The organism is Ruminococcus sp. 8Y-12 (assembly GCF_058119865.1).
Map to the genome: position 1 here is coordinate 749,726 of NZ_CM176623.1, position 57,671 is coordinate 807,396.

A 57,671-nucleotide genomic window follows, 5' to 3' on the forward strand; every position below is an offset into this window, starting at 1 on the left:
TTCTGCCCTTGGACTCAATCTCCAGATCCTCCAAAAGAAATTTGCTTTTCATGATTGCCTCTGCCATTGGCCCACGGCAGGTATCACTGTTACTGGCAAAGATCAGTTTATCATACCGTTTCATACGCTATCTCCTTATACCCTCAGTATTTGATGGCCTGCTGCTTTGACCAGGCGGTTCATGATCGCCTGTCCCATTTGGGGTGTGTCAAATGCTTCCGAATAAATCTTTGTAACCTTTAACTCATCAAACTCCCTGAGGATTCCATACAGATGCTGTGCTATGGTAATCTCCTCCTGAATACTTCCAATGGACTTTACCGTTCCACCGCAGTAACGGCCCATAGTTTCCTCAGATGCGATAATTCCTACCCGCTGTCCCATTGCCTCGTCCCGTGCAGTCAGCTCATTAATCTTTTCCGCCACAGCCTCCGGGTTTCCCTGTATGATCAACAGATCCGCTTTGGGTGCATAGTGCTTGTACTTCATTCCAGGCGCTTTGGGCCTGATGCTGCTGTCCTCCCGGATCAGTCCTGCATCCATCATCACAGGACCGATCACCTGCTCAAGCATCTCCTGGTTAATGTAGCCCGGACGCAGAATCACGGGTATGTCCCCGCTCATATCCACAATGGTGGACTCCAATCCAATTCCTACCTTTCCTCCGTCAATAATCATATCTATTTTTCCGTCCAGATCCTGGGCCACATGAGCTGCCTCTGTGGGGCTGGGCCTTCCGGAGGTATTGGCGCTGGGCGCCGCGATATAGCCGCCCCCGCTCCTGATCATCGCCAGGGCTATAGGGTGGCTGGGCATCCTCACCGCCACAGTTTCAAGGCCCCCTGTGGTGCCATAGGGGACCTTCTTGCTTTTCTTAAAAATCATTGTCAACGGACCAGGCCAAAACTCCCGGGCCAGCATCCTGGCTTTTTCGGGAATCTCCGCCGCAATCTCTTCAAGTGCTTCTGTCTCTGCGATATGTACAATCAGAGGATTGTCTGAGGGTCTGCCCTTGGCTGCATAGATCCTGGCGGCTGCCTTCTCATCCAGCGCATTCGCGCCAAGACCATATACCGTCTCTGTAGGAAATGCCACCAGGCCTCCAGCTCTCAGGATTTCTCCAGCTCTTTGCAGCTCCTCCTGCTCAACGCGTGTTGTCATATCTGCCTTGATTGTCTTCATATATGCGCCTCATCGTACTTTTTCTCTGATTATACCACCATGCCCCTAAAAGAGCAACAAATCCGCCTTTCTTTAACAGGTTTGTAAAAATTCTATCATATATTCGTTGTTTCAATCCACGTTCGGTAATTTAACAGAGTACGACCACATCTTTCGATGCGTTGATTGCCTTCATGTCAGTGTGGGATACTGTCTTCTCTCCGCTCGCCACTGCCGTTAATCTTGTTTTAGGTTATTCCTCTCACCACCTATAGAGGTCCTCACTTATTCTTGTTAAATACTCCTTTGCCTCTTTATTATTTTTATTATATCGTTTTCCTTGCTTCTTGCCAATTACTTCTTTTCGTAACCGCCAGCCAATATTTCCAAAAAGAAAGGCCTATTCTACATCTATTTCTCCAGACACTTCAAAACCCCAGCACAGATCGCCTCCGCCACCTGTTCCTGATACTCCTCCGTCACCAGTTTCGCCGCTTCCGCATTATTAGACAAAAACCCACACTCCACAATAATAGTAGGACTCTTGGTCTTTTTCAGTAGATAATACGTCTCATTCCCCTTAATCTCCCGCGGCCGGTCCACCTGCAGCATTTCATTCATGGCATCCTGAATGGCCTTAGCTGCCTCCTGCCCTTCCGCGGAATGGGTGTAGTAAAACACCTGGGGGCCGTGGACAGATTCTGAGGTATAGCTGTTCTGATGTACACTCACTGTGAATACGGGGTTTGACGAATCGATTTTTTCACAGCGCTTACGCATATCATCCTGCTTTTTGTTGGGAGCACTACTGTCGTACAGGCCCTTTTCGTCCTCTCGGATCATCACAGCTCTTATGCCTGACTTCTCCAGACATTTCTGCAGCTTTTTGGCAATGGAAAGGTTGATATCTTTTTCCAGAGCTCCATTTATCCCTATCTTTCCGGGATCATCTCCCCCGTGTCCAGCATCCACAGCCACGGTGAGCTTTTCTGCCCCCGCCTCTGTGGGCACTGCCTGTTTCCATCCCTTTGCAGCCAGAAGGAGCATGGCTGCGATCATCAGCACTCCCAGAACTGTTTCTATCTTTATTTTCCGGAACATACATCCACTCCAAAATCCCTGTTGTTGAAGTATATGATGGATAGAGCTCATTCAGGCCTTTTTCTTGTACTTTTTTCGTTTTCTTCCCTTCCTCACCAAAGCTTTGCCCTAACTAAAGGGGAGCCGCCAAAAACGGCAGCTCCCCCTGAAAGTTTTAGTGATCGTGAAAACACATTAGCTTACATATTTATACAGGACATCCCATATACTCGACCGTTCGAATCCCAGCTTCCACGCTGCGATCCCGCCAAGATTGTACTCTTTTACCAGCTTTGCCTTTTCCTCCAGAGATTTTTCATTCTCCAGCCAGATCTGGTACTTTCCTCCATCTGAGGTTTCCAGCTCTGCATAGTCCTGAGAGGTTTCCTCACTCCAGTTGGCAGTCACTCCATTGTCTGTAAGCCACTGATCAGCCGTGTCCATGCCGATCGCCTCGCTGGTGATTTCCCCCTTGCTGTCCGTAAGCCAAAGCCTGGTATAGAAGGGAACTCCATTGATGACCTTCTCAGCCGGTACCTCTGCGATCGTATCCTCGATTCCCTGTCTTACAAAGGGAAGGGACGCCACAGATCCCGCCTCCTCAGAGCCCACATAATGCTCGTCATATCCCATGACAATTACATAATCTGCCACAACACCCTGCTCGGCCCTGTCATAGTGGGCAGTGAAGGGCATAGGTACAGGATCATCCACAGAGAGCACGATTCCGTTCTTTCTGCACTTAACAGACAGTTCACGGATGAACTGGATGTATCCGTCCCCGGCGTCCTCAGGAATGGCCTCAAAGTCCACATTTATGCCGTCCAAGCTGTACTGCACTGCTGCTGCAATCAGCTGATTGGAGAGCTTTTCCCTGGAAGCTGTGGATGAGAGCACCTTTGTGGTGTCAATCTCTTCGCTGAAATTGTCCACCAATGCCCAGACCTCCAGCCCCTGAGCGTGGGCGTTTGTGACATATTCCTCGCTGGCCAGGGACGTGATATCTCCGTCGTTGCTGGAAATAGAGAACCAGGTGGGGGAGATGGTGTTGACTCCCTTCATGTTTGCAATATCATACAACAGATTGTAGTTGGACTCTTCGCTGGTGGTCTGGTGCCATACCATATTGATCTTGTAATCTTTCTTCATGCTGGTATACACTGGCTCTTCAAACTCCCGGCTGATGTTCTCTTTGTATGTTTCATCCAGCTTTTTGTTCGGGAGATAGCCTATGTATCCATCCTTGGTGAGAACCTTTGACCAATCCTCCATCTGTTCCAGCACAGTGACTTTATCGCCCTTCGCAGCCTCCGTCAGTATGGGACTTTTGATCCCGCCCTGATACCGGACGCTGTCCGCTTTTTTCACATTAGCGTAGGTTTGTTCTCCCCATTTGTAAGTGATCAGAAGATGACCCGGATTGCTGTACGCCTGGTACTCCATGTTGGTGTACTGTTGCACAAAGGCAGCGGCGATATACGCCTCGTTTCCATCCACCTTTACAATATCATACTCCGCGCTCTGATTGTTTCCGGAAACCGTATAAGCCTTTCCGCCTGCGGGAATATTGATAATATCCGTTGGGGTGGTGTAGACCATCAGGTTCGCGTCCGCGTCCCAATAGAAGCGGTCATTAAGGTACTCCTTTACCACCTGGTAGTCCAGGTAGGGATTTCCATTGTCCAGAAATCCTTTATACTCAACCAGCTGATCCTGAAGGATCAAGGCCAGCTCATTCTCACCGGAAACTCCAAAATACTCGGAGGAATTCATCACCTCATCGCTGGGTGTATACTTTTCTACAATCTTGCTAATGATACCGATTGCCACTACAATCACGATCAGGACCACAGCCGCCAGAACCGGTACGACTTTTTTCTTCATTCATTGTACCTCCAACCCTTTAAATATTTATACTGCAGCAGAAAGAAGACTGACGCTCTGCGAACATTATATCATACTTTCCCGGTTCCTGATGACTAAATTCGACATTTTTTTATTTCCTGTGCTTCTATTTTTTGGATGACTGTGAGGGGACCTTTCATCCTTTTTTCTTTTGATTGTCGAGATCCTTAACCAGGTCAAACCCAATGCCCCAGAGTTCATCTGAGTCATCCTGAATGTAATCCCGCATATAAGCCTTTCTTTCGCCCACTGTGCAGGCTTTAGCTATCTCCTCGGGACTGCTGGGTTTTCCATTCAGAAGAAGACGGATGCCGGCCTTTCGGTACTGCTGCAATTCCTCACACAGCTTCTGCTGATTTAATCTTTGGTTATCCTTTATGCATACTCACTTCCTTTCTTTACGGCCTGACGGAGAATTCCCTGCGGTGCTTGCGGCATTTCTGCCTGTGATATATTATGTTCCGGCACGGCTGTTTTGTACTTGGCAGAGAAGACGAAAGCAAATATGCTGTGTGTCTTTTGGGTAGGGTGCAATGAATGATTGCTGTGAAAAACTGGTTTGAAAAATAAGAAACGTCTGCAAAGATATTTGCATAGAATAGGTAGTAAAATAGATTAAATACGCTTCGTCTTCTCTTACTGTTTATTATAGACAATAAGTTATGATTTGGCAAGCATTTTTTTGTTTGACAGATGACATTTGTTTGTATATACTATATGACATTAAATCCAGTGAATTACTTTACATAAACGCAGAAAACAGTATATAATAATACTAGTACATCATCGAAATCATATATAGATAGGATGTGAAAATATGAAAATTGAAAAGATCAACGATAACCAGATCCGCTGTACACTGACAAAAGAAGACCTGGCTACTCGAGAAATAAAGATCAGCGAGCTGGCCTATGGAACCGATAAGGCAAAATCCCTGTTTCGGGATATGATGCAGCAGGCTGCCTATGAGTTTGGGTTTGAGGCCAATGATATTCCGCTGATGATTGAGGCCATACCACTCTCCTCTGATTCCATTATCCTGATTATCACAAAAGTGGAAGACCCGGATGAACTGGATACCCGGTTTGCAAAGTTTGCGCCATCGGATGGCGAGGGTTCCCTCTCTGATGAAGACTCACCCATTCCCAGCAAGCTGGAGGGTGCGGATGACATCCTGGGCCTCTTTAACAAAATCCGGGAAGCGAAGAAAAAGATGGCTGAAAAAAAGCCCGCACAGGCAAATGCCGCCCAGAGTACTGAGGAAACTCCCTTTAACCTGACAAGGCTCTACAAATTCCCTGATTTGGACTGTGTAATTCGGGCCTCCCATGTACTGCAGCCGGTTTACCACGGAGAGAACTCTCTTTATAAGGATGAAACCGCACGCCAGTATCATCTGATCATCAGCAAGTCTGAGCACAGCCCTGAGGAGTTTAACAAAATCTGCAATATCCTATCTGAGTACGGTACAAACCATAAATTCTCAGCGCCCATGGGCGCATTTTACGCGGAACATATGGAGTGCCTAATCAGTAATCAGGCTTTACAGAAATTGGCACTGCTCTAGCCAGGAATGTCTGATACGTCTGAAACAAGATATATATGCAAAGAAAAAGAGAGTGTACAGTCGGTCGATGGAACCGCTTGTACACTCTTTTTGTATGATCTATTAAGCCTGTTTGCTCTCCACAAACGCGTTTACTCTTGCAACTAATACTTCAGGCTCAATTCCATGGACTATGGCTGCCTCCTCAATGGTCTCTGCCTGAGCGGACGGGCATCCAACACAGTGCATTCCTCCGGCTACCAACACCCCTGCCATATCCGGGTCCATTCTTAAAATATCGCCAATGATCATGTCTTTTGTGATCTTAGTCATCAATATTCCCTCCTAACTAATACAAGATGCCTCCTATTATAATACTTTTTTCTTTAACATGCAAGGCTCATTTCACTCCTCGTATTTACCAAAAAAACATTTAAAACGGGTAAGGTAATTTACTGCGTTACCACCCGGACGTCACCCGGGCGTTGGCATCTCTCACGCAAACACGTGCAACGCTCTGGGGAACTAACGGTTAACTGCAACTAAGGACGCTCAGGAAAGCCTTCGCGTCCAAGTTTCCGTAAACGGTTATTTCCCCGCCGCTAAAAACGCACGTAAATTGTTTGCTTAGAGAGCTGCCAACGCCCGAGCGACTGTTTTCTGGAACATAGAAGAATATAGAAATTCCCAAAATCTTGTTTGCAAATCGCCTGGGTATCACAATCTTCCGCCTACGGGAAACAGCTTCCTCCGGCGCAGGGCTATGCTTCGGGGACAATTAGCGTGCGTTTTTAATGAAGATGAAATCCTCTGGTTACGGAAACTTGGACGCGAAGGCTTTCCTGAGCGTCCTAGTTGTAGTTAGCAGATAGTTCATCGGAATGTTGCACGCGTCCCCGAAGCATAGCCCTGCGCCGGAGGAGGCGTCCGCTTAATCCTTAAAATTTCTCAATAGAATACTGTATGCAATAAAATACAAGTTTTCCCATTGACTTGTATACAATGTGCATGTTATTCTATGATCAAGATAACCACTAACTTTTTCCGACAAATAAAATTCTTATTTTCGGATACTACTATATCATTATGATCAAGGAGGATTCTCATGCAAGCAGAATGGAAAGACTTTAAAGACGGCATCTGGCAGAAAGAAATCAATGTCCGCGATTTCATCCAGAAAAACTACACCGTATATGAGGGAGACGAAAGCTTCCTCACAGATGCCACAGAGGCGACAAAGGAACTCTGGGACACGGTTATGGATCTGACTGCACAGGAAGCCAAGGCAGGAGGAGTGCTGGACATGGACACCAAAGTGATTTCAACCATCACTTCCCATGGACCGGGTTATTTAGACAAATCCAAAGAGAAAATCGTTGGTTTCCAGACAGATAAGCCCTTTAAGCGTTCCCTTCAGCCCTATGGCGGCATCCGCATGGCAGTGAAGGCCTGCCAGGATAATGGTTATGAGGTAGATCCGGAAATTGTTGACTTCTTTACCACCCATAGAAAAACTCACAATGCAGGCGTGTTTGACGCTTACACCCCGGAAATGCGCGCCTGCCGCTCCAGCCATATCATCACAGGCCTTCCCGATGCCTATGGCCGCGGACGAATCATCGGCGACTACCGCCGTGTGGCACTCTACGGTGTAGATATGCTGATTGCTGACAAACAGAATCAGAAGGACACCACGCGTACGATCATGTACTCTGATGTAATCCGCCAGCGCGAGGAACTCTCCGAACAAATCCGCGCTCTGGGTGAGCTGAAAAAGCTGGCCGAAATCTATGGATGCGATATCTCCCGTCCGGCAACCAATACCCAGGAGGCCATCCAGGCGCTTTACTTTGGATATCTGGCTGCTGTTAAGGAGCAGAACGGGGCCGCTATGTCTCTGGGACGCACCTCAACCTTCCTGGATGTATATGCGGAACGCGATTTAAAGAACGGCACCTTTACAGAGCAGGAGCTTCAGGAGATGGTGGACCACTTTATCATGAAGCTGAGACTGGTGAAGTTCGCCCGTACTCCTGAATACAACTCCCTATTCTCCGGTGATCCCACCTGGGTCACAGAGTCCATCGCAGGTGTGGGCATTGACGGACGTCCAATGGTAACCAAAATGTCCTACCGCTATCTGCACACCCTGGACAACTTAGGTCCCGCTCCGGAGCCCAACCTGACTGTACTGTGGTCCACACGGCTGCCCCACAACTTCAAGGCTTACTGCGCTAAGATGTCCATCAAAACCTCTGCAATCCAGTACGAGAACGATGACCTCATGCGTGTAACCCACGGAGATGACTACGGAATCGCGTGCTGCGTATCCTCCATGAGAATCGGAAAGGAAATGCAGTTCTTCGGCGCAAGGGCAAACCTGGCCAAGTGCCTGCTCTACGCAATCAACGGCGGTGTGGATGAGATCACCAAAAAACAGGTGGGACCCAAATACCGTCCCATCACCTCCGAGTACCTGGATTATGATGAGGTCATGTCCGCTTACAAGGATATGATGAAATGGCTGGCCCGCGTTTATGTGAACACCTTAAACATCATCCACTATATGCATGATAAATACTGCTATGAGAGAGTCCAGATGGCACTGCATGACAAAAATGTGAGACGCTGGTTCGCAACTGGTATTGCCGGACTGTCCGTAGTTGCGGATTCCCTCTCAGCAATCAAATACGCAAAGGTCAAGGCTATCCGTGACGAGGACGGCATTGTAGTTGACTACCAGGTAGAGGGAGATTTCCCCAGATACGGAAACGATGACGATCGCGTGGACAGCATTGCAGCGGATCTGGTTCGTATCTTCATGGGATATATCAGCGGAAACCACACGTACCGCGGCGGCGTGGCAACTACTTCCATTCTGACCATCACTTCAAATGTGGTGTACGGGCAGAATACAGGAGCTACCCCGGACGGGAGAAAGGCCGGAGAACCCTTTGCACCTGGTGCCAACCCCATGCACGGACGTGATGCACATGGCGCGGTGGCTTCCCTGTCCTCTGTCTCCAAGCTTCCTTTCCGCGAGGCTCAGGATGGTATCTCCAACACCTTTTCCATCATCCCGGGCGCCCTGGGCAAGGATGATCAGATCTTTATGGGCGATCTGGCCGTAGATCTGGACTTGGGATGCTGCGAGGGCACTTTAGGCGAAGAGCAATAAGAAACCCATACACTTATTTATAGGAGGATTTACAATGGATATCAACAATGCACAGGTAGAAAACCTGATCAACTTACTGGACGGATATGCGGAAAAGGGCGGACATCACTTAAATGTTAATGTGTTCACCAAGGAAACATTGCTGGATGCCCAGGCTCATCCGGAAAAATATCCTCAGCTGACGATCCGCGTTTCCGGATATGCAGTAAACTTCAACAAGCTCACAAAAGAGCAGCAGGATGAGGTAATCTCCAGAACCTTCCACCACTCTATATAAGATGACAGGGTATATACACTCTCTGGAGAGCTTTGGCACTGTGGACGGCCCAGGTGTCCGCTATGTGGTCTTTATGCAGGGCTGCCCCATGCGCTGCCTCTACTGTCACAACCCGGATACTTGGGACACCAAGGGAGGCACCCCTATAACTCCGGAGGAAATTCTGGAGAGCTATGAAAAGAACAGAGCATTCTATAGAAACGGAGGACTCACCGTCACCGGAGGCGAGCCTCTGCTCCAGTTGGAGTTTGTCACAGAACTCTTGACCAAGGCCAGAGAGTGCCAAATTCACACCTGCATTGACAGTTCAGGCGCCACCTTCCAGCCATCCAATCCAGCTTATCTGGAGAAGCTGGACAAACTTTTGGAAGTGACAGACCTGGTGATGCTGGATATCAAGCATATTCATCCCAAACAGCACGAAGAACTGACCGGCTGCCCAAACGAGCGTATTCTTCTCTTTGCGCAGTATCTGGATCAGAAGAAAATCCCCGTGTGGATACGCCATGTGGTTGTTCCGGGAATTACAGACAATGAAAAGGATCTGTATGATCTTGGGTACTATATCGGAGGACTTCAAAATGTAAAGGCTTTGGATGTCCTGCCCTATCACACTATGGGAAAAGTAAAATACGAAAAGTTAGGGATGGATTACCCCCTGGGGGATCTGGAGGACTGCAGCAAGGAAGCCGCAATCAAAGCGCGGGGCTTTATTATGGATGGATTTCATAAAAAAAGGAAACAATTGTTAAGGCAATAATTTCATAAACATTTAACTTGTATATTGAATTTAAATGTATTAAAATGAAGTGAAAGGTTTGGAGACAAGCCGTACACGAATATATTTTAAGGAGGATACTAGATATGGCATACGTAATCACAGATGAATGTGTAAACTGTGGAACATGCGCTGGTGTATGTCCAGCAGAGGCTATCAGCGAGGGAGATGACAAGTACGTTATCGATGCTGATACTTGCTTAGACTGTGGAACCTGCGAAGCAGAATGTCCGACAGGTGCGATTCACGCAGAATAATGCTTAGAAGCTCAAGAGCCGGTACATCAGGTACCGGCTTTTGTTTTTGTAATTTAATTAATATTTTGTCGGGGCTGACCTCTTATCAAACCCATAATAAACCGAGCCTGATAGCTGCTGTGGCGGCCGGCTCGGTAATTTCAGGTCTATAGATGGAACCACCTCTTTTTTCGCTCCGTTCCCTTTTCTTTGGTGGCTGCAACCAGCTGTCGTTTTTTCTGGTGGGCCCGGATGGTCTCGTCTAATTGACGGTAGCGCTCCTCCTCCCGCTCCTCACGCAGCTGAAGAAGCACGTCCACCTCTTTTACCAGGGTATCCGTGATACGGCTTTCCAGCTCGGTATTATTTTCCTGCAGCACCTGCTTAAATATGTTGCTGACAATACTCTCAAACTGTTTCAGCTTGTCCAGGTCACCGGCTATGGCCGGCAGGGTCTCCGCCTCTTGGGGCGACTGGGCCTTCTGGGGGATATGAGCTGTCCCAGATGGCTGGGACGCTTGGGAGGGTTGAGATGACTGCACGGATGAACGCTCACTCAGCTTCTCCTCCAAATTAATTATGTTGTCCACACTGGGAGATAAGTCTTCCGTGCCTTCCTCTGAATGGGATACCCTTTTTTTCAGCTCTGGTATCAGTACTTTAATGGCTTTTAATTGAATTCCTCTCTCTTTTAGTTCTTTAATATTCCGGAATATGCGGATGTCTTCCTCGGTATAGTATCTGTGCCCTAGTTCCGTCCTGGCAATGGCTAAATCCAGCTCCTCTTCCCAGTAACGCAGCACATGGGTCTCCACGTCCACCTTTTTGGCAGCGTCGGAAATCATATACCTGGTCTCACTCATGCGCTCCCCTCCTTACTGTGAAAGTATACCATATTGGAGGGGGGAATGGGTGGGAAAGATATCGCAAGTTTTGACAGGATTTTTGGTGTCGGGCTTCGCCCTATATTCTCAGAGAAAAATAGCCCCCACCAAAGTCTTCGACCTTGGTGGGGGCTATTTTTTTCTGAGAATGCATGCCTCATTTTTTCATGTTTGCGAACTTTGTATAATTGGGCAGCCATACTAGTTCTACGGTTCCGATGGGGCCGTTTCTTTGTTTGGCTATGATGATCTCGGCGATTCCTTTTTTTTCTGAATCTTTGTTGTAGTAGTCGTCTCTGTAGATGAACATTACAACGTCCGCGTCCTGCTCTATGGCTCCGGACTCTCGCAGGTCGGAGAGCATGGGCCGGTGGTCGGGTCTTTGTTCTACGGCCCGGCTGAGCTGGGAGAGGGCTACTACAGGGACGGAGAGCTCTCTGGCGATCTCTTTTAGGGATCTTGAGATATCAGAGATCTCCTGCTGGCGGGAATCTGTCTTTTTATTGCCTGTCATCAGCTGCAGGTAGTCTATGATGATGATTCCCAGGTTGTGCTCCAACTTGTATTTTCTACACTTGGAACGCAACTCCGCCACGGAAATGCCCGGTGTGTCGTCTATGATCAGGTTGGATTTTCCGATAATTCCCGCTCCCTCTATGAGCTTGGTCCAATCCTCGTCGCTTAGACTTCCCGTTCGGATTGACTGGGAGTCTACTCTTGACTCAAGGGAGAGCAGACGGTTTACCAGCTGCTCCTTGGACATCTCCAGGCTGAATATGGCTGCCGTAACTCCGTTCCGGAAGGCCATGTGCTGTGCCATGTTTAACACAAATGCCGTCTTCCCCATGGATGGACGGGCGGCTACCAGTACCAGGTCAGAGGGCTGCATTCCGGACGTCTTGTAGTCCAGATCCACAAATCCTGTGGGGATTCCTGTGACGCTTCCCTTGTTTTTGGACGCTATCTCAATCTTGTCCAAGGCATTGAGTACCACATCCTTAATGGGCACATAGTCCCCTGTGCTGCGCTTCTGGACCAGATTGAAAATTTTTCGCTCTGTGTCCTCCATGATGTCCTCCACCCTCTCCTTTGCCAGGTAACAGGTGTTGGCTATCTCCTCGTTGACCTTTATCAGTTTGCGCAGCATGGATTTTTCCTGTACGATCTGCGCATAGGATCTGACGTTGGCTGAGGTAAGGGTGGTATTCAGGAGATCTTTGATAAACTCCAGGCTGCTCACCTCAGGGGGAACCTCCTTTTCTCTCAGGCGCTCCTGGAGCGTAATCAAATCTACCGGCTTACCCTCATTATAAAGCTCCAGCATGGCCTCAAAGACGATTCCATACTGGTGCTGATAAAAATCTTCGCTGGTAACAATTTCTGAGGCTGCCATGATAGCCTCACGGTCCATGAGCATAGACCCGATTACGGATTGCTCCGCCTCTACACTGTGGGGCAGTACCCGCTTGATCAGTGCCTCCTCCATGGTGCTCCCTCCAATATCATTACGCTTCCTTTACGGTTACCTTCAGCTTTGCGGTCACCTTTGGATGAAGCTTGATCCCCACTTCTGTAGTTCCCAGGGACTTTATGGGGTTGGGGAGCTGGATCTTCTTCTTGTCCAGATCATATCCCAGCTGCTCTTTCGCTGCCTCTGCAATCTCCTTTGTGGATATAGAGCCAAAGGTCTTACCGCCCTCTCCCACCTTTATGGATACCTGAATCTCCTTTTTCCCGATCTCCTCCGCATAAGCCCGGGCCTCCTCCAGCACTTCTTTGGCAACCTTTTCGCTGTGGGCTTTTTGCAGCTTCAGATCATTGATATTCTTAGGTGTGGCTTCCAGCGCCAGTTTTTTAGGGAACAGCGCATTCCTGGCATAGCCGTCACTCACATTTACGATCTCACCTTTTTTTCCCAAAGTCTTTACGTCTTCCGTCAAAATCACTTTCATTTTAAATCGCTCCTTCTTCTGTCATTGTTACAATAATTTCTTTTAACTTCTGTTTCGCTTCCTCAATATTGACTCCGTCCAGCTGCGCGCCGGCAATGTTCATATGCCCGCCGCCCCCCAGACGTTCCATAATAATCTGTACATTGACCTCGTCAATGGCCCTGGCACTGATATAGATCCGGTTGTTGTAGTCTGTAATCACAAAGGATGCCTTGATTCCCACTATATTCAGCAGCTCATTGGCCGCCTGAGCTCCCACTATGGTGGGACTTTCTAGATTTTGGCTGGGACATGCGCTGATGGCATAGCAGTCCAGAAATACTTCCGCGTGGCGTACGGCCTCTGCTCTGGCCTTGTAGGAGGTCATATCATTCCTCAGCATCTTCCGCACCCGGGTCACATCCGCCCCACACCTGCGCAGAAACGCTGCAGCCTCAAAGGTGCGCACTCCTGTTTTCGCCACAAAATTGTTGGTATCAATGATGATACCGGCATAGATACAGTCTGCCTCCCGGCTCTTCAGCTTCACGCTGTCTGAAAAATACTGCAGAATTTCCGCAACCATCTCGCAGGAGGAGGAAGCGTAAGGTTCAATGTAGGAGAGAACCGCATTTTTGATCACTTCGCTGCTCTGCCTGTGGTGATCCAGCACCACAATGGTCTTGGTCAGATGCAGAAGGGACTCACACTCTGTCATGCTGGGACGGTTGGTATCCACTACCACTACCACGGTGTTGTTGTCCGCTATGGCCTCAGCCTCCGCATGAGTCACGAACATGTCCTTCTCATAATCCGGGTTGTTCAAAAACAGGCTGATCCATGGCCGGATGGACCCGTTGATATCTCCCAGTACAATATGGGCGTGCTTATCCAGCATCTTAGCCGCCCGGTAGACTCCGATTGCCGCGCCAAAGGAATCGATATCCGTGATCTTATGCCCCATTACAAGCACTTTGTCCTTGCTGCCGATAAATTCCCGCAGGGCATGGGCTTTCACCCTGGCCTTGACTCTGGTGCTCTTTTCCATCTGCTGGGACTTTCCGCCGTAGTAGGAGATCTTTTCATTTTCCTTGACCACAGCCTGGTCGCCTCCGCGGCCCAGGGCCATTTCGATGGCGATTCTGGAAAACTCACAGTTCTGAATATATCCGCCTCCGTTAACACCGATTCCGATACTCAGAGTCACATTCATGTCATTTCCGATATTGACGGTCTTTACTTCCTCCAGGAGGGAGAATCGGTTCGCCTCCAGTTCCAGCAGGCTCTTGTATTTCAGGACAATAAAATACTTGTCCTTTTCCAGTTTCTTTACCACGCCGTCCAGGTTGGAGATATATTTATTGATTTTACGGTCAATCAGCGCCACCAAAAGGGAACGGCGCACTTCCTCCACACTCTCCAGGGCTTCGTCATAGTTGTCCAGATAGATCAGACCGGCAACCATTTTTTGCTCCTGGTTTTCCCTGCGGCTCTCATTCAGCTCTGTGTTGTCAAAGAGATACATGGCAATCATGTAACTGCTCTCCTTAGGCATGTCCACAATATCCACCGTCTCATCCAGAATCTGAATGGAAATCTTGTGCAGCTGTACCTGGAAATCTCTTCCCTCGTGTGTGATGTCCACAGTGCTCACGTCCTTCTGGACAGGCAGTACATGGGTATCAATCTCAGGAAACAGATTCAGGATATGCTTGTGGTACCGCTTATCCTTTCCGGTTATCTCAGAAAACTCCCCGTTCATCCAAATCAGCTTTCCATCCGGGTCCAGCAGTGCATACGGTATTGCGAACTCTTCCAGCAGTGTTTTCTGCACCTGGCCATACTGGGTGGCAAAATAAATCATTTCATTCATAATATTGGGCTTGTAGTGAAAAAGCATCACCAATACCATGATGACGTAAAGTGCTGTGAAACAGGAAACCAGGATGCCGGCCTTGGTATTGACAAAATATACCGTTATGTTCATCAGCACCAGAAACAGTACCATCACAACGGGCCACTGCATATAAGATTTCAGCTTGCCGCTAAACTTTATTTTACTATTTTTCTTCATTCCGTGCCTCCGATTGCCTTTCCTTATACGCCAAGGTCTTTTATGGCATTATCTATATAATAGCATTTTTTTCCCTCTTAGAAAAGGCTTTTTTATCCTTTCTATACACTGAATCTATGAAAGTGTAACCGTTTGGACAGGTGTGGTTCGGTATAAGGGGACGCTACCTCCGGCGCAGGGCTATGCTTCGGGGACGCGTGCAACATTCCGATGGACTATCTGCTAACTACAGCTAAGAGACTCAGGAGAACCTTCGTCTCTAAGTTTCCGTAAGCAGAGGATTCCATCTCCACTAAAAACGCACGCCAATTGTCCCCGAAGCATAGCCCTGCGCCGGAGGAAGCTGTTTCTCTTAGGCGAAAGAACATGCTATCCAGGCCATTTCCCAACAAGCTTTGGGGAAGTTCTCGGTTCCAGAACACAGTCACCCGGGCGTTGGCAGCTCTCTAAGCAAACAATTTACGTGCGTTTTTAGCGGCGGGGAAATGACCGTTTACGGAAACTTGGACGCGAAGGCTTTCCTGAGCGTCCTTAGTTGCAGTTAACGGTTAGTTCCCCAGAGCGTTGCACGTGTTTGCGTGAGAGCTGCCAACGCCCGGGTGATGTCCGGGTGGTAACAAGTAACAAAACAGCCCCATCTGAACTGTTACATAAAAGCAGCTGTTCCTACAGTTCTGTGCATTCACTACACAGTCATATAAAAACACCGCCCCTGCCGAAAGTTCTCCGGAAGAGCGGTGCATACATGGCCGTTTTGTAACGATTTCTCCGTTCGGTTCTGAAATATCACACGGTTTTACAAAAATACAGGTACTATTTTCTGTGTCTGGGTATCCACCAGGCCGGATGTGGTGAGCCTCAGTGCGGGAATTACTGGCAGACTCACAAAGGCAAGGGTCATAAAGGGATCAATTCCCCTGCCCACTCCCAGCTCATGGGCACGCTCTTTCATCAATCGTATGCGCTCAGCCAGAGTCTGGGCATCCAGGTCGCTCATCAGCCCCGCCACTGGCAGAGGAAGCTGTGCAAGTATCTGCCCGTCCGCAACCAGGGCCCAGCCGCCCTGGATCTCCCTGACGCAGTTGGCAGCCAGAGCCATATCCCGCGCATTGGTACCCGCCACAATCAGGTTATGGGAGTCATGGGCTACTGAGGATGCCACTGCTCCCTTTTTTAGCCCGTAACCCTTCAGATATCCCAGGCCCCGGTGCCCGGTACGGTGGTGTCTCTCCAGCACAGCCAGCTTGATGATGTCGTCCCTGACATTTACACCGTCCTGCTGGGATGTATAGGGAAGGATCTCTTCCCCGGTAAGTATCTGTCCGTTCTGAAGGGTGATCACCCTGATATGGCCCTCTTTTTTCTTTTTGTGTACACTCAGAAGAAAATCTTCTTCCTCCAGCTTTTTCATATTGAATGAGTGGTAAACACGCTCAGACAATTTTTGATTGACGCTGGGAGCTGCAAAGGGGAGCGCTTTTCCCTCCCGGACGGCCAGCGTACCCTTTTTGTACACTGCCTCCACCCGGAACTCCTCCAGATCTGAGAGAAGCACCAGATCCGCCTGATACCCGGGCGCCACTGCCCCCATCTGCCTCAGCCCAAAATAAACCGCTGCGTTAAAGGACCCCATTTTGACCGCTTTACAGGGGTCCGCACCCAAACGGACAGCCTTGCGGATAATGGCGTCTATGTGCCCGTTCTCCAGCAGATCCCCAGGATGCTTGTCATCTGTCACCAGCATGGCCCTCTCGCAGTAGGGATATTCAAACATCGGCATCAGGGCCTCCAGGTTACGGGCTGCAGTGCCTTCCCTCACCATAATCCATTGCCCCCTCCGGATGCGTTCTGCTGCCTCTCTGGATGTGGAGCACTCGTGGTCTGAGTGGACTCCCGCGCTGATATAAGCACACAGGTCATTTCCGGTAAGGCCCGGCGCATGTCCGTCCACCACCTTGCCAAAGTGTCTGGCATCCTCGATTTTCTGAAGAATCTGACTATCCCCCGCTGTTGTGCCCACATAGTTCATCATCTCTGCAAGGCCTACCACCCTCTTTTCCTGATAGTAGGCACGCAGGTCCTCCGCCTCCAGGCAGGCCCCGCTCTCATCCAGTGGAGCGGCCGGCACGCAGGAGGGAAGGGTAAAGTACACCTCCAGGGGCAACCCCCTGGTGGCCTTATACATGTAGTCAATCCCCTCCCGTCCGCACACATTTGCGATCTCATGGGGATCGGTCACCAGGGCGGTGGTTCCGTGGGGGAGGACTGTGCGCACAAACTCAGCGGGCTGCATCATAGAGCTCTCCAGGTGAATATGGCCATCAATCAGGCCCGGCACCAGAAATTTTCCGGTGCAGTCCACCTCGTCAGCGCCCTCGTAGCTTCCGATTCCCACGATTATCCCGTCACAGACAGCCACATCCCCCTGTTCCAGTTCCTCCGTAAACACATTGACAATTCCGGCATTCTTAAACACCAGATCCGCCTTTTGCTTTCCGCTTCCGGCCTGTACACATTTCTTAAGCATCTTTCCTTCCTTTCTGAAACCGGCCGGTGCCATGCGCGCCTACTCCTGGCGCAAAAGCATGACCTCCTCGCCGTACTCTACATACACCTCATCCAGCAGCTCCTTCCCCATGCGGGCAATAAAGCCCTCCTGATCCATGGGTTTTAAGGGCTGGATCTCTACGTCTTTTACGTCTCTTCTGCCCTTGACGGTCACATGATCTCCCCACTGGGCCATCAGGGAGTATCTGGCATCCTCGTCTATATAAATGGTCTTCTCTTTCTTTTCCTCATAGGGCCGCAGCACTCTCACACACTTAGCATCCATGATTTTCCCTCCTATTATACATAGTCATATCTGCGCGGCACATCCATCAGCTTCTTCTGGAACCTGTGAATGATAAAGCAGATAATAGCGCTCACCAAATATCCCACCGCGTACGGGAAGGACATGGTGTTGATTCCAAAGCCCAGGCTGGGTGCGTGCATAAACCCGAAAAATGCCAATATGGAGGCAATAATCAACGCCCATCCCGCCTTGTCCAGTCTCCGGTCAATGATAAACACCACCACAGTGGCCCACATAATACTGGTCAGAATTGCCCCTGAGCGCATGGCCAGCACACCGTGCCAGGTCACGCCATAGTCCAGCATGGTCTGGGAGAACTGGTCCGTGGAGTTCATGGTAAGCCCCTCCTCAATAAACACACCGAAAGCGCCCAGTGCATCGCGCACATAGGTATAGAGAACGTCTGCGATATGGGGAATCAGGGCAATGGCCACCGCTGCCCCATGCCTCCTGGGAGTGTCCGTAAAGGCCTGCACCACCATCAAAATCGCACACCACAGGAATGTGATGGACGCAATCACCGCCGGCATCAGGGAATTGAAGAAGCCGTATACTCCAAAGAGTGCGGATGCAGCAAAGAGTACACCCGTTACCCAGGAGTAGCCCACCCCGGTACCACTCTTTTTCAGTCCCGGATGTCCAAGCCACACGGTATTGGGGATAATGCCTCCAAAGAGCGCGGAGATCATGGTGCAGACACCGTCTGCAATCTGGGCATGGCCCACATTGTACTCATCCCCGGCCGCAATGGCTGCCTCCACATTGTCCATGGTCTCGATAAAGTTGTAAACCTCTATGGGAATGATGATTCCCAGATAGGGTACGATCAGCTTAAATCCGGACAGCACCGCATCAATGGCCAGCTGGGGCACCACAATTCCGATAGTGGAAGTGTCCACCTGCACGCGGCCCAGGCAGATGGCGTATACGATTCCGAACACCACGGATACCAGGAGCATGGGGATTTTCTTTTTAAACACATATCCCCCGATCAGGCCTATAATGGCGATGATCAGCACCGGCATTCCCAGCACAGGATCATGGTATACCTCAAAAAGTCCTGTGGTAGCCATCCACACCAGCCCGATTCCGGCAACCGTGCCCAGCATAGCTGCTCTGGGAATAATCTTGCGGATAAAGGGCCCGATAAATCCCCCTATCATTTCAATAAATCCGCCCAGGAAACATGCAGCCACCGCTGCACTCCAGCATACTTCAGGCGCCATGCCTGTGTAGGAGAGGGGGTAAATTACTCCGTACAGGTACACAAACATGGCTGGCGTGGACACTCCTGAGGGGAGGGCAGTCACATCCGCCCTGCCTGTCTTCTTTGCCAGGTTCCTGCCCATCCAGGCGTACACAAAGCCGCTCAGCATCAGACCAATGGAAAGGCCCGGCACCACCCTGCCGTAGATCAGCTCATCCGGCCATCCAATGCCCTGCAGCGCATAGATAATAATAATATAGTTTACAATATTTCCCACAAAGGCGTATACCACGCCTCCCACGTCCTCAGCTTTAAACAGACGAAGCTTGGCTGTACTCATTTTTTTCTCCTCCTTCAGCTTAAAAGCAGATTCCCATTTCCGCAAGTTCCGCTTTTACTTCCTCATACATGGCCTGCCACTGGGGTATTGGCGCCACGGTTTCCATATCGTAGGCCTCATCGAATCTCTTTCCTTTGTTCTTGTCCGGCATGGAGAATACATGCTCATATTTCTCCAACAGCTTCAGTACAATCCCATTGGCTTCCTCTCTGGTCATGCCCTGTCTAGCCACAGCTTTGCCCACCTCTCCCATGAGGCGGACCTCCAGACCGGTTCCGTTGGGCTCGTTTCCATTGGCTGAGCCAAGGCCCTCCAGATGCCCGCCGGAAACAGTGACCACAATGGAGTTGGCCGCCACCTCATAGAGCAGCTCTTTCGTCAAAGCGCCGCTTGAGGGCCACAGGTCACATACAATGATTGCCGGTGCATTCTTTGCAAAGGACTGGCAGAGCACGGACTGAAGCCACAGGCAACCCCTGGCTGTGGTCGCCACATCCGTGATATGTATGGGGTGGCAGAGATGATAGTCCGCCAGACAGATCAGATTGGCCGCCAGGATGGAGGCGATCATCACCAGCGTAGCTCCCGGAGCGTCTCCTCCCAGTCCGCCCACCATGGTGCAGGCCAGGGATGCATTTTTCATGCCATAGTCCAGGGAATTGGCTGCCCGAACCAGATTGCCGTTGTCAATGATCAGCTCATTAAACATTGCAACCAGGTGGGAATCACAGGGCCGCAGCCGTTTCTCATTGGCTGCACTAAGATCCCCGATCTCGGTCACAGCGCTCTCCGCAGCCAGCAGTCCCATTCCAGGACGCCCCACCTGCTCCAATGCCCTGTGCAGATACTCCAATTCCCTGCGCACAGCCACCACCTCTGTGGGATCGCCGCTCTTCACCGGAAACCCGTCCACGTCCACAAGGGAACCGCAGGTGAGCAGATCCACCACCGGCTCCTTGGCAGAACTTAACACATTCTCATAGTAAATGCTCTCCGGCGTTGGGCACCCCGGGTTGCCAGCCCAAATCACAGGCTCCTGCCTGTCCTCAATGCCTCTGGCCTTCAGGGTAACTGCATCCCTGCCCTCCCCCATCACCAGCTCCCGCTTCATGCCGCGGATGCCGGCCTCGATCTCCTCCTCAGAGAAACGGATGATTCTCTGTGTGGACATATTGTAGACTCCAAGTCTCAGGATCAATTTTTTCGCCGCCTCAAACATATCGTCCAGCAGCTTGTCCTCCTCTGGCACAATCACCTGCTTGTCCCAGTCAAACCCGTATTCATCCACGATATCCCGCACTTCGTCGATGATGTAGTCCATGTCCCACTCTTCCTTGGTAACCTTTTCCCCCGTATTGCTGCGGTTACACAATTCCAGGTATTCTTTTGCTGTCATTTCACTTCCTCCTACTCTTCAAAATAAAAGGACGAAAAACCCATGAGCACACAGTCTGCACTTTTCAAAATTTCAAATAGGTTTTTCGTCCTTTTATTTAGTTGCTTTATTTGTAACGGTGGTAACTATACTACCGGTCTGCGCATTTCCTGCGCTAACCTTTGGTTTTATTTTACATGAAACCGCTGAATAATCAAGTGGCAATTTGACAAAAATTTGCAATTTTCTCCCTTTGGGGACTGTCTCAGATGCGGATCTGCTCACGGTCCGGATGCTCCCCGGACCAACCCACCTGGGGCAGGGTCATGATGCGGTATATGTCCTCCTGGGAGATCGTAAAATCAAAGACCTTCATGTTCTCCCTCATCCGCTCCTCTGAAGAAGATTTGGGCAGAGGAAGGACATTGCACTGGAGGGCAAAACGCAGGCAGATCTGAGCCGGCGTCTTTCCATAGGACCTGGCTAGCTCTAAGAGCAGCGGCTCCTCCAGAACCCTTCCCCTTCCGATGGGGCTCCAGGCCTCCACAAGGATTCCATGTTTCTGGCAGAAATCAACAGCTGCCTTCTGTATATACCCGGGATGGAACTCCAGCTGATCCACCATAGGCACCACAGAGGCAGACTCCATCAGGTTCAGCAGATGGTGGGGTAAAAAGTTGCTGACTCCGATGGCTCTCACCCGTCCCGCCAGATACAGTTCTTCCAGGGCCTTCCAGGTCTCCCTGTCCTTTTTGCGCCACTCTTCGTCCCCGGGGCCTGACTTTGGCCAGTGGATCAGGCACAGATCCAGATAGTCTGTCCCCAGACGCTGCAGGGAATCCTCAAAAGACTTCCTGGCCCTGTCGTATCCCAGATCGTCTCTCCAGATCTTGCTGGTGATAAACAGCTCGTCCCTGGGAATTCCGGATTCCCTCAATGATTTGCCCAGGATCTCCTCATTTCCGTAAAAAGCTGCTGTATCCAAATGGCGGTAGCCGCAGCGCAATGCCCTGAGAATTGTCTCCTTATCCTCCCCTTCCACGGATTTGTAGGTTCCGAATCCAATTTTCGGAATGGTGACACCATTTAACAGTTTAAAATCTTCCATAGGTCGTCCTCCTTGCCCTTTTTTTCTATTTTATGCCTCCCCTTTTCCACCGTCAAGCGTTGTTTCGCTCCATGCGCAGTATCCGTAAAGAATAATAACCGTTTAGACGGGTCAGGTCTGTTACTTGCGTTACCACCCGGACGTCACGCGGGCGTTGGCAGCTCTCACGCAAACACGTGCAACGCTCTGGAGAACTAACCGTTAACTCTAACTCCTTACGACGGACGCGCTCCTCTGCTGCGTCCGTCGTAACGAATTATGCCAAACGGTTACCAACAAAAATATCATTCGTCATTTGTGCATTATTTAGTTGTCAGTGAGTAATATCTAAAGTTGATGGCATTGGGGACCAAGGTTCTCCTGAGTCCCTTAGTTGTAGTTAGCAGATCAGTTAATCGGAATGCTGCACGCGTCCCCGAAGCATAGCCCTGCGCCGGTGGAAGCGTCCGCCTCAGCCTCTAACGTCCCGTACCTGTCAAAACTGTTACAAAAAATACTACATCTTTCCAAATATTTGTTTTACAAATAGTCGAATCCTGTATATAATAAAATTCCAGTGAATACACATACTAAATTATAATGTAAAGGACAAAGAGGTCTAATGGAAAAGACAAGAAGCAGTTTTTCAGGAAAAATAGGATTTGTATTGGCCGCGGCAGGTTCCGCGGTGGGGCTGGGAAACCTCTGGCGTTTCCCGTATTTGGCTGCCAAGTATGGAGGCGGCATCTTTCTTCTGGTGTACATTGTACTGGCTGTCACCTTCGGTTTTGCACTGATGACCGCAGAAATTGCCCTGGGAAGAAAAACAGGCTTGAGTGCCATCGGCGCTTTTCAAAAGCTTAACAAAAAGTATTCGTTTGTGGGTTACCTGGCATCTCTGGTTCCCATCATCATCCTTCCCTACTACTGTGTCATCGGCGGCTGGGTGATCAAATATTTTACAGCCTTTTTGGGCGGCCAGACTGCGGCTGCTGCCCAGGACGGATATTTTGAGAATTTTATAGGCCAGACAGGCCAGCCCATTCTCTGGCTGGCTGTGTTTATCCTGATCACAGCGGTGGTGGTATTTTTGGGTGTGGAAAAGGGAATTGAGAAGGTGAGCAAAATCCTGATGCCCATCCTTCTGGTCTTATCTGTAGGAATCGCAGTTTACTCGGTAACGCTTCCCGGTGCTCTGGAGGGAGTCAAGTACTACCTGCTTCCTGACTTCAGCCGCTTTTCCCTGACCACTGTGGTGGGGGCTATGGGGCAGCTATTCTACTCCATGTCTTTGGCCATGGGAATCATGATCACTTATGGTTCCTATATGAAAAAGGACGTGGATCTGGAGAAGTCTGTATCCCAGATTGAGATTTTTGACACCGGCATCGCCCTCATCGCAGGACTTATGATCGTTCCCGCTGTGTTTGTGTTCAGCGGAGGTGACGGAGCTGCCATCAACGCGGGTCCCGGGCTGATGTTTGTCACCCTCCCCAAGGTGTTCAACTCCATGGCCATGGGCGGCCTGCTGGGAGGACTCTTCTTCGTCCTGGTTCTCTTCGCGGCGTTGACCTCCTCCATATCCCTGATGGAGACCATTGTATCCATTGTACAGGACAAGCTGCACTGGGGGCGGAAGCTCTCCTGTGTGATCGTGACTCTGTTCTGCCTGGCCGTGGCCCTGCCATCCTCCCTGGGATTTGGAGCCTGGTCCTCTGTTCAGCCTCTGGGAATGAGCTTTCTGGACTTCTTTGACTTTGTCAGCAACAGCCTGCTCATGCCTGTGGTCGCCCTTCTCACCTGCCTATTTGTGGGGTTTGTGATTGGCCCCAAGGTGATCAGCGAGGAGGTAAAGTACTCCTCCGCATTTCACAGAGAGAAGCTGTTTAATCTCATGATTAAATATATAGCGCCTATTTGTATCATTGTGATTCTGATTTCTTCTATACTGAATGCGCTGGGCATTATCGTAATCTGAGAATTGACCGTCCGTTCTCGTTTGGGACGAAGGGGGATGCCGCTCAATCATCCATTTTGATGAATTCGCGGCACCCCCTTTTCCGTTTCATGTGAAAAAGAATCCCACTCGCGGGATTCTCCGCCTGCGGCGGGGCTGCCCCGGCAGCTATCTTCCGCTCCGCCGCTGTGCGATCCCAGCGGAGCGTTTTTTTGTATCATAGGAAAGTTCAGAGGACTTTCCTATGATCAAAAAAGAGGAGCTGCTGCTCCAGTAGATGATTCATCTGCTGTTGCAACAGCTCTCTTAAATTTCCGTATTATTTGATCTTTGCGTATTTACTCAGGCCCTTATTTTTCAGGAGCTTACGATAAGCCACTCTCTTTTTAGCCGGTACTTTTACAACTAACTTCTTAGCCGTTCCGGTGAACGCCTGCTTGCCAACGCTCTTCAGCTTCGTGCTCTTGATTGTGATGCTGCCAAGCTTCCTGCACTTGTAAAATGCCTTGCTTCCAATCTTTGTAAGCACCTTACTGCTGATTGCAGCCTTTTTCACCTTAGAGCAATTGTAGAACGCATTTTTTCCAATATCCTTTACATTTGCTCCAATGGAAATGCTGGTGGCCTTCTTGCAGTTCTTGAATGCTAAGGCAGCCACTGCCGTAACCTTGTAGGGCTTTCCTCCCAGCTTCACTGTGCTGTACACCTTGATTACCTTCAGGTTCCTGCTCTTTGGTCCCATTACCGTTACGGTACGTTTCTCTGTGCTGGTCACCTTGTAGCGGTAGTTTCCGCTGGTGTAGGTTTTGCCCTTTTGGATCGTCTGTGTGTCATCCGTCACCTTGACAATAACGGACGCTGTCTTGCCGCCTGGGTTTGTGATTCCGTTCGCCAGTACCAGGGTTCCGGTAAGGGTATAGCTGCCCGCAGCGTTTGCATTGTAGCTGCCCTTTGCCCACTGCACGGACAGATCAACGGTACTTCCTGTGTCCAGGGTAGCTTTCACCGTTTTCGGCAGGGCAAGCTGCTCAAAGGCAGTTCCTTTCTTTACACTGATTGTGCCTAAGGATGCAACAGCTGTGATTTCCGGAGCTTTTACCTCCTTCTGACTTACTTTGACAACAATGGTTGCTGTCTTGCCATTTGAATCAATATTGTTTGGCACCTTCAGCTTTCCGGTCAGGGTGTATTCTCCCTCCTTGGTTCCATCGTATCCTGCATTTGTCCACTCTACATTCACATCCATACTGCTGCCATCATCAAGCGTTACCTTAACAGTCTTAGGCAGAGTGAGCTGCTCAAATGTGGTTCCGTACGCTGCGCTGACGGCATCCATTTCGGCTACGCTGACAACTTTACGCACTGTAACCGGCTTCTCAGTCACTTTTACAACAATGGCTGCTGTTTTATTATTGGGATTGGAAATTCCACTTTCTACTTGAACCGTTCCGTTCAGAGTGTATTCTCCCGCCTTGCTGCCGTCATAATTTCCTTTTACCCACTCTACAGCCAAATCCCTGGTGTCTCCTGTATCCAGAGTTACCTTAGCTGTCTGCGGAAGTACCAGATCTTCGAAGGATGTTCCTTCTTCTACGGTAAGCTTATCACTGGCCGCTACTTCGGTAATTTTGTACTCCTCTACCTTAACTGTGACAGAAGCTGTTTTATTATCCGGGTTTGTGATATTACCAGTGGTTTTTAAGGTGCCGCTCAGGGTGTAGGTTCCAGTCTTTGAAGCATCATAATTTCCTTTTGCCCACTGAACATTCACTTGCTGTGTATTTCCTGATTCCAGGGTAACTTCCACCTGGTCCGGCAGACTCAGTTTCTCAAAGGCAGTGCCATATTTTACTGTAATGGGGGCCACGGCCTGTACTGCAACAATTGCATTCTTTTCTGCTTCTCCCGCTACTGTAACCTTGATTGCCGCCTTTTTATTGCCTGTATTAACAATATTGGTATCCTCAGGCAGAGTGAGCGTTCCGCTCAATGTGTAAGTTCCCGCCTGATCCTTCTGATAGCCTGTGCCATCCCATGTAACACCCAGGGACAGGACAATACCGCTGTCAGCAGTTCCCAGGGCTGCCTGTACCGTTTTCGGCAACTCAAGGGCTGAAAATTCGGTTCCCTTTTCTACCGTAAGGGCTGTCGGTTCAAATATACTTGCAATATCCTTCTTGCCGTTCAGTTTCAGGAAGGTAATGGATGCCGGCTGTGACCTGTTGCCAGAACCATCTACTGCTGCCACAGACAGAGTATGGGAGCCCTCCGGCAGGCTTGTAATGTCGTAAGATGTATCCTGTACCCTCTCCAGCATTGCCCCATTTTCCCAGATCTCATAATGTACGCTGCCGCTCTCATCCGTGGATGCATTCCAGCTAAGGGTATTACCTGACCTCTTCAATCCTTCTAAAGGAGTAGGCGGCGTCGTATCCGGCGCTTCCTTTGTCTTTACCTGAATAGCCGGGTAATCACTTATCATACCGTATTTATTCACTGCCTTAACCGTATAGTTATAAGCGTGATTTTCCTCAAGTCCATTCAAAACACAGTAATTGTTCGCTGTCACCTGTACAGGCTCTGTGCCGTCCCCTTCATATACTTCATAATAAAGAATACTATCCGCATCCTCCGGTACATCCCAGGAAAGGACAATAAAATCTCTCTCCACGGTGCCCGCAGACACTTCTTTGTTCTGAAGATCCGGAGTTGGCAAATCATCCCTAAGCATAAGATTTCCCGCCGCGGTGTTCAGCGCCTGGATAGCACCTGTGATCTCCGCCTCTGCAGCGTCTGCTTTGTTCATTATTTCCACGGCACTCACATATGCCTGTTGGTAAGCATCCCAGCCTGCCGTGTACGCGTCAGAAGGTTTGAAATAGTTTTCCTTATACTGCTGCGCAATGGCCTCCTGAAGAGCACTCTTATCCGGAATTTCAACCTGCTCGCCCGGCGCCTTGTAGATGAGCATGTAGTCAAGGGCAACCGTTTTATCGCTTAAGGTTGTAATCACCATGGAATGTCTTCCGTTTGACAGTTCATCGCTGGCATAGAGCAGCACGTCTTTGTAATCACCGTCCACCATTGTTGAAATTTTGTCGCTGGTATTTCCGTCAATCGTAACTGTGAACTCACCAAAGTTCTTATTCTTAGCTCCATAAATCTCAAATTTTGTTCCTGTAAAACTGTAGGATACCGTTGATCCGGCTTTCGTACCGTCAATTTTGTCTCCATTGTGGTGATTCTTTTCATTGTCTCCAGGTCCGTCTGCGTTATATGGACTCCAGTTTCCAGTCCACCCCATTTCTTTGTTTGCTGTATTGTTTACCGCAAACTCAACCAGCTCCGCTCCATAGACCATCATGTAGTCCAATGCCACTTTCGCTTTATTATTGGCCTCTCGCTTTTTGGCCGTGATCACAATGGTGTGCTCTTTATTCTCCAACACAGAGCTTCTATACAGAAGAGTGTTTTTTATGTCCTCCTCTCCCCATGATGTAGCTTCGATCGGCGTTCCATCATCAATGGTAACCGTAAAGTCTCCAAAGGTTGAATTCAGACCCCCGTATATTTCAAACTGGGTTCCCACAAATGTATACGTTACGGTTCCGCCCTCTGTGCTGCTCTCAGCTTTATCTCCATTCAGGTATCCATCTTCAGGCCACATATACCAATCGCTGCTGAATGTCATATCTGTTGTATTGAGGCCGCCATCCCTTGTAAACTCCACCAAGGTCCCATTCGACTCTGTTTCCGTACCCGCAATGGCAATGGTAATGTCCACATACCCGCTGGTCCTGCCGTCCTCTTTTGCAACAGCCGTCACCCTTACTGTGCCGTTCGTATCTCCTACAGTCAGCACTCCATTGTCATCGATAGATGCCAGATCCGTGTTCACACCATTGACATCCGTCACTTTCCAGCTGACCTTTTTATTGGTCCCAGTGGTGACAACATCCGCCTGCATCTGAAGGGTACTGTTTGCTGCTGAGAGCACCGTCATTCCGGTTTTGCTGGTCACAGTCACACTCTCCACAGAGGTAGCCTCATCGTCCAGTACCTCAAACGCATCAAACTCAAACTTTGTTTTTGTGTGTGCATCATTACTGCGGCGGTTTGCCACCTTTAATTCTACTGTGTGTATGCCCTTACCCAGATCCGTTATAGAATATATTTCAGCGAAGTTTTTCTTCCCCGCAGCATAACTGTCTGCATCACCTTTGTTTACTCCGTCAATCCACACCTCCGCAATTCCTCTGTCTGCATTCTGTGTGGCGTAGACTTTCAGACCTGTTCCGTTAAATCTAAACGTTACGGTCTCATTTCCAACCGGATTCTCGATAAAGTGGCTCGTCTCATTATACAGTCCCGGCTCCGCGTAGGTTGACCATCCACTGCTGTAAATCAGCCTCGAATCCCGGTCATCTATCATTCCTGCCATATTTCTAAGATCGTTTACTTCCACCTGATCGCAAAGCTTCGACTCCATTTCGCCTGCTACCGCTTTGATCTGGTACTTCATGGCCCCCAGGAAATCGTATGCAGAAGTATCCGTAAAATGTGTCTCTGTGACCCCTTCTTTGATCATCTGCAGGCTTCCATTGTCCGCCTGACGATAGATTGTATAGGTAACATTCTCTTCTTCTACAGGATTCCAGCTCAATTCTACCTTGTCATCCGTCAGCCTTTCAGCCGCTAAACCGTTTGGCGCAGAAATCGTCTGAGTCTTTGGCAATGAGCCCAGATAATATGTTTTACCTTTTGTTGTCTCAAAGGAGATCCTGTCGTTGGAAAGCACATCAAAGCTTACATATTCTCCATTGTCTGTTGTTACGGTTGCATAAGCTGCATTGTCGCACTGTACAACTGCCTCTCCGCCGTTGTTTGATTTCAGAACTGCATTGTCCAGACTGCCATTGGACCATGCCATATCCACCTCAAAGTTACCTCTTGCCACCAGTCCCTCTACCTGACCCTCTGACCACACGTCCGGAAGGGCTGGGAGCAGGTTGATGTAGCCAACATTGCTCTGCAGCAGCATCTCCGCCACACCTGAAGTCATACCGAAGTTTCCGTCAATCTGGAAAGGTGCATGTGAATCCCAGAGATTGTTGTAGATACCGCCGTTAAACAAATCTGTGATCAGTGCGTACGCACGGTTTCCGTCACCTGTTCTGGCCCAGGTATTGATTCGCTGTCCCATTCCCCAGCCGGTGCTGTGGTCCTGACGCTTATTCAGTGAGACGATGGCTGCGTCCATCAGCTCTTGGTTCTCCACAGAAACCAGGTCACCCGGGAATAATCCCAGAAGGTGTGACATATGTCTGTGTGTGAATCCCTCTCCAAGCTTGTTGCCGTCCGCATCCTTATTGAATTCCTCTTCAATATACCACTCTTTGATCTGCCCGTCCTTGCCAATCTCAATGGGGTACTTGAGGTTATCCAGGATATCCTGCCATTCTTTCAGGATCGCCTCATCCTCCCCAACCAGTTCCCCGGCTGTGATGGTATCTGTAAACAACTGCCATATCAGAGACTGCTCATAGGTATTTCCGTTTGTGATAGGCCCTGTCTCCGGAGAATAAGCAGGTGAGGAGATCAGTTTTCCGTCTTCATCCTCCACCAGCATCTGTGAATAGAGGGTTGCCTCCTCCTTCATCATGGGATAGATATTTTCTTTCAAATAATCCACATCGCCTGTGAAGTCATAGTAATCCCAGCAGTTCTGGAGAATCCATGGCACTGCAGCCGGGGACCATCCCCACGTGAACACCCAGCCCGGGCTTGTCCATCCAAACGGCGTATTCTGGGTGTGGGCCATAAAGCCGTTCTCCGGATTTTCATCTGTGCTCTCAATACCTGCATAGACCTTTGCAGTCACACGTCCCGGTTCCCTCAGGGAATCTACGTAGTCGATCAGCGGCTCTGCACACTCCGCCATATTAGTGCTGTAGGTAGGCCAGTAATTCATCTGCAGGTTCACATTCATATGATAGTCTGAGTGCCAGGGAGAGTTATTCGCCCCCACCCAAATTCCCTGCAGGTTGGAGGGCAGCGTCGTTCTGTCCTCGTCCCCACCATTGTCTCTGGATGATTCAACGGTCAGGAATCGCCCATACTGAAATAAAAGCACCTCCAGATATCTTCTCTCCGCCTCAGTAGCTTTCCCCTCATTGTAAGCTTTGAGAAGGTCCTGTGTATCCTTCTGGGGAATCTCCTGTCCCAGGTCCAGATCTACTCTGCCAAAGATCTCGTAATAGTCATCGATATGTTCCTGCTTTAAAGCGTCGTAGGATTCCTTGACAGCAGCATCCACATATTTTGCCACCTTCTCGGATACTTGGGCGTCACTCTCCCCTGTTCTGTACTTGGGATAATCGTTTTTGTAATCCGTTCCGATGGAGGTAATAATGGTAATGGAGTCAGCATCCGCAACACTGACCTTGCCATCTGCATCATTGTCTGCCCTGGTTCCTCCCTCATTGAGCACCTGGGTCTGGGAGTTGAACTTCATCTGGTTATCAGTCAACTGTCCTGCTATTGTGATCCTTCCATCCTTCACTTCTGTTTCCCAGGTTCTCTGGTAAGCACTGTTGGTGGGCTTTCCACCGCCGGAACTGACCGCATTTCCCATCTCGTTGTCCGGCAGCACGCTTACATCCACGTCAAGAGCGCCTTTTTTGTCAGCAGAAACCTTGGTCACCAGCACATTTGCCGGGTAGCTGACAAAATACTCTCTTGTATAATGTACCCCGTCAATATCATACTCTACAGTGGATACCGCAGTGTTCAGATCCAGTTTACGCACATAGTTTTCAGCCTTTGTGCTGTCAACCCCGCTGAAATCCAGATACATATTACCATAGCTTAAAAAGTATCCGTATCCCTCTGTGCCATTATCATCGCTCTGGCCTGTCAGATAATTACATAAGCTCTGAGCTTTCGCCGTCTCCCCATTTGCGAAGGCCTCCTGAATCTGTTTCATAATAGCTCCGTTTTGCCCGTAATTCTCTAAATTTCCGCCATTATAATCAGGTCTGGAATCGCTGGGGCCGCCGGACCACAGAGACTTCTCCGTCAACTGGATTCTCTCGCGGTCTACCCCACCAAACACTGTAGCTCCTATAGCGCTGTTCCCCAGGGGCAGGGACGACTTCATCCAACCATCGTAGCTGTCTGCGGCCGCATCATCATACCAAAGCTCCAGGGTACTCTCCTTCGCTGACACATTGCTGTCAGACGTCTCTGACGCAAAACTCAGGTGAGCCGGTACCATGGACACTGCCATAGCTGCGGACAAAATGACCGCTGCTGTCTTTTTACCTGCATTAACCAATCTCTTCTTCATAAAATCTCCTTTCCAACTGCTGTTGCAACCGTATGCGCGGCTCATACATTTGTGCACAGATTCAGCTGCACACAAGCCATCCGGGCAAATTTTACGCAGTGCCCGGGTGGGTGTTATCTTTACGTTCTCTTCACATACACAAACAGATTTTCTCTAAACATCCGATTCCGGCCCCAAACACAGAGCCACCTCCTTTTTCCTCCGCCGGCATCGTATATACTGTCACCGCGTCTGTTGTTGGTTACTAATTCTATTGTACCTGCATTTTATTTTTATAACAGTGAATATTCTACTTAAATGGGTAAATATTTTACTTTTTTGTAATTAACGAAATAATTCTGAATATTATAAATAAACATGCATATGTTGTTAATTGTGCATGTTTATACAATAAATAGAAAATTATAAGAATCTAGTCGGGCGATTTTATGTCAGGTAGAATTGTGCTGTATTCCTAACTTAAGATTTAGTTATTATCCCATATTTGTCAATCTTTTACAATATATCCAAAAGTCAAATACACGTTTGTACAAATTAAATATTTTTTTGTGCAACGTTGCCCTCAGAGCGGACTCCTTGCTTTCTCCAGATCTTCCACATGCATCTTCATGCAGCAGCATTAAAACAGGCCTTCAAACAAACGCTTATTCGTCTGTTTGAAAGCCCATCTGCCTATATACTCATTGCCTCCCTGACTTCCTCCAGCTCCTCGTAGAAGTCAATTTGGATTTTATGCTTTACAGATGACATGGGAGGCACTGTCTTCAGCTTTTCCTGCTGCCTCTCCGCCGCCTTTCCTCCGATGTAGTTGGTTGCGGGTTCCAGTCCCACTACATACTCACCTCTGTTCAGATATCTCCACTGAATAAATTTATCCAGATCCCTGTGCTCAAAGCGGATGGTAAATCCTATCTGGTGTTCCCGGTTGAACATTCCCACACAGGAGGTGTCCCCCTGCCGCTTCAGCTGGTGGAAAAAACACATCTCTCCAACCTTGGAAGGGGGCTCCACCTGTCGCCACTTCTCCAGATTTTCCTGAGAGTAGGGATTGGCGCCTCTCACCTTCTCTGTTGGTATCAGCAGCTCACAAGCTGGTGAAAGGAAGGGGTAACCGATATTGCAGTGGTAGAGCTGCATATACTCCTGCTCCTCAAATCCGGTGTTTATGACTTCATCCTCCAGCACTATCCTGTTCTTCTCCTGGTATGTGGTGATGGTTCTTCTCAGCTGCAGCTTCTCTCCGAAAAGAAAGCTCTCCTTCATAATTCCGGAAATCTGTACCTCATTGCCCTCCTCCAGACGCAGAACGCGTACACTGTACTCATCTGCGGGGGTATTCCCAATTCTTCCGTGCAGTCCCAGCTCTTCCCCGTCCACACAGGGATTGCCTATGTTATTTAACCCGCAGGTGGTGATAAATCCTCCTGTAAAGTTCTCCAGCCATTTTGTGCCCGTCCGGTCATAGTACTGGGGCGCGGATACCCCGTTTGGATTGATATAGCTGATATTCAGCCCTTTGTAGGAGAGATAGGCAATATCCATACACCTGTCCGCGATCACCGTGAAACTCAGCCCTTTCTCATTGGACACCTGCGTGGCGCGCACGCCATCCTTCCTTCCTCCCTCCATGCGGTAGTTCTCCACACGCAGCAATTGGGAGAGATCCCCTATATACGCATAACGCTCTGTTTCCATACAAACCTCCTGTCCCTGTTTCGCTCAATTCACCAGGGGTTAATTCGCTGCTGTGCGGTCCGTTTCTCTTACGGCTCCAGCATAATCTTCATTGCGTCATCTGCCTCTGTTGTCTGAAACGCCTCTTCCCAGTCTGCCAGTTTGAATTTGTGGGAGATCAGTCCCTCTGTCTTGATCTCTCCGTCCGCAATGCCTTTGATTACGGAATCATAGGTTAGGGCGGATAAGTGCGAACCTATGATGGTCAGCTCCTTGCCGTCTCCGATCGTGTTCCAGTCTGCCTTTACCTCCTCGGCGAACACGCCCATCTGAACATATCTGCCCAGGTTTTTCAGGGAGTCCATGCCCTGGGTTACGCTTCTGGGGCTTCCTGAAGCCTCAATGTACACATCGCATCCCAGTCCGCCTGTAAGTTTATGAATTTCCTCCGCCACATTACATTTGGTGGGGTTGAGCACCACATCCGCGCCGTACTTTTTTCCCATTTCCAGGCGGTTGTCTTTTACATCAATTCCAATCACCATCTTGGGAAGCGCCAGGGAAGCGATGTTCACCATGGAGGTACCGATGGCTCCCAGACCCGCTATGACAACCACATCGCTGTGCTGGATCTGTGCCCTCTCCACTGCATGCATACCACAGGCGATTGGCTCAATGAGGACTGCCTGCTCCGGTGTAAATCCCCGGGGAACCTTGTGGTTGATGCAGTTCTTATCCAGCCTCACATACTCTGCAAAACCGCCGTTGGCGTACTGCTTGAATCCAAATACGGCTGACCTGGTGCACATCCAGTAGATTCCCTTTTTGCAGAACTCACACTCCCCGCATGGGATAACCTGCTCGGAAACCAGCACGTCTCCGACCTCGTAACCTTCCACTCCTTCTCCCAGCTCCACCACTTCCCCGTAGAACTCATGACCACCGATGCAGGGAGCCTCTATGTATCTGTTTTCCGGGGAGGTACCCCAGATACGGATACCTCCATGATATGCCTTCACATCCCCTGCGCAGATACCACAGCCCTTTACCTTCAGAACAATCTCCCCAGCACCTGCCGCGGGCTTTGGATAGTCCTCATATCTGTTGTCATAGGGTGCGTAGGATACAACCGCTTTCATCATTTCTGCCATAATGTTCAATCTCCTTTTCAATTCTGATTTTCTATTTATTTGTTTGCAAAGTGCTCGTCAAAGTATTCCTGTGCATTGGAGGAATCAATCACTGTGATAGGCATATACTGGTCCTTCTCCTGCTCAACGCCCTTCCAGAAATTATCCGCAATGTCGATCAGCATCTGGCCGTGTACGGAACCTCCGCCCAGGCTTACGGAAGATTTCTGGGGATCTCCGTTGATAATGTTCATGATCTCCTGCTCTGTGGCGTCGATGCCGAAGATACCAAACTTTTCGTATTCATCCTCTGTGATATAGGACTTTATGCCCTCATTTGCGCCTGCACCGCCACCGGAGCCGATGGAACAGATCACCTTGATGTTGGGGTTGGACTGCATAAAGTTCTCCGCATTCTTCTGACCGTCCTCCATCACCTCCGCGGGCTGGGTTGCCACCAGCTTGGCATTGGGTGCCAGCTCCTCGATGGCCTCCTTGATTCCGTTTGCACGGTCGATGATTTCCGGGTACTTGGGAAGATCCTCTAAGGCCCACTCTACTTCTTCATCTCCGTAGACCTCTTTGATCCACTCCGCCGCTCTCTGGCCGCAGGCGTATCCTGTATTGTAAGCGTCCACCAGGTACTGCGCGTCCGAGTTCTGGATCACCTGGGTGTAGGCAATGACCTTGATGCCCGCCTCCTGGGCCTCCTTGCACACATCCTCCACAGAGTTGGACTCCACAGCGGCGACGATGATAGCGTCCACGCCGGACTGAATAAAGTTCTCTATCTGTGACACCTGGGTGGTGGCGTCATCATTGGAGTTCTGCACCGTTACTGTCATGCCCAGTTCCTCCCCGTGTGCCTTGGATGCCTCCGCAAGCTCCGCCCAGGTCAGGTTTCCAAGGTTTAAGGTCATTCCCACTGTGTAGGAGTCTGAGGACGCTGCCTTGTCACCGGAGGCTGCCGCTGTGTCTCCTTTCGTGTCCGCACTTCCGCCTGTGGTACTGCTTCCGCATCCCGTCATCAGTCCGATTGCCAATGCCGCGCTTAAAATGATACCGATTGTTCTCTTTTTCATAATCCTTCTTCCTTTCTTTTTCACTGTTCATTTATGATTTTATAAGCATTTATAATCTTAGTTCTCCGCATTGATTGCTTTCATCTTTTTCACTTTCTCGTTTTTCATCAGAGACATGGTGTCGTAGATAACGGCTGCCAGCAGAACCAGGCCCTTAATGACCTCCTGTATGTACTCATTGATATTCATGATAGCCAGGCCGTTTTCCAGAACGCCCACGATCATACATCCAATGATTGCTCCCAGTACGGTTCCCTTACCTCCGTTGGTACTGACACCTCCCACCACGCAGGCGGTCAGACAGTTGAACTCATAGCCGTCTCCTGTTGAGGACTGGGCGGAGTTTAACCGGGCCAGCATCAGAATTGCGCCAATGGAGGTGAAAAATCCGCAGAGACTGTAAGCCATCAGCTGAATTCTCTTGACATTGACTCCAGAGAGCTTTGCCGCCTCCACATTGTTTCCAATTGCATAGAAGTAACGCCCATAAACGGTTTTGTTGAGGATAAACACACCCACCGCAATGATGATTACCAGGAATATAAGGGATATGGGTACGATTCCCGCTATGGTTCCCTGGCCCAGCTTTACAAAGGTATCATTGAATTTGAAGATCGCCAGCCCCCCTGTGATCAGGTAGCTGATACCTTTTAAGATAGTCATCATAGAGAGCGTTACAATTAGGGGCGCCACATGGGTCTCTGTGATGATGATTCCGTTGATCAGTCCAATGGCGGTTCCCAGCAGCATTCCGATAATACATGCCAGTCCCCAGTTCAGTCCAAAGGTGTTCATCAGAACTGCGGTCACTACAATGTCCAGGGATATCTGATATCCCACGGAGAGATCGATTCCTCCGGTGATCAGCACAAAGCTAAAGCCCACGGAACAGATTCCCACGGTTGCGATCTGTTTTGCGATGTTAAAAAAGTTCTTTGCCTGCATAAACTGTGGTGACGCGATGCTAAAAAACACCATCAATGCCAGTAAGACAATAAAAACTGCAAATTCTTTACTTTTTACGATTCTCTTCATCTATTCTGCACCTGCCGCTTTCATTAAAATTGATTCCTGCGAGATTTCTTCCCTGCTAAGGCTTCCGGCCATCCTGCCTTTACATAGAACCACAACCCGGTCGGACATCCCGATCAGTTCCTCCATATCCGACGAGATCATGACTATGGCCTTGCCCTGATTTGCCAGATCGTTCATTATATCATATATTTCCTGTTTTGCCCCCACATCAATACCTCTGGTGGGTTCATCAAAGATGATCACCTCCGGGTCCATGGCCAGCCATTTGGCCAGTACCACCTTCTGCTGATTGCCGCCGCTTAAGTTTTTCACCAGCTGTTCCATGGTAGGAGTCTTGATCCGCAGGCTCTTCTCATACTTCTCTGTCACTTCCACTTCCCGCTTTGGCTTGATCACGCTGTGGTTTGAGATGCGCCTCAGACAGGGCATGGTGGTATTTTCCCGGATACTCATATCCAGCACAACTCCGTGGCGCTTCCGGTCCTCAGGAATCATGGCGATCCCGGCCTCTATGGCCTGCCTGCAGTTCTTTGCATGAAGTGGTTTCCCTTTATAAACGATCTCTCCGGATGTGATCTTTTCGCTTCCGAAAAGGAGCTGTGCCAGTTCTGTGCGCCCCGCGCCCACCAGGCCTCCCAATCCCAGGATCTCCCCCCTCTTGATGTCAAAGCTGATATCCTTTACCCCGTTTCCGCAGACCCTATTCAGCTTCATGAGGGTCTCTGTGGGCGGCTTCTCCCTGACAGGATAGGATTCATTCAGCTCCCTGCCCACCATCAGCTTGATCAGCTCCTGTTTGCTGGTCTCCTCGGTATTCACTGTGGTGATATACTTGCCGTCCCGGATCACGGTCACTCTGTCGGACAGCCGGAAGATTTCTTCCATGCGGTGTGAAATGTAGAGGATGGTTACCCCCTCGGCCTTGAGCCTGTCTACGATCTCATACATGGCTTCTACCTCTGCAATGGTCAGCGGCGCGGACGGCTCATCCATGATCAGGATCTTGGCATCCTTAGAGATGGCCTTTGCAATCTCCACAATCTGCTGAAAGCCTGTCGTCAGATCCGCTACCTTTGCCTTTGGGTCAATCTTTACATGCAGCCGTTCAAAAAGCTCGCTCGCCTTTGCCTCCATGGACTTCCGGTCCAGAACCATTCCCTTTAGCATATACTCTCCCATAAAAATATTTTCCGCTGCGGACAGTACGGGGACAAGTGTAAATTCCTGGTAGATAACCGCCACCCCCTTCTGTCTGGAGAGCTTGGGTGTCAGCTTCTCAAATGTCTCACCGCATATCTCAATGGTACCCTGACTCGGTTCAATGGCCCCGGAGATCGTCTTAATCATGGTGGATTTTCCCGCGCCGTTCTCTCCCACTATGGCGTGAACCTCGCCCTCCCGAAACTCCATATTCATGTTATCCAAAGCCACTACACCAGGATACAGCTTGGAAATGTGATTCAGTTTTAATATGGTGTCGCCGATCATTTTTCCAACTCCTTCCTTTCTCGTTTGCTGTTGATAATATTTTACACCGACAAGATCACAATAAAAATGCACCTTTTTTGACATAAAGTATACATTTTTAACTAATTCACCTACACGCCTCCCCGGATTTTTATTGTCAGTCCCTCAGTAATCTGGTAATATAGGTTTATTGGTATACACAGTAATGCGAAACAGACAGCAGATACAATGGGGGATTGGCATGTTCAAAGTAGTGATTGTGGATGACGAGATATATGTAGTGGCATTGATTCAAAAATTGATCCAGTGGGACAAGTACCAGATGAAGGTGGAGGCCACAGCCAATGACGGGATGACCGCCCTTTCCCTGGTAAAAGAGGTCAAACCGGATCTTGTGATTGTAGATGTGCGTATGCCCGGGTATGACGGGATCGCCTTTATGGACGAGGTGCGCAAGTTCAACACCAATGTAAAGTTTATCGTGATCAGCGGACACAAGCAGTTCGATTACGCCAAGGGGGCCATGCGCAACAATGTGGAGGACTATCTGCTAAAGCCTATCAACAAAGAGGAGCTGGAGACCGTAATCCGCCACGTCTATGATCAGTTGATGGAAAACAGAGAAAAAGAGAGCCGTATCAAAGAGATGGCCGTGGAACTGGACACCAGCAAGAGAAGGGTGCGGGAAACCTTTTTAAAGACCCTGCTGGCGGGTGAACAGAAACTGACGGATGTGGATTTTGTCGGGATCAATGAGCGTAATCTCATAAGCCTGCAACCTGGCTGTTTCCGGATTTTGGCTCTGTTTTTAGACAGCCCCGCAGGTGAGCAGCCAAGCACCAGGGAGGATAATCTTCTGCTGGAAGAGTCATGCGCCAACCTGCGGGGCGCCCTGCAGGAGGTCTGTTGGGAGACTGTGGAGTACACCTATAAAAATGTCTGCTTCTTTTTCCTGAACTATAGGGAGAGCTCCCGCCAAAAGATCCGGGAGATCCTCAGGGAACAGCTCAGCAAATGTACTCTTCAGGTGAAAAAATTTGAAAACCTCTTTTTCCGCATCTGCATGGGTGCGGAGTCCTCAGCACCCCTTGCCTGGGAGTCGTCCGTAGAAAGCCTTTGGAACAGTAGTTTTGCGAGAACAGCTCTCCCGGGCGGAAAAATCATTGAACCGGAGGATATCCGTAAAACCCAGGACTTGCTTCCCGCAATCCTGGAATACCGGGAGGATAAGTTCTCCCAGGCGCTCTCCAGCCTGAACGCTGAGGAGATTCACCACTGTATCAAGGAAATGTACTCCAGAGCCTTTTACGGAATCGAGGAGGACTCTCTTTTGTATTACCGTCTTTTTGTGGAGCTGTTGAACCGGACCTACCGATATTTTAAAGATATCGGAATCTGCAAAGAACTGGAGCTGGAGTTTCGAAACCGCCTGCTGGAGGCTTACATGACCGCATCCGGGCCCCGGGAGTACGCCGCAGTCCTCTACCGGGAGATATCCCATATGATTGAGGAAAACCAGCTCTCCGCCCGCAGCCAGGCCACGCCAACCATACGGATCGTGAAACGGTACATTGCGGAGCACTACAGGGAGGACATCTCCCTCTCCTCTGCCGCTGGTCTGGTAAACCTCACCCCTGTGTATCTAAGCAGGCTGTTCAAAAAGGAGGAGGGCATCAACTTTGTGGACTACCTGAATCAGTACCGCATTGATGTCTCCAAAAACCTGCTCAGGGATGTAAAGTACAACGTGCTGGATGTGGCAGAGCTGTCCGGCTTCAGCAATACACGGTATTTCTCCAAAATATTCAAAAAGGCTGTGGGCATCACTCCCTCAGAGTACCGAAAACGCCACTCAGGCAAGGATGAGGAATAGCAGAATGATGAAAATATCAGAAAAATTCAAAAAACTGTCCGGAAGTCGGGTGATCCTCGCCTTTTTGCTGAATGTGGCTGTATTTGCCGTCATCTTTCTATTTTTCGGCTGGTTTCTGGACGGCGCCAGAAAGCTTGGCACCCACGGCTTTTCCTACCGGGAGACTGCCCTGTGTATGGTTTTTGCCTTTTTAATATCCGGCATTCTGGATTATATGATGATTGTTCGCCCCATCTGGGAGATGGAGGACAGAGTGCAGACATACCGGGATATGGTCAGCAGGGATGAGATGCTGGGGGATACGGATATGCTCTTGGATCACTCCATAGAATCTGTCCTCTATCATCTGATCAAACAGCAGGAGCTGGTCTGCGAGCGGAACCGGCTTGAGGAGAAGCAGCGCAAGAAAGCAGAGCTCTATGCCCTCTCCTCCCAGATTGACCCACATTTTCTCTACAATGCCCTGGATTCCATCCGGGGATACGCTCTGCTCCACGATATGGACGAGATCTCGGAGATCACAGAGGCTCTTTCCAGGGTATTCCGAAATATGATCTCCGACAAACACGAACTGCTCTCTCTGCGTCAGGAGATGGACAACATCAACAATTACATGAAAATCCAACAGTTCCGGTTTAACAATAAGTTTGCCTATTCCTTTGAGGTGGAGGAGGAACTTCTGGATCAATACATGGTGCCTCGTATGGTACTTCAGCCCCTGGTGGAGAATGCCATCATGCACGGCCTGGAGCGCAAGGTGGAGGGTGGCTGGATCAGGGTGAACGCCTATGTGACGGAGCGGAGGTTTGTTCTCACCGTGACTGACAACGGCGCAGGCATCACCGAGGAGCGGCTAAAGATCCTGGGGCAGGCCATGAAACAGATGCCCGCAGACTACAGCGTGGGGGACGGAGCCCACCACGCCGGCATCGCACTGATCAATATTAACAAGAGAATCAAGCTGAACTTTGGCAGCCAGTACGGGATCACTCTGAATAGTACCCCCAATATCCGCACAACTACGGAGGTGGTTCTGCCTCTGCTGCTGAACCGCCGATAGGAGAGCATAGCGTGAAAAAGGAAGCAATGCGGCTGCGCAATATCTGTTACAACGAAAACTCCATAGAGATCGTGAGGGATGGCAGCTTTCATGTGTTTGAGGGGGAGATTGTAGGTCTGGTGGGAAAAAACCATGCCGGGAAGAGCACTCTTCTGGGAGCCGCCACAGGGGAATTTCCCGCCCAGTCAGGGGATATCTGGATTCAGGAGCACAGGAGAACCATTTTCTCTATAGAGCAGGCCCGAAAAGAGGGAATATTTCTAATTAAGGCCGCCGGCTCCCTGATAGACAAATTTTCCATCAAGGACACCATGAAGCTAAACTTTGCCTTTGTGGGTAAAAAGCAGCGGTACGGGGAATATATCAAGAAGTGTAAAAGCATACTGGAGACCCTGAATGTCACTGAGGATTCCGATACCCTGATCGAGCATCTGAACTTTCACAAGCGGGTGCTCGTGGAGATGGCCCAGGCCCTGATCTGCGACGCCAAGATCCTGGTTTTGGACAATGTGGTCAGTCTCCTCTCCAGCACTGCCAGGGAGGAGATAAAACGGGAGTTTCAGCTTCTGCGAATGCGGGGCATCAGTGTAATCCTGATTGAAAATGAGGCTGACTGCATCCTTCCGTATATAGGGCGTCTGTGCGTCATGCGAAAGGGCAGGGTAGTGGCTGAGCTATCCAGGGAGGAGATGGAGCAAGACCTCATCCTCTCACTGATTGAGGGAGAAAAGTTTATTCCCAGAGCCGGGGAGTTCCGCCGCCTGGATAATGTGGATTACTCCCGAAAAATGCTGGAGTTCTCCCACATTTACACGGAGGATAGGGTGATTCGGGATCTCTCGTTCTCACTCTATACAAATGAAACCCTGGGTCTCTGGAACCGGAACAGACATTCCGGAAAGGCGATTCTGGATGTTCTGGGCGGCCGCTCCTCTCTGATCTCAGGTGTAATCCTCTCAGAGGGCAGGCCCTTGGCGGAACCCCTGAAACATGTAAGCAGGCAGGGAATCCTGCTGGTTCCCGAGGACGATGAAATCTTCACCAATATGAATCTGGGAGAAAATATCAGCTTATCCGCCCTCCGCCGCAATGCCTATGGTGGTGTTGTCAAGAAGGAGGGAGAACTGCTCTATCTGGTCCACAACCTTTGCAGTGAGTATTTCAGGGATGAGGGCTACCGCCTGTTTCCCAGCCAGGTAATCACCGACAATGCGCTGATCAAGAAAAAGGTGGCCCTCTGCCGGGCTGTTGCCTGCGGCGCCAAGGTCATTGTATACAACAATCCCTGCCTGAAAATGGATGTGCGTGAGAAGGAACTGTTCACCCAGGATATCCTCAAGACCCAGAAAAAGAAGATCGCCCAGCTTGTAATCTCCGCCCATTTGGACAGTCTGTATCCCTTCTGCAACCGGATTCTGCAGATCGAGGAGGGGAGGATCGTGGGGGAGATTTCCTTGGGGGAGGCGCAGGAGTCTGTGTCAACTGTTCCCCCGGACAATATTTTTCATTGAAAAAGAATCCCGCGCGCAGGATTCTCCGCCTGCGGCGGGTCGCTTTAGCGACATAATTCCTTTCCGCCGCTGTGCGATTCCGCCCGGAGGGCTTTTTATATCATAGGGAATTCCGAAGGACTTTCCTATGATATAAAAAACAGACCTCCCAAAATTAGATTTTTAGGTCTAACTTTTGGGGGGTCAGTTCAAAATCGCCTGTGACGGCTTATTATTTTATATACGTTCGCAAATCCTCTCTACACCATTTTCATAATTGGTGCAAAAGTGAATCCTAGTCTCTAAATACCCAGTTTATACAGGGCTTAATCCTGAACGTAAGGCATCAGAGCGATATGACGAGCCCTCTTGATCGCTACTGTCAAAGCTCTCTGGTGCTTTGCACAGTTGCCTGTGATTCTTCTGGGGAGGATTTTTCCTCTCTCAGATACATATCTCTTTAATTTATTTACATCCTTGTAATCAATCTCATTATTCTCTTTGCCGCAGAATACGCAAACTTTTTTTCTTCTGCGTCCGCCTCTTCTCTTCATCGGAGAATCGCCTCTATCATTTTTGAAAGCCATGTGTTTTCCCTCCTTAGATCAAATTTACTTTGAAAGTCCCGGACAGCGGCTGTGCAGATGGGCAAGCTTGCTTGCGCAGATGTACAGACATTGGACGGGCAAGCCGGTATGAGCAAGCAGGCCAACGGGCCGGATTGCGAATACTGGCGGCAGTTGCGTAAGTGCTGTTGCACGGAGCAACTGACTTTCATTCATGGTGATGTCTGCGTTAGCAGACATGTCCGTTTAGTTAAACGGCAGCTCTTCGTCAATGCCGTCCGGAATGTTCATAAAGCCATCTCCCGATGCTGCACTGGGAGTCGGTTTTGCAGGTGACGGTGCTGAATATCCCCCTTCGCCACTTGCCATGGAAGCCGCCTTGCTCTCAGCAAATTCCTGATCTTCCACTACTACATCTGTTGTGTAAACCTTCTGTCCGTCCTTGTTGGTGTAGCTTCCTGTCTGGATACGTCCGGTAACAACCACCTTCAGTCCCTGACGGAAGTACTTCTCGGCAAACTCTGCGCTTCTTCCGAAAGCCACGCATCCAATAAAGTCTGCGGTAGCCTCCCCGTCGCGTCTGCCAAACCTGCGGTCTACAGCTAATGTATATCTGGCAATTGCCATGGAATTATCCCCTGCGGAATAACGAATCTCAGGATCTCTGGTTAAACGCCCCATTAATATGACTTTGTTCATACTATCTCCTCTTCTCTATCTATGCATCCTGTCTAACGCATAAATATCTGATGACGTTCTCCATGATGCGGATGTGTCTCTCGATCTCCGCCGGAGCAGTAGTATCCGCTTCAAACTGGATAAAGTAGTAAAAGCCTTCTTTCATCTTCTGAATCTCATAGGCTAATCTCTTCTTGCCCCACTCATCAACATTCGTGATCGTACCGCCGTAGCGTGCAATGTACTCTTTCACTTTCTCGATGGTAGCTGTTCTCACATCATCCTCTACCTTTGCGTTGACAACAACTGCTAATTCATACTTGTTCATGCTCTTCGCACCTCCTTATGGTCTCTGGCCCCCTGTCTTAAGCGGGGAGCAAGGAATTTAAATAATATATCACAATTGCTAATAATACCATAAGACAGGCTGGATCGCAAGTAGTTTCTGCTATTTTCCCTCATTTTTTCCGCAATCCTCTGGTGTTTTTCTCCACCAGCTTCCTGGCAATCATAATCTGGTGCCCGCATCCCAGGCATTTCAGGCGGAAGTCCGCTCCCACCCTCAGGATTTCCCACTCACTGCTGCCACAGGGATGTTGCTTTTTCAGTTTCACAATATCTCCCACTTCGTAATCCATAAACTCTCCTATTCCATTTTGACCAGGTCACTTTTCAGAAATGACCTGGTCATTTCTGAAAAGTGACCTGGTCAAAATGAGCATTTTTGTTAGATTTGCACAAATATCTCCCCGATTCTGCCGGAAATCACTAGGTTTGCATTCTTATCCTGCGGTGTCACTGATTTATTGATAACCACCAGCTTCTTCCCCCGGTAATAATCTACCAGCCCCGCAGCCGGATACACCACCAGAGATGTACCGCCGATAATCAACACATCTGCCTCAGAAATATACCGCACTGCCTTGGCAAGCGTCCCATTGTCCAGTCCCTCCTCATAGAGCACAACGTCCGGTTTGATCATCCCTCCGCACTCGCAAGCGGGCACACCCACGGCCTTTTGCATGTACCCCGCGTCATAGAACTTTCCGCATCTCATGCAGTAGTTCCGGTGCACACTGCCGTGCAGCTGCAGCACCTCTTTGCTGCCTGCGGCCTGATGGAGTCCATCAATATTCTGGGTGATGACCGCCCGCAGCTTTCCCTCCTCCTCCAGTCGGGCCAGTTTCATGTGGGCCTCATTTGGCTTTGCAGTCAGGCAGAGCATCTTATCCTTATAGAACCGATAAAATTCCTCCGGATACCTCATAAAAAAGGAGTGGCTCAAAATGGTCTCAGGCGGATAATCATATTTCTGGTGATACAGTCCGTCTGTGCTTCGAAAGTCAGGTATCCCGCTCTCTGTGGAAACACCGGCCCCGCCGAAAAATACAATATTGCTGCTCTCGTCCACAAGCTCCTTCAATTTCCCGATCCCATCCATATGCATTCCCTCTTTCTTACCCGGTTCAGGTTCGCCCGGGCGCCCTACTTGCTCAAATAAGTATTTATCAGTTTCCCCTGTACAATAAACCGGGTGGTGTCGTTTCCCGTGCATGTGGACAGGGTAACCACCTTGTCATCCGCCCCCACCTTTACCTTGCTCTCTACCACCGATTTTTCAAAGGCGTTGTTAATATAATCCATAAAGTCCTCGTCATCCTCAAAGGTGAGCTGGTATGTTTGGCTGGTGGCCCCCACCTCCTGACAGGAAAAAATCTCATACTGGTAGATCTTGTCCGGTGTGTAAACCCAGAAATACGGGCTCTTTTCATATACCCCGTCCTCGTAAAACTTCTTCAGCGTGCCGAACATGGACCCATTTTTCATGTTGTGCCCATAGATAATAGAATTGCGGTCTGTAAAGTCTTTTTTACTCTGGGTATCCAGGAAAATACATCCTGCAAAATTGGGGGTCTTCTCAAAGGTATTGTGCAGGTAAAAATCATTGTCCGATCCCTGCGCCAAAGGATAGCTGATATCCAGAGCGGTCACCTTCAACCACCCAATGATCTCTTCATTTACTTCCTTTAAGCTGGCAAAGTCAATGGGGTTCTCCATCACCATCACCCCGTCACGCTCCTCCACCGGGGCATCCTCAGGAGCCTTCTCCTCATCCCCTGCATACTGCTTCTCCAGGGCGCTGTACTCATCCGTCCCCTTTTTATACTCCAGGTAAATGGTGAGCAGCTGATAACCCGAGTAGCAGAATATCCCCAAAGCTACTATGATAATCAGTGTTCGTATCACATCCCCCACTGTCCTCTTTTTTTTCTTTTTAGATTCTGTCATTTTCTCTTGTACCTGCCTTTCCAGCCCGTTTGCGCTTCTGCACAGGCATCTCCTGATGCTTTGGCAGCCTCACGGTAAATTTCGTACAGTTAAAGTTGCTGGAGGCCTCTATTGTGCCCCCGTGAAGCTCCACAATCTCTTTTGCAATGGAAAGTCCCAGACCAGCACCGCCCGTGCGGCTGGATCTGGCGTTGTCCACCCGGTAGAACTTCTCAAATATGGAACTTAACTTCTGCTGGGGAATCTGATCCCCCTGGTTGGTAAAGGTAATTACAATGGTATTCATCTCACAGTAAGCCTGGATATCAATGTTGGTTCCGGGATAGCTGTAAGCTATGGCATTTCTCAGGAGATTGTCAAACACCCTGGCCAGCTTGTCCGGGTCCCCATTCACAATCAGCCCATCGTCCGTGTGTATGGAACAGGTGAGCGTCTTCTCCGCAAGCACTGCGTAGCTCTCATCCGCCAGCTGTTCCAGCATAATGGAAAGGTTCACCTTCCCCTTCTCCAGCACAATATCCTGCAGGTTGAATCTGGTAATTTCAAAAAACTCATTGATCAGTTCCCCCAGGCGCATAGACTTTTCCAGGGAAATATGCGTGTACTTTGCCCTCTCCTCCTCCGGCATATCCGGCTGCTCGTCCAGCATAGTGAGGTACGCGATAATGGAGGTCAGAGGTGTTTTTAAATCATGGGCCAGATAGACAACCAGATCATTCTTCCTCTGTTCGCTCTCAATCGCTGCGTATTCCCGCCTCTTCAGCGTCATTTTCAGGGTATTCAGTTTCTCAGAGATGGGCCGAAGCTCCGGCACCAGGGTGACAGGAGCCTCCGAATCGCTCAGAATATTGTCAATCTCCTCCCCGATCTCATCCAGGTAGTGGGTCACCTTGGAGATGGCTGCATAAAAAAAGATCAGGAATAGTATGATAAAGCCCATGGCTAAAAACATATCTTTATTGTCCATAAAGATCTGTCCATATAGCTGATTGGCCTCCTCATAGCTCAAATGAAATCTCATCAGCACGGAAATGATCAGCTCCGGAAACTTGGGCTGAAAGACACCGTCAATCAGCAGCTTCAAAATCCCAAACCCCACGGCCAATGCCAGCAAGGTTACCAGGATAGTACGAAGCATCATTCCCCACTTTAACTTGCGGTAATTATTTTTCAACGCGATATCCAACTCCCCAGACGGTCTTGATAAAATCCGATTTTCCCGTAGGTCCGCTCATCTTTTCGCGCAAGTGGCGGATATGGACCATCACCGTATTGTTGCTGTTCTTATAGTATTTTTCCTTCCAAACCTGCTCAAAGAGCTGCTCGGAGCTGATGACCTGTCCCCGGTTCTCACAGAGAATCCAGAGAATGTCAAACTCGATGGGCGTCAGGGTCAGCTCACGCTCATTGTAGATGCACTCATGGGTGCTCCGGTTCAACAAAAGCCCCGCAAAATCAATCACATCCTCCTGAGGCTTGTTCCCCTCATTGTACTTGGTGGAGCGCCTCAGCTGGGCCTTCACCCTGGCAATCAGCTCCAGAGGGTTAAACGGCTTGGCAATGTAGTCATCCGCCCCCAGAGTCAGCCCATTGATCTTATCCATATACTCCGTCTTAGCGGTCAGCATGATCACCGGAAAGGTATAGTTCTCCCTTATCTTCTGCAAGATCGTTAAGCCGTCAATGTCCGGAAGCATCACGTCCAGCAAAGCCATATCCGGTGTGTTCTCCTCAACACACTTCAAGGCATCCGTGCCGTTGTAGCACTTGATCACCTCGTAATTTTCATTTTTCAGATACAGCTCCACTACGTCCGCGATCTCCCGTTCGTCGTCTACAATCAGTATCTTACTCCCCATAGTAATCCTCCTGTTTTCTTTCAGAACGTCTGTCGTCTATATTCTATAGGTTTCGTAACTGTTCGCTACTCGCACAGTTACCAGGTTTCCTCTTATAAGTCACAGTTTCCAACCGTACGCGGGAAAGGAACCACGTCCCTAATATTTCCCATCCCGGTCAGGTACATAACGCATCTCTCAAAGCCCAGCCCAAATCCCGCATGGCGGGTAGACCCATACTTGCGCAGGTCCAGATAAAAGTCATAGTCTTCCTTCTGAAGTCCCAGCTCTTCCATGCGCTTTACCAGTACGTCGTAGTCATCCTCCCTCTGGCTTCCTCCGATAATCTCACCGATTCCGGGCACCAGGCAGTCCATGGCCGCTACGGTCCTTCCATCCTCATTCAGCTTCATATAAAATGCCTTAATCTCCTTGGGATAGTCAGTCACAAACACCGGCCGCTTGTAAATCTGCTCTGTCAGATAGCGCTCATGCTCAGTCTGCAGGTCACATCCCCAGGATACTTTGTACTCAAACTTGTCATTGTTTTTCTCCAGAATCTCAATGGCCTCCGTGTAGGTCACATGGGCGAACTCAGACTTCACCACATGGTTCAGGCGGTCCAGAAGCCCCTTGTCCACAAAGGAGTTGAAGAAATTCATCTCCTCAGGTGCATGCTCGATCACATAGCTGATCACATACTTTAACATAGCCTCCGCCAGCATCATATCATCCTTCAGATCCGCAAAAGCAATCTCCGGCTCAATCATCCAAAATTCCGCTGCATGGCGGGTGGTGTTGGAATTCTCAGCCCGGAAGGTAGGTCCAAAGGTGTAGATATTGCGGAACGCCTGGGCATAAGTCTCCCCGTTCAGCTGTCCGCTGACCGTCAGATTGGTCTCCTTTCCAAAGAAATCCTGGCTGTAGTCCACCTTTCCCTCCTCAGTCCTTGGAAGATTCTCCATGTCCAGAGTGGTAACCCTAAACATCTCACCAGCTCCCTCACAGTCGCTGCCTGTAATCAGGGGAGTGTGCACATAGACAAAATCCCTCTCCTGGAAAAACTTGTGGATTGCATAAGCAATCAGGGAGCGCACGCGGAACACTGCCTGGAAGGTGTTGGTTCTGGGGCGCAGGTGGGAAATGGTGCGCAGGTACTCAAAGCTGTGGCGCTTCTTCTGCAGTGGGTAATCCGGTGCGGAGGTTCCCTCCACTTCCACCTCTTCTGCCTGTATCTCAAAAGGCTGTTTCGCCTGGGGCGTGGGCACCAGGGTCCCCGTAACGATCACTGCTGCACCCACATTTAACTTGGAAATCTCAGCAAAATTTTCCATTTTATCGTGATATACCACCTGAATTGGCTCAAAAAAAGTACCGTCATGGAGCACCAGGAAACCGAAAGTCTTGGAATCCCGGACACTTCTTACCCAGCCTCCTACTGTCACACTCTTATTTAAATATTCTTCTCTGTTTCTGAAAATCTCTCTAACCGTTGTTAATTCCATAATAGCTTGAACTCCTTTGTTCTCATATTATTCGTTACTGTTCACATGTTCACAGTAACATGCATAAATCCATGCAAAATCGTCTTTGGCGATGGGATTTTTGCACCCTTGAATCATTTTCTTAGGGTCTGGGCAGTAATTGCTCAGACCTGAGTGAACGGTAACTATTATTCATTTTTATTTATCAGTATATCCCATAATACGGGTGTATGCAAGCCACCACTCTTTATTTTCTTTAAATTTGCTCCTTCTTAGCCATTCGATATCTCCATAATTTACATGAAACGTCTATTTGAAATCACCCATGGCTATTCACAACCTTCGGGCGCGTACGGCAGCGGCATACGGCCACAGCAGCAGGGGGCCGTTGCCCTGTGCAACAGCCCCCTGCTCGTTCGTTCCGTCCTGCCTGTCAAAAGGTAAGCTCTCCGATCTGTTCATATCCGTTTGCCATGTCAAATGCCTTTACCCCATTATGGCTGGTCAGATAAAGTGTGTCTCCAATAAACATTCCCCTCACATTATCATTATCATAATAATAATCATAATAGTTCGCAGACGCCTCGTTATAGGTATACAAGAACTTATTTACAAAGCCCTCGCCCTCCTGGTACGAAAACACCATGTAGACCCCTTCACTCTCAAACCCAAAGATGTTTTTATCCGTATCAATCATTATAGCTTTATAGTTGTACAGTCCCGGCGAATCATATTGACCCTTCACCACATATTTATCAGACTCCTTCACATCCGAGGGATCGGAAATATCAAACATTGACAGTTTGATTCCCTTGCGGCGCCCGTTTTTGGGACTTACCTCCTGGCCAAGTCCCAGCAGTTTGTTTTCCCCGTAGAAGTGAAGATAAGAGGAAAAGCCCGTGATCTTCAACTCTCCCAGAATTTTCGGATTCCTGGGGTCGCTCAGATCCACAGAGAACAGGGGATCCGTTTCCCGGAAGGTGACAAAGTATCCCGCGTCTCCCAGGAACCTGGCGGACTTGATGGTTTCTCCGGGCGCCAGATCATCGATCTGTCCGCAGATATTCAGGTCCTCGTCCAGCACATAGAGACGGTTTACAGTATCAGAATCATCCCAGTCTGTGGAGACCACTCTCAGATATCCGTTGCTTTCATTGAGCGAAAAGCTGTCGTTTAAATAGCCCCTCACCTCCCCGGCTCCCACTGCAGAGACCCTGCCGTCCTCATAGTGGAACTTCAGAATTTGGGTAGTATTTCCGCTGCCATTGTAGTTGTTCAGGCTGATGTAAATATTCTCTGTGCTCACATAAAACATTTCTGCTGCGGAGACAATAGCTTTGCGGTCAAGCAGTTTATCCGGTTTGTTTACATCAATGGATGTGATCACCAGATAGGAGGACTGGTTGGGGCTTTCCGGCAGAAAGATATCGTCTATGAGCATATCCTCCCCCCCTGCCTTTGGCAGTATCGTACTGGCCTCCCTGGCCTCCAAAACCACGGGGTTGAACTCGGTAAACAGATACACATAGTCCCCAGTTTTGCGGGATGCCCGGTAAATGCCTTCCTGCTCTGTGCTGCCTGCCAGTGCGGGCTTGCTCCTGTCCGAGATATCAAAGGTATAGAGCCTGGAAAACTGCCTTTGGTCTACAGAGTATACGTCCTCTTTCTCCTTTCTCATGGTGGAACTGGAACCGCTGGCAACCAGAATCAAACGGTCCCCGTCCAGATACATTTCTTCCACCTTCATGCTATTGTCCGGTACCTGAATCGTGCTGGCTTCCTCCAGACTGCCGCCCTCTGCCTTTACAATGCGCACCTGGCCGTTTTTCCTCAGGATATACAGATAGGTTCCGTCCGTCTTCACCACATCCCCCTCATCCACCCCTGCCTCTTGCAGATTGGTTTCTGAGTAGCCCCCGGTGCCGGACTCCTTCGATGCAGCGGACGCGGTTTCCTGGGGCGTAGCGGCATCCGCCGCGCCTGCCTCGTATACTGTCCCTTCATCCATAGCATAAGACTCTGTCGCTGCAGTTGTCTCGGCCGTGGCTCCTGTGGCTAAAGCCCGGTCACTTTTCGTGCCGCTGATTTTACTCAAAGCCTGATAGAGCTCTTCCTCACTCTTAGGGTGGGGTATGGCGCTGTCCTCAGCATCGGTATCTGTCTCACTGGACAGTGCAGCCGGAGCCGTCGTATCCGCCGCCTCGGTAACCGCCGCCGCTTCCTCCCTGGCCTCAGTCTCCTTCTGGGCGGTCACTCCCGCATTGTTCCCGCCTCCTCCCGGATCTGCCAGATATCTGACCTGCCAGATGCCCACCAGCGCAATAAGCAGCACCGCCGCTGCCGCTGCCATCTGGTACAGGGGTGGTTTTCTCCTGTTCTGTTTCCTTCCCTGCAGCTTTTCTCTGACTGCCTCCGGCTTCAGGGAATCCGGGGTGTCCACGCTGTCTGCGGAATGCTTCAGCCGTTCCAATAATTTATTTTCATCCATAGCCAATCCTCCTCTACTTCTCCAGTCTTGCCTGCATCTTCTTTAAAGCCCGGCTCTGTTTTGATCGCACGGTATTATCACTCATCTGCAGCTGCAGGCCGATCTCCCTGCTGGTATAACCCCCAAAAAGGTTCATTGCCAGAATGAGGCGTTCCTCATCCCGAAGGGCCGCAAAAGCTCTGCGGACATCCAGATCCTGACACAAATCCCTGGGCCTAGATACCAGGTCTTCCGGAAGCTCCTGGGTCTTGTCAATATACTGCTTTAACCGCTTCTTACACTTATTAATCAAAATACGGAAAATCCATGCCCGAAAGGCCTCCGCCCTGCGCAGGGAACGAATCTCCTGCCAGGCATCCATCACGGTATCCCCCACAACATCCTCGGCATCGTGGGTATTTTTCAAGGTATACAGGGCAAATCGGTAGAGGTCCTGATAGATCTCCTCATACAGCTTCGAAAATGCCTCCGCATCCCCCTCTTTTGCCCTCTGTACCAGTTCAGTATTGTATTCCATAGCCTCACCCCTTTATTTATCGATAAATTTGGTATCAAGCGCGCCTCGGCGTTCCAGTACATTCAAACGGCGCATATGCGGCGCCTATTTCGTTTACGATGTACTCGTTTGCCCTGAAATATATATATTGTAACTATTCAGCAGGTCTGCGCATCTACTGCGCAGGCCGTGAGAAAATGATTCAGGAGTGCAAAAATCCCATCACTGAAGGTGATTTTAAATGGATTTTTGCATGTAACTGTGAAGGTACTGAGCAGTTACCATATATTTCACAGATATAGTGTGCACAATATCTCCAGGTGTTGCACTAACCGCAGAAATATTTTTTCGTCAGGCTATTTAATGCTGAATACAGCGATATCCCCGAACCGGTAACAGCGCTGTTTTCCGGTCCGGGGATATTGATTTGCGGTGCAGTGTAAAAAACTTATTTAATAACGGTTAAAGCAGGCGAAGATTTCCTGCACTCTGGGCATGGCCATCCCTGAGGGCACGCTGCCTGCGTCACAGATGCCAGCCAGTCCCTTTTGCGAAAGCAGACGTGTGAGCGCATTGACCACAGTACGCACATCATTTTTGCCCTCCCCGTAGTGCTCCTTCGCGTAGCGGAGCAGGCAGGCCAGGGTCTGGGTCTGTTCCTCATCCACCAGCTGTTCTACATATCGCAGATCCAGGGTTTCCTTCCCAAGGCTGAAGGCTGTCTTTCCCAGGCGTTTGATTTTGAGGCGCTCTTTCACGTATCCATCGCCCCGGTAGGTCTTACGCTTCTGCACAGTTCCGGACAGGTCGATTACCCTTTTCCCCTGGGGAACCGCAAAGTCTGGTGCTGAGGTTTCGGGGGCAGGGTAGGTATCCAGCACAGCCTTTGTGCTTTCTGTAATATCCAGGGTCCGATAGCAGTCCATCTGAAGGATCTTATCCGCAATATAGAAGTAGGAACCACAGCTTCCCACCACCAGTATGGTGGAGATATCCGCTTTTTCATAGAGATCCCTGGCCCGCTCCAAAAATGGCGTGATGGGTTCCTTCTGACGCACAATCACCCTCTGCATCAGTTCATCCCTCACCATGAAGTTTGTGGCAGAGGTATCCTCGTCTATCAGAAAGAGCCGGCTGCCAGCCTCGATCCCCTCCACAATATTTGCCGCCTGTGAGGTACTGCCGCTGGCGTCTAAGGTAGAAAAACACTTTGTGTCCTTTCCGTTCGGAAGGTGGTTGATAAAGAGGGATATATCTGTGTTTGTGATCTTTCTCCCATCCTCCGCCCGCAGTTTCAGCGCAGTCTGGTCTGTGATCACGTACTCTCTTCCATCCCCTGCGATGTGATTGTAAACGCCCCTCTCCAATGCCTTTAACAACGTGGATTTTCCATGGTACCCGCCTCCGGCGATCAGCGTAATCCCCTTGGCAATCCCCATTCCACGCAAGCATCCTTTGTGTGGAAGCTCTAAGGTCACTGCCATCGTTTCAGGGGATACAAAGGGAACCCCGTCCTTAAGCGGGCGGTCCGACACACCACTCTCTCTGGGGAGCACGGATCCGTCGGCCACAAAGGCAACCAGGTTACGCTTTACCAGCTCCTCTCGTATGACCTGTTGGTCTTCCGCCAGGAATATGACGCTCTCCACCTCCCTGGCCGGCATCTTGCGGTAACAGAGCCCCTGCTCCACACAGACAGGCAGGAAATCAAAGAGTATCTTTTCCAGTTCCGTTGCATTAATGGTTCTTCCGTTGGCTGGAAATCCCACCTCAAAGCGCACTGTAATGCCATTCTGATTTATCTCACAGGCAGTCCTCTCCAAAACCTCCTGGCCGCAGCGGCTTACTGTCATGATGCCGCTCTTTCCTGAGCCCTTGGCCTGGAAACAGAACTTGTCCGTCTGTCTGTGGAACCTCCGGATCAGATAATCTTCCAGCGCTGTTTTGGTCTGTCTGCTTCCATAGTACTCTGATGGAATCCCCGCACTTTTGTGGGGCAGCCGGACACTCAGCCTGGAAGGGGCAGCAAAGGGGTCTCCCTGTACATGTTCAATGTTCAAGGTATATTTGCCAAAGTCATAGCTGCCTGCCAAAGACTTGTATGCAGGGTAGCTTTTCCGATGGATTGATTTCAGCGATGTGCGCAGTTCTTCTGATGATTTCATGCTCATTCTCCTTTTAACAGCCGCAGCACGTTTGACTGCGGCACGATATACTTTGTGCGGGCGCGTTCGCCGCGCCATAAATTTCTGGATACCAGGAGCGGTATACCATAAGTATACGTAAAAATGGAGACTTTGGCAAGAATGGATTCACTTCCGTGTCTTCTCCAGCTCTCTGTTTAAAAAAGCCTCAATCTCCTGAATGGAACATCCCCTCTCAATCTGTCTGTGCAGAATGCGCAGTATCTCCTTTCTCCCCTCCTTTTTCCCCTCCAATTTTCCTTCTACAATCAAGTCCTCAATAGCTTTGCACATATTCATCGCTCCTTCCCGCGTCCTGCAGGCTCTCTTTACACTTTCCAATTCCCTGGTCCGGCTCAGGCTGCTGATCATGTCATAAGCTTCTTCCGCCAGATGTGAAAATCCCTGCCTGTTGTCCTCCACAAATCTCTTCACAGCTCCGCCGTCGCTTCTCCGCTGCAAAAATCCAAACACCAGCTTTATATCCGTCTCAAAGCAGTCCAGCTTCTGTATCTCATTTACCTCCAGAAGGTTCATGCGGCAGTCCATGGCGAAATACTTCCACTCCCTTGGAATCCCTGACCAGTCCAGCATGTCCTTCAGCTCTGTGGCAGCGTCCCATTTTTTCTCTCCATAGTAGACTACCAGGATAATCACAGGATGCAGCCTGTCATATCTGGACATACCAGACAGATACTCGGCGCCTGTCAAATCCCGGTTCTGCCGGTGCTGCGCGCGCAGCCGGCGCACCTGACTGGCATACTCCTTGACAATATATTCCATATAGCGGACCACCATTGCATAGTGAATATCATTCTGATTCTCCAGTCCCAATATGACGAAATTCATCCCGTAGACCGCCTTGCATACGATATCGTGATATCGGATGCCATATTCTCTCTCATCCTCCCCCTCCACCAGGAGGAGCTGGCCGTTCGTCTCCTCTATGTCCTGCCACTGAATCACCTTTCGTCCGTGAAAAAAGCTCACATTGATCAGATCTGCGATTCTTCTGGGGTCCGATAAATATACTTTGCTGGCTATGTCATTTTTCAAATGTATCCTCCTCTTTGTTTTTGCACAGTTACACTTTGCATTATCTATGAACTAATTATACAAACTTTCTCCCTGATTCGCAAGTGCGCGGGAGGATCTCATGGATTTATAAGTGCCACGGTCATGGCTTAGAATAGAAGGGCCCTGCTTAAAAAGGAAATGTAATTAAGATTTGGCTGCACGGATATAGTGCAGAGTAATAACAACATTATAATATCACATAATTTGTATTTCTGCAACATAATTGTTCTAATTTTTTATTATCCCCACTGCTGCCATTTTTCAGACACTTTTTGCACTTCTGCAATCTTCCGGAAACTTCATTTGAAAAAATTTGCTTACACAATAGAAATCCTTTTTTCTTTTACAATTCGTGTGTTCGATACCTTCCTTAAACAATCTATTTCATTAATATCAAAATTAGATCGGCCATGCAATAACCAATGCCGGTTCATTTCTTTTGGTTCATCATTTGTAAAATCTGACTTTTGATATAGTTTGGAGATAAAATTGTGATAGGACATCCAAATATATTTTTCTAAAACTGTATCTGTACTTATAGAATATTTTTCTATGTTCTTTTGGCATACTTTCATCATTCTAACCTCTTTTTTATTGTCCCCAAACTCAGACAAAATGCCCTCTATAACAGACATTAATGCTATTGCACATATTGAGAACAAACCACTTTGAAAGGCTAGCCAGCATTCGCTTACTACCCTTTTTAGACCGTTTCTTATATTCGACTTTAATATATTATCTACTACTATTTGTGTAAATCTAAAATTGTTTGAACTAAAGTACAGCACCAAAAATTCATTAATATTTTCCTCCTTCTCAATTTTTTCTATTGCGTACATTGTAATATCAGTAGGCATTGTCCATCCAATACTATCCAGTTTCTCCACTACCGTTTTTAAAAGTGCTTCATTTCTATATTCTATAATTTCCATCACTCTTTGAAAATTTGGATCATCCTTTAAGCCCTCTGTTAAAAATTTCATCTTATCCTGGCCTATTATGTTGAACATTAGTTCACTCCTATCTGGTAAATACTCTACGTGCAAAACTTTAGCTTTCGCCTTCCACTCAACATCCGTAACAAAACTCTGTCCAATCTCTATCCTCAGAACTGCATTCTTGTCCAAGTCCAATCTTACATCTATGCAACCATTATGTAGTACTTGATTTTTATCATAATTTATTATATACTATCAAACGTCTCAACCCCATAAAACCAAGGTCTAAGGGGCAAATAAACCGTGTGTTCGAGACCTTCCACACGTAAAACAAAACTAAAGGAGAATTGAATATGAGAAACAAAAAGGTATTATTTATGGTACAAGCCGCTGCCATCGCGGCTATCTATGTAGTTCTGACGGTGGTGTTTGCACCGCTGGCTTTTGGAGAGGTACAGATCCGGTTTGCGGAAGCTCTGACCGTTCTTCCATTCTTTACCCCAGCGGCGATCCCCGGGTTGTTTGTAGGCTGCATCATCGGCAATTTTATGGGTGGTGCCATCCCTGTTGACATTCTTTGCGGCAGTCTGGCTACTCTGCTTGGTGCTCTGGGCTCGTACGCACTTAGAAAGAGAAAATTTTTTGTACCATTTCCGCCAATTATCGCCAATATACTGATTGTACCATTTGTACTTTTCTACGGCTATGGAATCAATCTTCCCATCCCCTTCATGATGCTGACGGTAGGCGTGGGCGAGATCGTATCCTGCGGAGTTCTGGGCATGGTTGTCCTCCTTGCGCTGGATAAATACAAGAATCTTATTTTTAAAAATGCAGCTGCTTAATCAGCTGCTGCTTTTCTTTTCTTCCCAACTGCTTTATTTCCCACTCCCGGCGCATGGCCTCCGCCTTGGTGGGAAAGGTCTCGTAGTAGACCAGCTCCACGGGAATCCGGCCCTTTGTGTATTTGGCACCCTTGCCACTGTTGTGGTCTCTCAGCCTCTTTTCCATATTGTTTGTCCATCCTGTGTACAGAGTTCCGTCGCTGCACAGCAAAATATAAGTGTAATTCATCTTGGGCTCCCCCGCTGTTATGTAAAGCGCATGCACCAGCGGCACACACGCTTATTTTAATATAGAAAGCAATCGATAAAAGTACTTCACCCAGGAGGAATCGATCCTCAAAATACACTGTAAAAGAATTTCGATTGCGGGGATTTCCTTCCCTCTCTATAGTATACTCCACTTTTCGTTTTTGGTGCAAGAAACAAAATAGTTTTTACTTACTCCAGATACAGGAAGGGATCTGCAGGCTCTCCATCCTTCATCACCTGGAAGTAGAGATTGCTTCCCTCTTCACAGTAGTATTTTGTAGGCTCGCTCACATAGCCCAGCAGTTGCCCTGTCTCCACAGTGTTACCTACAGCTACTGTTACTTCTTTTAACTGTCCGTAAACCAGCTCATAGTTATTTCCAATATTGAGTGTCACAGTAGTGCCTGTCTCCTCATTGACATCAACAGACTCTACGATTCCCTTTGTGGAGGCTACCACCTGTGATCCAACATCCGCGCCGATGATCAGAGAGGGGCTGTATTTGTACTGG

General features: G+C 49.2%; 47 protein-coding genes (2 of these 47 running past the window's edge). 10 read left to right on the plus strand and 37 right to left on the minus strand.

The features are described 5' to 3' along the window. The 5 genes from AC0THY_RS02660 to AC0THY_RS02680 all read right to left on the minus strand — a co-directional run. Positions 1 to 124: the start of an arsenate reductase/protein-tyrosine-phosphatase family protein gene (locus AC0THY_RS02660; RefSeq protein WP_489992924.1), read on the minus strand. 341 nt of this gene lie to the left of the window's left edge; the window shows 124 of its 465 coding nt (coding positions 1–124); the start codon lies at positions 122 to 124; its stop codon lies off the left edge, out of view. Positions 125 to 135: 11 nt separating this feature from the next. Then, entirely contained in the window at positions 136 to 1,182 is a 1,047-nt protein-coding gene (locus AC0THY_RS02665; RefSeq protein ID WP_489992925.1) for an L-threonylcarbamoyladenylate synthase, read from the minus strand. Positions 1,183 to 1,572: 390 nt separating this feature from the next. Next, the gene (locus AC0THY_RS02670) at positions 1,573 to 2,262 is read right to left on the minus strand and encodes an N-acetylmuramoyl-L-alanine amidase family protein (protein WP_489992926.1); all 690 of its coding nucleotides are present in this window, start codon (positions 2,260 to 2,262) and stop codon (positions 1,573 to 1,575) included. 174 nt (positions 2,263 to 2,436) lie between these two features. Beyond that, complete coding sequence (locus tag AC0THY_RS02675) at positions 2,437 to 4,125, minus strand: glycosyl hydrolase family 18 protein (RefSeq protein WP_489992927.1); 1,689 nt, start codon at positions 4,123 to 4,125, stop codon at positions 2,437 to 2,439. Positions 4,126 to 4,282: 157 nt separating this feature from the next. Next, positions 4,283 to 4,480 (minus strand): hypothetical protein, encoded by a 198-nt coding sequence (locus tag AC0THY_RS02680; RefSeq protein WP_489992928.1) that lies wholly within the window; start codon positions 4,478 to 4,480, stop codon positions 4,283 to 4,285. 483 nt (positions 4,481 to 4,963) lie between these two features. On the opposite strand from AC0THY_RS02680, the gene AC0THY_RS02685 reads away from it, so the two are divergent. Continuing rightward, positions 4,964 to 5,713: an adaptor protein MecA gene (locus AC0THY_RS02685; protein WP_489992929.1), complete on the plus strand. Its 750-nt coding sequence runs from the start codon at positions 4,964 to 4,966 to the stop codon at positions 5,711 to 5,713. Positions 5,714 to 5,815: 102 nt separating this feature from the next. On the opposite strand, the gene AC0THY_RS02690 is transcribed toward AC0THY_RS02685, so the two are convergent. Next, positions 5,816 to 6,025, minus strand: a complete 210-nt coding sequence (locus AC0THY_RS02690) for a DUF1858 domain-containing protein (protein WP_489992930.1) — start codon at positions 6,023 to 6,025, stop codon at positions 5,816 to 5,818. A gap of 772 nt (positions 6,026 to 6,797) precedes the next feature. Between AC0THY_RS02690 and pflB the strand changes: the two genes are divergently transcribed. The 4 genes from pflB to fdxA all read left to right on the plus strand — a co-directional run bounded on the left by pflB (position 6,798) and on the right by fdxA (position 10,182). Then, positions 6,798 to 8,870, plus strand: coding sequence for a formate C-acetyltransferase (gene pflB, locus AC0THY_RS02695; protein WP_489992931.1), 2,073 nt, complete (start codon positions 6,798 to 6,800; stop codon positions 8,868 to 8,870). A gap of 34 nt (positions 8,871 to 8,904) precedes the next feature. After that, positions 8,905 to 9,147 (plus strand): autonomous glycyl radical cofactor GrcA3, encoded by a 243-nt coding sequence (gene grcA3 / locus AC0THY_RS02700; protein ID WP_489992932.1) that lies wholly within the window; start codon positions 8,905 to 8,907, stop codon positions 9,145 to 9,147. A 1-nt stretch (position 9,148) separates the two neighbouring features. Further along, positions 9,149 to 9,907, plus strand: coding sequence for a pyruvate formate-lyase-activating protein (gene pflA / locus AC0THY_RS02705; RefSeq protein ID WP_489992933.1), 759 nt, complete (start codon positions 9,149 to 9,151; stop codon positions 9,905 to 9,907). Positions 9,908 to 10,011: 104 nt separating this feature from the next. Further along, positions 10,012 to 10,182 (plus strand): 4Fe-4S ferredoxin, encoded by a 171-nt coding sequence (gene fdxA / locus AC0THY_RS02710; RefSeq protein ID WP_489992934.1) that lies wholly within the window; start codon positions 10,012 to 10,014, stop codon positions 10,180 to 10,182. 146 nt (positions 10,183 to 10,328) lie between these two features. Here fdxA and AC0THY_RS02715 read toward each other — a convergent pair whose 3' ends face one another. The 9 genes from AC0THY_RS02715 to AC0THY_RS02755 form a co-directional block, all read right to left on the minus strand. Then, positions 10,329 to 11,024, minus strand: a complete 696-nt coding sequence (locus tag AC0THY_RS02715; protein WP_489992935.1) for a helix-turn-helix domain-containing protein — start codon at positions 11,022 to 11,024, stop codon at positions 10,329 to 10,331. 178 nt (positions 11,025 to 11,202) lie between these two features. Beyond that, the gene (gene dnaB, locus AC0THY_RS02720; RefSeq protein WP_489992936.1) at positions 11,203 to 12,531 is read right to left on the minus strand and encodes a replicative DNA helicase; all 1,329 of its coding nucleotides are present in this window, start codon (positions 12,529 to 12,531) and stop codon (positions 11,203 to 11,205) included. 19 nt (positions 12,532 to 12,550) lie between these two features. Next, the gene (gene rplI, locus AC0THY_RS02725; RefSeq protein WP_489992937.1) at positions 12,551 to 12,997 is read right to left on the minus strand and encodes a 50S ribosomal protein L9; all 447 of its coding nucleotides are present in this window, start codon (positions 12,995 to 12,997) and stop codon (positions 12,551 to 12,553) included. Position 12,998: 1 nt separating this feature from the next. Further along, entirely contained in the window at positions 12,999 to 15,050 is a 2,052-nt protein-coding gene (locus tag AC0THY_RS02730) for a DHH family phosphoesterase (RefSeq protein ID WP_489992938.1), read from the minus strand. Between the two features lie 796 nt (positions 15,051 to 15,846). Continuing rightward, positions 15,847 to 17,577, minus strand: coding sequence for an adenine deaminase (gene ade / locus AC0THY_RS02735; RefSeq protein WP_489992939.1), 1,731 nt, complete (start codon positions 17,575 to 17,577; stop codon positions 15,847 to 15,849). 39 nt (positions 17,578 to 17,616) lie between these two features. Further along, complete coding sequence (locus AC0THY_RS02740; protein ID WP_489992940.1) at positions 17,617 to 17,883, minus strand: hypothetical protein; 267 nt, start codon at positions 17,881 to 17,883, stop codon at positions 17,617 to 17,619. A gap of 14 nt (positions 17,884 to 17,897) precedes the next feature. Further along, on the minus strand, positions 17,898 to 19,451 hold the full coding sequence (locus AC0THY_RS02745) for a xanthine/uracil/vitamin C permease (RefSeq protein WP_489992941.1): 1,554 nt from the start codon (positions 19,449 to 19,451) through the stop codon (positions 17,898 to 17,900). Between the two features lie 19 nt (positions 19,452 to 19,470). Then, positions 19,471 to 20,847 carry a monomethylamine:corrinoid methyltransferase gene (locus AC0THY_RS02750; protein ID WP_489992942.1) on the minus strand — a complete coding sequence of 459 codons (1,377 nt, stop codon included), beginning with the start codon at positions 20,845 to 20,847 and terminating at the stop codon, positions 19,471 to 19,473. A gap of 244 nt (positions 20,848 to 21,091) precedes the next feature. Then, positions 21,092 to 21,934, minus strand: coding sequence for an aldo/keto reductase (locus tag AC0THY_RS02755; RefSeq protein WP_489992943.1), 843 nt, complete (start codon positions 21,932 to 21,934; stop codon positions 21,092 to 21,094). Positions 21,935 to 22,535: 601 nt separating this feature from the next. On the opposite strand from AC0THY_RS02755, the gene AC0THY_RS02760 reads away from it, so the two are divergent. Then, positions 22,536 to 23,891, plus strand: a complete 1,356-nt coding sequence (locus AC0THY_RS02760) for a sodium-dependent transporter (protein WP_489992944.1) — start codon at positions 22,536 to 22,538, stop codon at positions 23,889 to 23,891. Between the two features lie 298 nt (positions 23,892 to 24,189). Here AC0THY_RS02760 and AC0THY_RS02765 read toward each other — a convergent pair whose 3' ends face one another. The 6 genes from AC0THY_RS02765 to AC0THY_RS02790 all read right to left on the minus strand — a co-directional run bounded on the left by AC0THY_RS02765 (position 24,190) and on the right by AC0THY_RS02790 (position 37,627). Beyond that, entirely contained in the window at positions 24,190 to 31,218 is a 7,029-nt protein-coding gene (locus AC0THY_RS02765; protein ID WP_489992945.1) for a glycosyl hydrolase family 95 catalytic domain-containing protein, read from the minus strand. Positions 31,219 to 31,890: 672 nt separating this feature from the next. Further along, positions 31,891 to 32,913 carry an aldose 1-epimerase family protein gene (locus AC0THY_RS02770; protein ID WP_489992946.1) on the minus strand — a complete coding sequence of 341 codons (1,023 nt, stop codon included), beginning with the start codon at positions 32,911 to 32,913 and terminating at the stop codon, positions 31,891 to 31,893. 68 nt (positions 32,914 to 32,981) lie between these two features. Further along, positions 32,982 to 34,043 (minus strand): zinc-binding dehydrogenase, encoded by a 1,062-nt coding sequence (locus AC0THY_RS02775; protein ID WP_489992947.1) that lies wholly within the window; start codon positions 34,041 to 34,043, stop codon positions 32,982 to 32,984. Positions 34,044 to 34,078: 35 nt separating this feature from the next. Continuing rightward, positions 34,079 to 35,104, minus strand: a complete 1,026-nt coding sequence (locus AC0THY_RS02780; protein ID WP_489992948.1) for a sugar ABC transporter substrate-binding protein — start codon at positions 35,102 to 35,104, stop codon at positions 34,079 to 34,081. A 57-nt stretch (positions 35,105 to 35,161) separates the two neighbouring features. Then, positions 35,162 to 36,139, minus strand: coding sequence for an ABC transporter permease (locus AC0THY_RS02785; protein ID WP_489992949.1), 978 nt, complete (start codon positions 36,137 to 36,139; stop codon positions 35,162 to 35,164). Next, entirely contained in the window at positions 36,140 to 37,627 is a 1,488-nt protein-coding gene (locus tag AC0THY_RS02790; protein ID WP_489992950.1) for a sugar ABC transporter ATP-binding protein, read from the minus strand. It abuts the gene before it with no gap. 220 nt (positions 37,628 to 37,847) lie between these two features. On the opposite strand from AC0THY_RS02790, the gene AC0THY_RS02795 reads away from it, so the two are divergent. From AC0THY_RS02795 to AC0THY_RS02805, 3 genes are read left to right on the plus strand one after another with little or no spacing between them, the layout of a single operon-like run. Then, positions 37,848 to 39,479 (plus strand): response regulator, encoded by a 1,632-nt coding sequence (locus AC0THY_RS02795; protein ID WP_489992951.1) that lies wholly within the window; start codon positions 37,848 to 37,850, stop codon positions 39,477 to 39,479. Between the two features lie 4 nt (positions 39,480 to 39,483). Beyond that, a complete protein-coding gene (locus AC0THY_RS02800) occupies positions 39,484 to 40,539 on the plus strand; it encodes a sensor histidine kinase (RefSeq protein ID WP_489992952.1) in 1,056 nt (351 codons plus the stop codon). Positions 40,540 to 40,550: 11 nt separating this feature from the next. Further along, positions 40,551 to 42,050 carry an ATP-binding cassette domain-containing protein gene (locus AC0THY_RS02805; protein WP_489992953.1) on the plus strand — a complete coding sequence of 500 codons (1,500 nt, stop codon included), beginning with the start codon at positions 40,551 to 40,553 and terminating at the stop codon, positions 42,048 to 42,050. Positions 42,051 to 42,355: 305 nt separating this feature from the next. Here the strand turns inward: AC0THY_RS02805 and rpsR are convergent, their stop codons facing one another. The 14 genes from rpsR to AC0THY_RS02875 form a co-directional block, all read right to left on the minus strand. Next, a complete protein-coding gene (gene rpsR / locus AC0THY_RS02810) occupies positions 42,356 to 42,616 on the minus strand; it encodes a 30S ribosomal protein S18 (protein ID WP_489992954.1) in 261 nt (86 codons plus the stop codon). 225 nt (positions 42,617 to 42,841) lie between these two features. Further along, positions 42,842 to 43,294: a single-stranded DNA-binding protein gene (locus AC0THY_RS02815; RefSeq protein ID WP_489992955.1), complete on the minus strand. Its 453-nt coding sequence runs from the start codon at positions 43,292 to 43,294 to the stop codon at positions 42,842 to 42,844. 19 nt (positions 43,295 to 43,313) lie between these two features. Next, complete coding sequence (gene rpsF / locus AC0THY_RS02820) at positions 43,314 to 43,601, minus strand: 30S ribosomal protein S6 (RefSeq protein WP_489992956.1); 288 nt, start codon at positions 43,599 to 43,601, stop codon at positions 43,314 to 43,316. 130 nt (positions 43,602 to 43,731) lie between these two features. After that, a complete protein-coding gene (locus AC0THY_RS02825) occupies positions 43,732 to 43,911 on the minus strand; it encodes a DUF951 domain-containing protein (RefSeq protein WP_489992957.1) in 180 nt (59 codons plus the stop codon). An 89-nt stretch (positions 43,912 to 44,000) separates the two neighbouring features. Further along, entirely contained in the window at positions 44,001 to 44,714 is a 714-nt protein-coding gene (locus AC0THY_RS02830) for an NAD-dependent protein deacylase (protein ID WP_489992958.1), read from the minus strand. A 44-nt stretch (positions 44,715 to 44,758) separates the two neighbouring features. Next, a complete protein-coding gene (gene srtB / locus AC0THY_RS02835) occupies positions 44,759 to 45,562 on the minus strand; it encodes a class B sortase (protein ID WP_489992959.1) in 804 nt (267 codons plus the stop codon). Next, positions 45,549 to 46,736: a sensor histidine kinase gene (locus AC0THY_RS02840; protein WP_489992960.1), complete on the minus strand. Its 1,188-nt coding sequence runs from the start codon at positions 46,734 to 46,736 to the stop codon at positions 45,549 to 45,551. The genes srtB and AC0THY_RS02840 overlap by 14 nt, the downstream gene beginning before the upstream one ends. Further along, the gene (gene vanR / locus AC0THY_RS02845; RefSeq protein WP_489992961.1) at positions 46,726 to 47,421 is read right to left on the minus strand and encodes a VanR-ABDEGLN family response regulator transcription factor; all 696 of its coding nucleotides are present in this window, start codon (positions 47,419 to 47,421) and stop codon (positions 46,726 to 46,728) included. The genes AC0THY_RS02840 and vanR overlap by 11 nt, the downstream gene beginning before the upstream one ends. A gap of 92 nt (positions 47,422 to 47,513) precedes the next feature. Beyond that, positions 47,514 to 48,905 (minus strand): asparagine--tRNA ligase, encoded by a 1,392-nt coding sequence (asnS, locus tag AC0THY_RS02850; protein WP_489992962.1) that lies wholly within the window; start codon positions 48,903 to 48,905, stop codon positions 47,514 to 47,516. Between the two features lie 412 nt (positions 48,906 to 49,317). Beyond that, positions 49,318 to 51,372, minus strand: coding sequence for a beta-propeller domain-containing protein (locus tag AC0THY_RS02855; RefSeq protein ID WP_489992963.1), 2,055 nt, complete (start codon positions 51,370 to 51,372; stop codon positions 49,318 to 49,320). Positions 51,373 to 51,385: 13 nt separating this feature from the next. Then, a complete protein-coding gene (locus tag AC0THY_RS02860; protein ID WP_489992964.1) occupies positions 51,386 to 51,889 on the minus strand; it encodes an RNA polymerase sigma factor in 504 nt (167 codons plus the stop codon). Positions 51,890 to 52,320: 431 nt separating this feature from the next. After that, positions 52,321 to 54,033, minus strand: coding sequence for an ABC-ATPase domain-containing protein (locus AC0THY_RS02865; RefSeq protein ID WP_489992965.1), 1,713 nt, complete (start codon positions 54,031 to 54,033; stop codon positions 52,321 to 52,323). A gap of 147 nt (positions 54,034 to 54,180) precedes the next feature. Further along, the gene (locus AC0THY_RS02870; protein WP_489992966.1) at positions 54,181 to 55,107 is read right to left on the minus strand and encodes an Rpn family recombination-promoting nuclease/putative transposase; all 927 of its coding nucleotides are present in this window, start codon (positions 55,105 to 55,107) and stop codon (positions 54,181 to 54,183) included. 338 nt (positions 55,108 to 55,445) lie between these two features. Beyond that, positions 55,446 to 56,255 carry a hypothetical protein gene (locus AC0THY_RS02875; RefSeq protein WP_489992967.1) on the minus strand — a complete coding sequence of 270 codons (810 nt, stop codon included), beginning with the start codon at positions 56,253 to 56,255 and terminating at the stop codon, positions 55,446 to 55,448. 164 nt (positions 56,256 to 56,419) lie between these two features. Here AC0THY_RS02875 and AC0THY_RS02880 point away from each other — a divergent pair, with 164 nt between their 5' ends. Beyond that, on the plus strand, positions 56,420 to 56,911 hold the full coding sequence (locus AC0THY_RS02880; protein ID WP_489992968.1) for a QueT transporter family protein: 492 nt from the start codon (positions 56,420 to 56,422) through the stop codon (positions 56,909 to 56,911). On the opposite strand, the gene AC0THY_RS02885 is transcribed toward AC0THY_RS02880, so the two are convergent. Together AC0THY_RS02885 and AC0THY_RS02890 are read right to left on the minus strand one after the other, a co-directional pair. After that, positions 56,892 to 57,140, minus strand: coding sequence for a GIY-YIG nuclease family protein (locus AC0THY_RS02885; protein WP_489992969.1), 249 nt, complete (start codon positions 57,138 to 57,140; stop codon positions 56,892 to 56,894). The two genes, AC0THY_RS02880 and AC0THY_RS02885, sit on opposite strands and share 20 nt — an antisense overlap. A gap of 209 nt (positions 57,141 to 57,349) precedes the next feature. After that, on the minus strand, positions 57,350 to 57,671 hold the final stretch of the coding sequence (locus tag AC0THY_RS02890; protein ID WP_489992970.1) for a peptidoglycan DD-metalloendopeptidase family protein. It continues 488 nt past the right edge of the window; only the last 322 of its 810 coding nucleotides appear in the window; the start codon falls outside the window, past its right edge — the gene reads right to left on this strand; it ends in the stop codon at positions 57,350 to 57,352.

What these genes read in the sequence shown, in the direction of transcription:
- AC0THY_RS02665 (WP_489992925.1), bottom strand. Translation starts at nt 1,182, where the DNA reads ATGAAGACAATCAAGGCAGATATGACAACACGCGTTGAGCAGGAGGAG.
- AC0THY_RS02670 (WP_489992926.1), bottom strand. Translation starts at nt 2,262, where the DNA reads ATGTTCCGGAAAATAAAGATAGAAACAGTTCTGGGAGTGCTGATGATC.
- AC0THY_RS02675 (WP_489992927.1), bottom strand. Translation starts at nt 4,125, where the DNA reads ATGAAGAAAAAAGTCGTACCGGTTCTGGCGGCTGTGGTCCTGATCGTG.
- AC0THY_RS02685 (WP_489992929.1), top strand. Translation starts at nt 4,964, where the DNA reads ATGAAAATTGAAAAGATCAACGATAACCAGATCCGCTGTACACTGACA.
- AC0THY_RS02690 (WP_489992930.1), bottom strand. Translation starts at nt 6,025, where the DNA reads ATGACTAAGATCACAAAAGACATGATCATTGGCGATATTTTAAGAATG.
- pflB (WP_489992931.1), top strand. Translation starts at nt 6,798, where the DNA reads ATGCAAGCAGAATGGAAAGACTTTAAAGACGGCATCTGGCAGAAAGAA.
- grcA3 (WP_489992932.1), top strand. Translation starts at nt 8,905, where the DNA reads ATGGATATCAACAATGCACAGGTAGAAAACCTGATCAACTTACTGGAC.
- pflA (WP_489992933.1), top strand. Translation starts at nt 9,149, where the DNA reads ATGACAGGGTATATACACTCTCTGGAGAGCTTTGGCACTGTGGACGGC.
- fdxA (WP_489992934.1), top strand. Translation starts at nt 10,012, where the DNA reads ATGGCATACGTAATCACAGATGAATGTGTAAACTGTGGAACATGCGCT.
- AC0THY_RS02715 (WP_489992935.1), bottom strand. Translation starts at nt 11,024, where the DNA reads ATGAGTGAGACCAGGTATATGATTTCCGACGCTGCCAAAAAGGTGGAC.
- dnaB (WP_489992936.1), bottom strand. Translation starts at nt 12,531, where the DNA reads ATGGAGGAGGCACTGATCAAGCGGGTACTGCCCCACAGTGTAGAGGCG.
- rplI (WP_489992937.1), bottom strand. Translation starts at nt 12,997, where the DNA reads ATGAAAGTGATTTTGACGGAAGACGTAAAGACTTTGGGAAAAAAAGGT.
- AC0THY_RS02730 (WP_489992938.1), bottom strand. Translation starts at nt 15,050, where the DNA reads ATGAAGAAAAATAGTAAAATAAAGTTTAGCGGCAAGCTGAAATCTTAT.
- ade (WP_489992939.1), bottom strand. Translation starts at nt 17,577, where the DNA reads ATGCTTAAGAAATGTGTACAGGCCGGAAGCGGAAAGCAAAAGGCGGAT.
- AC0THY_RS02740 (WP_489992940.1), bottom strand. Translation starts at nt 17,883, where the DNA reads ATGGATGCTAAGTGTGTGAGAGTGCTGCGGCCCTATGAGGAAAAGAAA.
- AC0THY_RS02745 (WP_489992941.1), bottom strand. Translation starts at nt 19,451, where the DNA reads ATGAGTACAGCCAAGCTTCGTCTGTTTAAAGCTGAGGACGTGGGAGGC.
- AC0THY_RS02750 (WP_489992942.1), bottom strand. Translation starts at nt 20,847, where the DNA reads ATGACAGCAAAAGAATACCTGGAATTGTGTAACCGCAGCAATACGGGG.
- AC0THY_RS02755 (WP_489992943.1), bottom strand. Translation starts at nt 21,934, where the DNA reads ATGGAAGATTTTAAACTGTTAAATGGTGTCACCATTCCGAAAATTGGA.
- AC0THY_RS02760 (WP_489992944.1), top strand. Translation starts at nt 22,536, where the DNA reads ATGGAAAAGACAAGAAGCAGTTTTTCAGGAAAAATAGGATTTGTATTG.
- AC0THY_RS02765 (WP_489992945.1), bottom strand. Translation starts at nt 31,218, where the DNA reads ATGAAGAAGAGATTGGTTAATGCAGGTAAAAAGACAGCAGCGGTCATT.
- AC0THY_RS02770 (WP_489992946.1), bottom strand. Translation starts at nt 32,913, where the DNA reads ATGGAAACAGAGCGTTATGCGTATATAGGGGATCTCTCCCAATTGCTG.
- AC0THY_RS02775 (WP_489992947.1), bottom strand. Translation starts at nt 34,043, where the DNA reads ATGGCAGAAATGATGAAAGCGGTTGTATCCTACGCACCCTATGACAAC.
- AC0THY_RS02780 (WP_489992948.1), bottom strand. Translation starts at nt 35,104, where the DNA reads ATGAAAAAGAGAACAATCGGTATCATTTTAAGCGCGGCATTGGCAATC.
- AC0THY_RS02785 (WP_489992949.1), bottom strand. Translation starts at nt 36,139, where the DNA reads ATGAAGAGAATCGTAAAAAGTAAAGAATTTGCAGTTTTTATTGTCTTA.
- AC0THY_RS02790 (WP_489992950.1), bottom strand. Translation starts at nt 37,627, where the DNA reads ATGATCGGCGACACCATATTAAAACTGAATCACATTTCCAAGCTGTAT.
- AC0THY_RS02795 (WP_489992951.1), top strand. Translation starts at nt 37,848, where the DNA reads ATGTTCAAAGTAGTGATTGTGGATGACGAGATATATGTAGTGGCATTG.
- AC0THY_RS02800 (WP_489992952.1), top strand. Translation starts at nt 39,484, where the DNA reads ATGATGAAAATATCAGAAAAATTCAAAAAACTGTCCGGAAGTCGGGTG.
- rpsR (WP_489992954.1), bottom strand. Translation starts at nt 42,616, where the DNA reads ATGGCTTTCAAAAATGATAGAGGCGATTCTCCGATGAAGAGAAGAGGC.
- AC0THY_RS02815 (WP_489992955.1), bottom strand. Translation starts at nt 43,294, where the DNA reads ATGAACAAAGTCATATTAATGGGGCGTTTAACCAGAGATCCTGAGATT.
- rpsF (WP_489992956.1), bottom strand. Translation starts at nt 43,601, where the DNA reads ATGAACAAGTATGAATTAGCAGTTGTTGTCAACGCAAAGGTAGAGGAT.
- AC0THY_RS02825 (WP_489992957.1), bottom strand. Translation starts at nt 43,911, where the DNA reads ATGGATTACGAAGTGGGAGATATTGTGAAACTGAAAAAGCAACATCCC.
- AC0THY_RS02830 (WP_489992958.1), bottom strand. Translation starts at nt 44,714, where the DNA reads ATGGATGGGATCGGGAAATTGAAGGAGCTTGTGGACGAGAGCAGCAAT.
- srtB (WP_489992959.1), bottom strand. Translation starts at nt 45,562, where the DNA reads ATGACAGAATCTAAAAAGAAAAAAAAGAGGACAGTGGGGGATGTGATA.
- vanR (WP_489992961.1), bottom strand. Translation starts at nt 47,421, where the DNA reads ATGGGGAGTAAGATACTGATTGTAGACGACGAACGGGAGATCGCGGAC.
- asnS (WP_489992962.1), bottom strand. Translation starts at nt 48,905, where the DNA reads ATGGAATTAACAACGGTTAGAGAGATTTTCAGAAACAGAGAAGAATAT.
- AC0THY_RS02855 (WP_489992963.1), bottom strand. Translation starts at nt 51,372, where the DNA reads ATGGATGAAAATAAATTATTGGAACGGCTGAAGCATTCCGCAGACAGC.
- AC0THY_RS02860 (WP_489992964.1), bottom strand. Translation starts at nt 51,889, where the DNA reads ATGGAATACAATACTGAACTGGTACAGAGGGCAAAAGAGGGGGATGCG.
- AC0THY_RS02865 (WP_489992965.1), bottom strand. Translation starts at nt 54,033, where the DNA reads ATGAAATCATCAGAAGAACTGCGCACATCGCTGAAATCAATCCATCGG.
- AC0THY_RS02880 (WP_489992968.1), top strand. Translation starts at nt 56,420, where the DNA reads ATGAGAAACAAAAAGGTATTATTTATGGTACAAGCCGCTGCCATCGCG.
- AC0THY_RS02885 (WP_489992969.1), bottom strand. Translation starts at nt 57,140, where the DNA reads ATGAATTACACTTATATTTTGCTGTGCAGCGACGGAACTCTGTACACA.